Raw genomic sequence first — 57,671 nt, 5'->3', positions numbered from 1 at the left:
GGCTGTTACGCCAACAATGCCACGGTGGCGGTTTCCACCACCGGCACCGGCGAAACCTTTATGCGCGGCGTCACGGCCTATGATGTTTCCGCGCTGATTGAGTACGCCGGCCTCAGTCTGCAACAGGCGACCGACAAAGTGGTGATGGAGAAATTACTGCAGCTGGGCGGCAGCGGCGGGCTGATCGCCGTCGATCGCCACGGCAATATCGCGCTGCCGTTTAACAGCGAAGGCATGTACCGCGGCTTCGGCTATGTCGGCGATGCCCCTTCGGTGGGCATCTACCGTTAACCGGCCGGAGGCGGTATGAACGAAAACATTCTCGAACCGGCGTCGGCCGGCAGCCTGATATTGCCACCGCAGCGGGTGCTGTCGGTGCGTGACCTCCGCGTGCGCTTTCACAGTGAAGACGCGGTGGTGGAGGCGGTGCGCGGCGTCAGTTTTGACGTCGACCGGGGCGAAACGCTGGCGGTGGTCGGCGAGTCCGGCTCCGGCAAGTCCGTCACCTCGCTGGCGCTGATGCGGCTGGTGGAGCAGGGCGGCGGGCAAATCGTCGGCGGCAGTATGACGCTGCGGCGCCGCAACGGCGACATTCTGGATCTGGCGGCGGCGCGGCCGCGTACCCTGCGCACGCTGCGCGGCGCCGATATGGCGATGATCTTTCAGGAACCGATGACTTCGCTGAATCCGGTATTTCCGGTGGGTGAGCAGATCGCCGAATCCCTGCGTCTGCATCAGGGCATGGATCGCCGTAGCGCGCGTCAGGAGGCGTTGCGCATGCTGGATCTGGTGCGTATTCCCGAAGCGAGAAACGTGCTTGACCGCTATCCGCACCAGCTGTCCGGCGGCATGCGTCAGCGGGTGATGATCGCCATGGCGCTGTCGTGCAAGCCGGCGCTGCTGATCGCCGATGAGCCGACCACCGCGCTGGACGTCACCATTCAGGCGCAGATCCTGCAGCTGATCCGTCTGCTGCAGCAGGAAATGCAGATGGGCGTGATATTTATCACCCACGATATGGGCGTGGTGGCGGAAATGGCCGACCGCGTGCTGGTGATGCGGCAGGGCGAAAAGGTTGAAGAAAACGCGGTGCGCCCGCTGTTCAGCGCGCCGCAGCATCCCTATACCCAGGCGCTGCTGGCGGCGGTGCCGAAGCTCGGCGCGATGGCCGAGCGCGACCTGCCGGCCAAATTCCCCCTGCCGGGCGAGGCGGAGGAGGGAGCGGTGCAGGACAGCGTGCCGCCGGGCGCCGCGCCGATCCTGCAGGTAGAGAACCTGGTGACGCGCTTTGACCTGCGCAGCGGCATCTTCAACCGGGTGACGCGGCGGGTGCATGCGGTGGAGAACGTCAGTTTCGATCTCTATCCCGGCGAAACGCTGGGGCTGGTGGGGGAATCCGGCTGCGGTAAATCCACCACCGGGCGTTCGCTGCTGCGGCTGGTGGACAGCCAGCACGGCACCATTACCTTTGACGGACAAACCGTCAATCAGCTTAAAGGCTCTGCGTTGCAGCATCTGCGGCGCGATATTCAGTTTATTTTCCAGGATCCGTATGCCTCGCTGGACCCGCGCCTGACGGTGGGCTTTTCCATTATGGAGCCGCTGCTGGTGCATAACATCGCCCGCGGTGAGCAGGCGCAGCGGCGGGTGGCCTGGCTGCTGGAACGGGTGGGGCTGCGGCCGGAGCACGCGCAGCGCTATCCGCACGAGTTTTCAGGCGGCCAGCGCCAGCGTATCTGCATTGCGCGCGCGCTGGCGCTGAACCCGAAAGTGGTGATCGCCGACGAGGCGGTATCGGCGCTGGATGTCTCCATTCAGGCGCAGATTGTGAACCTGCTGCTCGATCTGCAGCGGGAGTTCGGCATCGCCTTCCTGTTTATTTCTCACGATATGGCGGTGGTGGAGCGCGTCAGTCACCGCGTGGCGGTGATGTACCTCGGCCAGATTGTCGAGATCGGCCCGCGGCGGGCGGTATTCGCCAACCCGCAGCATGCCTATACCCGTAAGTTGATGGCGGCGGTGCCGGTGGCCGATCCGCGTCATGTGCAACATCGCCAACCGCTGTTGGCAGATGATATTCCCAGCCCGATCCGCGCGCTGGGGGATGAACCCGTTACCGCACCGCTGGTGGAGGTTGGCCCGGGACATTTTGTCGCGCGCCACCCGATTGCCGGTGCCTATTAGCTCCCAGGAGAAAAGCAACATGACTCAGAAACGTAGTGTATTGGCCGTTGCCGTGCTGCTGGCCGCGGTCGGCAGCAGCCCGGCGTGGGCGGCGAAGGATGCGGTGATCGCCGTGGCGTCCAATTTCACCTCGCTCGACCCTTACGATGCTAACGACACGCTATCGCAGGCGGTGGCGAAGTCGTTCTATCAGGGGCTGTTTGGTTTTGATAAGGATATGAAGCTGGTCAACGTGTTGGCGGACGGCTATCAGGTCAGCGACGACGGCCTGAGCTATACCATCAAGCTGCATCCGGGGGTGAAGTTCCACGACGGCACTGACTTTAACGCTGAGGCGGTGAAGGCGAACCTGGACCGCGCCAGCAATCCGGACAGCCACCTCAAGCGCTATAACCTGTTTAAGATGATCGACAAGACCGAGGTGATCGATCCGCTGACGGTGAAAATCGTGCTGAAGACGCCGTTCTCGGCGTTTATCAACAACCTGGCGCACCCGGCGGCGGCGATGATCTCGCCGGCGGCGCTGAAGCAGTACGGCAAACAGATCGGTTTCCATCCGGTGGGCACCGGCCCTTACCAGTTTGAAACCTGGAACCAGACCGACTTCGTTAAAGTGAAGAAATTTGCCGGCTACTGGAAGGCGGGGCAGCCGAAGCTGGACAGCATCACCTGGCGTCCGGTGGTGGATAACAACACCCGCGCGGCGATGCTGCAAACCGGCGAGGCCGACTTTGCGTTCCCGATCCCGTACGAGCAGGCCAAGGTGCTGGAGAAAAACGCCAAGCTCAATCTGGTGGTCGCGCCGTCGATCCAGCAGCGTTACATCAGCATGAATGTGACGCAAAAGCCGTTCGATAACCCGAAGGTGCGCCAGGCGCTGAACTATGCCATCAACAAAGAGGCGCTGATCAAGGTGGCCTTTGCCGGCTATGCCGCGCCGGCGCAGGGGCCGCTGCCGCCGACCATCGACTTCGCCGCCCGCTATCAGCCGTGGCCGTATGACCCGGCTAAGGCGCGCGAACTGCTGAAAGAGGCCGGTTACCCGAACGGTTTCAGCACCACGCTGTGGTCATCCCATAACCACAGCACCGCGCAGAAGGTGCTGCAGTTTACCCAGCAGCAGCTGGCGCAGGTGGGCGTGAAGGTGAAGGTCACCGCGATGGACGCCGGCCAGCGTGCGGCGCAGGTGGAGAGCGTCGGGGTGAAGGACACCGGCGTGCGGATGTTCTATACCGGCTGGTCGGCTTCCACCGGCGAGGCGGACTGGGCGCTGTCGCCGCTGTTTGCCAGCCAGGCGGCGCCGCCGAAACAGTTCAACACCGCGTTTTATAGCAATCCGCAGGTGGATAAGGACTTGAGCGATGCGCTGGCGACCACCGACCGCAGCAAAAAGCAGCAACTGTATAAGGACGCGCAGGATCGCATCTGGGCCGACGCGCCGTGGATTTTCCTGGCGACCGAGCGTCTGCTGTCGGCGAACAGCAAGCAGCTGAGCGGGTTCTACGTGATGCCGGACACCTCGTTCAGCTTTGACGACGCCGATCTGAAATAACGTGCGGCGCAGGGGCGCGGTTTGCCCCTGCGCCCCGGCTGTTGCTGGAATCTGTGATGCTGAATTATTTTATTAAACGACTGTTGGGGCTGATTCCGACGCTGCTGATCGTCGCGGTGCTGGTCTTTCTGTTCGTGCATCTGCTGCCGGGCGATCCGGCGCGGCTGGCGGCCGGCCCGGACGCCGACGAGGCGGTGGTGCAGCTGGTGCGTCAGGATCTGGGGCTGGACAAGCCGTTGCCGCAGCAGTTCGCGCACTTTTTTATCAACGCGCTGCAGGGCGACTTCGGCCATTCGATGGTGTCGAAACGGCCGGTGAGCGAAGAGATCGCCACGCGCTTTATGCCGACCTTCTGGCTGACCGTCGCCAGTATGGCGTGGGCGGTGATCTTCGGCATGGCGATCGGCGTGGCGTCCGCCGTCTGGCGCAACCGCTGGCCGGATCGTCTGGGCATGACGCTGGCGGTGTCCGGCATCTCGTTTCCGGCGTTCGCGCTCGGCATGCTGCTGATGCAGATCTTTTCCGTCGATCTGGGCTGGCTGCCGACGGTGGGCGCCGACAGCTGGCGGCACTATATTCTGCCGTCGATCACGCTGGGGGCGGCGGTGGCCGCGGTGATGGCGCGCTTTACCCGCGCGTCGTTCGTTGAGGTGATGCAGGAAGATTATATGCGCACCGCGCGCGCCAAAGGGGTGCGCGAAAGCCGGGTGGTGATTAAACACGGGCTGCGCAACGCGATGATCCCGGTGGTGACCATGATGGGGCTGCAGTTTGGTTTTCTGCTGGGCGGTTCGATCGTGGTGGAAAAGGTCTTCAACTGGCCCGGTTTGGGGCGGTTGCTGGTGGATTCGGTGGAGATGCGCGACTACCCGGTGATTCAGGCCGAGGTGCTGCTGTTCTCGCTGGAGTTTATTTTGATTAACCTGTTGGTGGATATGCTGTATGCGGCAATTAACCCGGCGATACGTTACCAGTGAGGATGCGCATGATTAACTGGCGACGCAATGCCGCGCTCAAGGCGATGCCGCAGCTTGATCCGCACGCGGTGCGCACTCCCTGGCACGAGTTTTGGCGGCGTTTCCGCCGTCAGCGCGTGGCGCTGCTTGCCGGGCTGTTTGTGCTGCTGCTGGTGGCGGCGGCGCTGTTTGCGCCCTGGCTGGCGCCCTATGACGCCGAAAACTATTTCGATTACGACCGGCTGAACGAAGGGCCGTCGCTGGTGCACTGGCTGGGGGTGGATTCGCTGGGTCGCGATATCTTCAGCCGGGTGCTGATCGGCGCCCGCATTTCGCTGGCCGCCGGCGTGTTTTCCGTGCTGGCCGGCGGCGCGATCGGCACGCTGTTGGGGCTGCTGGCCGGCTATTACGAGGGCTGGTGGGACCGCATTGTGATGCGCATCAGCGACGTGCTGTTCGCCTTTCCGGGTATTTTGCTGGCGATCGGCGTGGTGGCGGTGATGGGCAGCGGTATGACCAACGTGATCGTGGCGGTGGCGATTTTCAGCATTCCGGCGTTTGCCCGGCTGGTGCGCGGCAATACGCTGGTGCTGAAGCGGCTGACCTATATCGAGTCGGCGCGCAGTATCGGCGCCTCTGACCGCACCATTTTGCTGCGGCATATTCTGCCCGGCACCCTCTCGTCGATCGTGGTCTATTTCACCATGCGCATCGGCACCTCGATCATTAGCGCCGCCAGCCTGTCGTTTCTCGGGCTGGGCGCGCAGCCGCCGACGCCGGAGTGGGGGGCAATGCTGAATGAGGCGCGCGCCGATATGGTGATCGCGCCGCACGTGGCGATCTTCCCCAGTCTGGCGATTTTTCTGACCGTGCTGGCGTTTAACCTGTTGGGTGACGGCCTGCGCGACGCGCTGGATCCGAAGCTGAAAGGGTAAAGCGGCAGGAATAACGCCGCCCCGGACGGGGCGGCGGCCGGCGCATCAGCGGAACAGGTGTTCGGCGTGAAAGCGCAGGTGGTCTTCGATAAAGGTGGCAATGGTGAAGTAGCTGTGATCGTAGCCCGGCTGGATGCGCAACGTCAGCGGCCAGTCGCGCTGGCGCGCCAGTTCGGCCAGCTTGGCCGGCTGCAGCTGATCCGCCAGAAACTGATCGTCGTCTCCCTGATCGACCAGCACCGGCAGTTTTTCCGCACCGCTTGCCAGCAGGTGGCAGCTGTCGTATTGCAGCCACTGGCTTTCGTCATCGCCCAGATAGGCGCGGAAGGCGCGACGCCCCCACGGCACCTGACAAGGGTTGACGATTGGCGCAAATGCTGAGGCGGAGCGATAACGCTGCGGGTTGCGCAGCGCCATAATCAGCGCGCCGTGGCCGCCCATCGAGTGGCCGAAGATCGACTGGCGATCGCTGATGCTGAAGTGCTGGCGGATCAGCGCCGGCAGCTCCTCGCTGATGTAGTCATACATGCGGAAGTGACGATCCCACGGCGCCTGGGTGGCGTTGAGATAGAACCCGGCGCCTTGGCCGAGGTCGTAGCCTTCGTCGTCCGGCACGTCGTCGCCGCGCGGGCTGGTATCGGCCATCACCAGCACCAGCCCCAGCTCGGCGGCGATGCGCTGCGCGCCGGCTTTCAGGGTGAAGTTCTCGTCGTTGCAGGTCAGCCCCGACAGCCAGTACAGCACCGGCGGCGGGTTGTCATCACGCGGCGGCGGCAGGTAGATGCTGAAGGTCATCGGGCAGTTCAGGGTCTGCGCCGTATGACGGTAGCGTTGCTGCCAGCCGCCGAACATTCGGTGTTCTTCAAGCAGTTCGAGTGATGTCGTCATAATCAATTCGCCTCCTTGCTCAGCGCTTAGCGAAATGCACCACGGAACGGATCGATTTGCCTTCGTGCATCAGATCGAAGGCGTCGTTAATCTGCTCCAGCGGCATGGTGTGGGTGATAAAGTCGTTCAGCGCGAATTCGCCGTCCAGGTAGCGCTGCACGATACCCGGCAGCTGTGAACGGCCTTTGACGCCGCCGAATGCAGAGCCGCGCCAGACGCGCCCGGTCACCAGTTGGAAGGGACGGGTGGCAATCTCTTCGCCGGCGCCGGCCACGCCGATAATCACCGATTCGCCCCAGCCTTTGTGGCAGCACTCCAGTGCGGAACGCATCACGTTAACGTTGCCGATGCACTCAAAGGAGAAGTCCACGCCGCCGTCGGTCAGCTCGACGATCACTTCTTGAATCGGCTTGTCATAATCCTGCGGGTTGATCAGATCGGTGGCGCCCAGCTTGCGCGCCAGATCGAATTTGCTGGTGTTGATGTCGATGCCGATAATGCGGCCGGCGCCGGCCATCTGCGCGCCGATAATCGCCGACAGGCCGATGCCGCCGAGGCCGAAAATGGCAACCGTATCGCCCGGCTGAACGTTAGCGGTGTTGATGACCGCGCCCATGCCGGTGGTGACGCCGCAGCCCAGCAGGCACACTTCTTCCAGCGGCGCTTCTTTGCTGATTTTCGCCAGCGAGATTTCCGGCACTACGGTGTACTCGGAGAAGGTGGAGGTGCCCATATAGTGGAAGATCGGCTGGCCGTCTTTAAAGAAGCGGGTGGTGCCGTCCGGCATCAGGCCCTTGCCCTGAGTGGTGCGGATCGCCTGGCACAGGTTGGTCTTGCCGGATTTACAGAACTTACACTCGCCGCATTCCGGCGTGTAGAGCGGAATAACGTGATCGCCGACGGCGACGCTGGTGACGCCTTCGCCGACCGCCTCCACCACGCCGCCGCCCTCATGGCCGAGGATCGCCGGGAAGACGCCTTCCGGATCTTTGCCGGACAGCGTATAGGCGTCGGTATGACAGACGCCGCTGGCGACGATCCGCACCAGCACCTCGCCTTTTTGCGGCGGCATCAGATCGACTTCTTCGATCTTCAGCGGTTGGTTGGGGCCCCAGGCTACGGCCGCGCGGGTTTTGATCATCTCCATCATCGTCTCCTCAGTGATCTTGGGTAAAGGGTTAGGCAGGTTCATGTTGTGTTTGCGGCATTTCAGCCAGTTCAATAATCAGTTGTTTCAGCGCACGCACGTTGGGGCTGAAGGCGTCGCGCCGCCACAGCAGCCAGGTGGCGGTCTCGGCGATATCGTCGGGCAGCGTGTGCACCTTTACCCGCTCATGGCCGGGCAGCAGGGTGAGCACCGAATGCGGGATCATCGCCAACCCGGCGCCGCTGGCCACGCAGGCCAGCATCGCGTGGTAGGACTGGATCTCCATCACCTGACCGGGCTGCGCGCCATCGCGTTTGTACCAGGCTTCCAGCCGCAGTCGGTAGGAGCAGCTGGGACGGAAGGCGAACAGCGTCTCTCCGCGCGCGTCCTGCGCGCTGTGGATATCGGCATGGTCAAGGCTGGAAATCACCACCATATGTTCGGCGAAGGCGATGCAGCCGTTGAGTTCGTCATGCTGGAGCGGGCCGTCCACCAGCGCCGCCGCCAGGGTGCCGGCGCGCACGCGCTCGGTAATCTCCCCGGAGGTGTCGGTGACCAGCGACAGGGAAACCTGAGGATAGCGTTGGTGGTAAGCGGCCAGCAGAGTGGGCAGACGGGTGGCGGCGGTGCTTTCCATTGAGCCGAGGGCAAAGGTGCCCGCCGGTTCGCCGGCGTGGGTGATGCTCAGCGCTTCTTCGCTCAGCGCCAGAATACGGTTGGCGTAACACAGAAAGTTGTGCCCCATCGGCGACAGCCGCAGGCGCTGTTTCTCACGGATAAACAGATCGGTGCCCAGCTCCTGTTCAAGCTGGCGCAGGCGGGTGGTCAGGTTCGACGGCACCCGGTGCAGCAGTTCGGCCGCGCGGGCGACAGAGCCGGTTTCGGCGACGCTGCAAAACATACGAAGCTGGGTCAGATCCATACCGTTCTCTTTTCGTAAGCAACTTTGTGATGATTATTCAGTTTTTGTGAGTGTAATGCGACGGCATGATAGTGGCAACTTTCTTTTCACTATCGGGATAATGTTATGGCGCTCAAAATAGCCTTAAGCGGCTTTATCGCTTTAATTGTAGCAATGGGCATCGGCCGCTTCGCGTTTACGCCGCAGGTGCCGCTGATGATTGCCGAGCATCAGTTCACGCTGACCAGCGCCGGGCTGGTGGCGGCGCTGAACTATCTGGGTTACCTGTGCGGCGCCTATGACGCGATGCGCGCCAGCCGCCACGTTGAACGCCGCCTGTGGCTGGGCGTGTGGGGCGCGGTGGCGCTGACGCTGCTGTCGGCATGGGCGGAAGGCGCAGTGTGGCACGGCGCGCTGCGTTTTGTTATCGGTTGGGCCAGCGGCTGGGCGATGGTGCTGGTGGCGGCCTGGACCAACGAGCGTCTGGCGCACTACGGCCGCCCGGCGCTGAGTGCGGCGGTCTTCGCCGGTCCCGGCGCTGGAATTTTTATCAGCGGCATGCTGGCGGTGGCCATCCACAGCCTGGCGCTGAGCGCGGCGCAGGCCTGGCTGCTGTACGGCGTGGCGGCCCTGGTGTTGGTAGCCACTATCAGCTTCAGCCTGCCGCGCGCGGGGGAGATGCAGCGCGCTGAAGCGGCGGCGGAGCCGCTGCGGCTGACGCCGGCGCTGAAACGGCTGGTGTGGAGCTACAGCCTGGCGGGCTTCGGCTATATTCTGCCAGCGACCTTTTTGTCGCAGATGGCCGCCGAGCGTTTTCCCGGCAGCCTGTTCGCCCAGTTCGTCTGGCCGATTTTCGGCGGTGCGGCGGTGCTGGGGATTATCATCGGCATCCTGACCCGCCATCGCCTGACCACCCAGAGCCGGCTGGCGCTGACGCTGTGGGTGCAGGCGCTGGGCGTACTGTGCGCCGAAGCGCTGCCGGGCGTCAGCGGGCTGCTGTTGGGGGCGTTGTTAACCGGCGGCGGTTTCCTCAGCGTGGTGCAGCTGTCGATTCAGCACGGCCGCGAGCTGGCGCCGAACCATGCCCGCTATATGGCCGGGCTACTGACCACCGGCTACGCCGTCGGCCAACTGGCGGGGCCGATGCTGTCCGCGCTTTCCACCGCGCTGACCCAGAGCCTGGAGCCGGCGCTGTATGTGGCGACGCTGGGGCTGGTGGTGGCCGGGCTGCTGGTGATCAAAATCCCCGCACGCGCCGCGCGACGCCAGCTGGCGGGGGAGTGAGGGAGCGGCGGCAGGTATTTCTGCCGGGCAGATGCGGATTTTTCATCGCTGGTTGAAACACAATCACTGGATAAACGTCTCACTCTCCTCTACAGTGGGGGCAAAATCTTGATCGGGTTCACGCTCTATTCTTCCTCCTTTCAAGTTGCCGGCGCGTTGGCTGCGCTTCTTATTCCCTGCTGTTTAGTGCGCTAAGCGGCTGAGGAAAGTTTGTTTGCCAGCCGCCAGCATCCGGAGTCTGGCGGACAGAAGCCATGCGGAACCCTTGCAGTTATAAAGAGAGTAGCCCCGAACGTTGGGTGGCCGGCCGGCCACCTGCGCAAGGGCCACCTGCTGGAGACACACAAATGACGACACTCAGTAAAGAAGCGGCTCTGGTACACGCAGCGCTGGAGGCTCGCGGCCTGGAAACCCCGCTGCGCGGTGAAATGTTGGATCGCGAAACGCGTAAGCGGCGTATTCAGGAGCACATGACGGAAATCATGCAGCTGCTGAACCTCGATCTGACCGATGACAGCCTGGCGGAAACCCCGCATCGCATCGCCAAGATGTATGTCGATGAGATCTTTTCCGGTCTGGATTACGCCAATTTCCCGAAGATCACCGTCATTGAAAACAAAATGAAGGTAGATGAAATGGTGACGGTGCGTGATATCACCCTGACCAGCACCTGCGAACACCATTTTGTCACCATCGACGGTAAGGCCACCGTGGCCTATATCCCGAAAGACGGGGTGATCGGCCTGTCCAAGATCAACCGTATCGTCCAGTTCTTCGCCCAGCGTCCGCAGGTGCAGGAGCGTCTGACCCAGCAGATCCTGATCGCGCTGCAAACGCTGCTTGGCACCAACAACGTGGCGGTGTCCATTGACGCGGTGCACTACTGCGTGAAGGCGCGCGGCATCCGTGACGCCACCAGCGCCACCACCACCACGTCACTGGGCGGGCTGTTCAAGTCCAGCCAGAACACGCGTCAGGAGTTCCTGCGCGCGGTGCGTCACCACCAGTAACGCACGATAAACCGGCGCGCTCGTTCTGAGGGCGCCGGCCGTTTTTCCCCGCTTTTTCCCGCATTTTCAATTCCGCTGCCGATCTTTTATCTGCGTCACATTCCTGTCGCCGCATCGCCCATTTTTTGCTCATCCCGATCACAAATCCGCCAATGGCGGTTAGCTAAACGAATTTGTCATGTTGTATACAAGTTTAGGTAAATGTTTTCTATTTGTTTCAAAACATCGGGTGAATTTAATGAAAAATAGAAAAATCAAACTGTTGCTGTTCGCCTCTGCGGCCGTTGCCGTGGCGGTACTGGCGGTCGTCGGCAAAATAGAGAATGAAAACAAGACATTCCTGTCCGTAGCGACCGCCTCAACCGGGGGAACGTATTACCCGATGGGGGTCGGCCTGGCTAATGTCTGGAGCACCCGGCTGAAGCCGGATGGTATTCAGGTGACCGGGCAGTCTTCCGCCGGCTCGATCGAGAATATCGATCTGCTGCAGAAGGATGAGGCCCAACTGGCCATTTTGCAGAGCCTGCTGGCGGTTGAGGCCTATCAGGGCGTGGGGAACTTTGCCGGGCGCGCCTACGGCGACCTGCGCTCTATCTCCATGCTGTGGCCCAACGTCGAGCATTTTGTGATGCTGGAAAGTAAGGTCAAGGACGGCACGCTGAACGACATTGCCGGCAGCCGTTTCTCGGTAGGGCCGCAGGCCAGCGGCACGGAGCAGTCGACGCTGGTTATCCTGCGCGGCGTCAACATGAGCAAGAAAAACATTTCGCCGGAATACCTAGGCTATGGCGACACCGTCTCGGCGATGCGCGACGGGCGGCTTGACGGCGGCGCGCTGCCTGCCGGCGTGCCTGCCGCCGCAGTGACCGATATGTACGCCAGCGGCGTGCCCTCGCGCATTCTGGAAGTGACCGATGAGCAGATGGCCAGCATTAACGCCGTCGCCAACGCCTGGTTCCGCTTCGTGATTGCGGCGGATACCTACCCGCGGCAAACCAAAGCGGTGGCGACCATCGCGCAGCCTAATATTCTGGTCACCACGCGCGGCATTGATGACAAGATTGTCTATGACCTGACCAAGGCGATGTTTGAGAACCTGCCGGAAGTGCATCAGGTGCACAGCGCGGCCAAAAACATCTCGCTGGAAAATGCCCTGAAAGGGGTGTCGGTGCCTCTGCATCTGGGGGCGTACACCTATTTCCGTGAAGCCGGGGTTAATATCCCCGCCGAGCTTATTCCACCAGAAGCGCGCGCCGATCGCGCTACGGAGGCGCTATGAACACCACGCCCTTGACGCCGCAGCCGGATACCTCGCTGGATAAAGAGGCGGGCGCCGGCAGCCGCCCGCTGGCCGGACGCTATGCGCTGTTCGCCACCGTGCTGGCGATCGCGATTTCGCTGTACGCCGTTTATTCCAACGCGTTGGCCAATACCCAGGAGTTTTATCGCAATACCACTTTCCTGACCGGGATTCTGGTGCTGGGCTTTATTTTGTTCCCGTTCTCCAAAAAGCACGCGACGGCCAAATTTAACGCCTGGGACTATCTGTTTATCGTGCTGACGCTGATCGGCTACGGCTATTTCTATTTTAACTATCTCGACCTGCACGTGGTGCGCAAGAGCCTGCCCAATACCACCGACTACCTGATGGCGGCGCTGGGCATCGGCGTACTGTTTGAGGCCGCGCGCCGCACCACCGGCCTGTTTATTCCCAGCCTGGCGACGTTCGCCATTATCTATGCGCTGTTTGGCCAGTATTTTATGGGCATCTTCGGCCACAGCGGTTTTTCGGTCGAGCGATTGCTGTACCGGCTGTTTATGACCAGCGAAGGGATTTTCGGCATTACCCTGTCGACCGCCGCCACTGCGATCGCGGTGTTTATTCTGTTCGGCGCGTTTCTCAGCGTCAGCGGCGCGACGCAGCTGTTTAACGATCTGGCGCTGGCGGTGGCCGGGCGTCGTCGCGGCGGCCCGGCGCAGGTGGCGGTGATCTCCTCGGCGCTGACCGGATCGCTGAGCGGCAGCGCGGTCGCCAACGTCGCCACCACCGGCACCTTTACCATTCCGCTGATGAAAAGCATCGGACTCACGCCAAAATTCGCCGGCGCGGTCGAGGCGACGGCGTCGACCGGCGGCATGATCATGCCGCCGATTATGGGCGCGGCGGCGTTTATCATGGCCGGCTTCCTCGGCATCTCTTACACCACCATCGTGATTGCCGCCATCGTGCCGGCGCTGCTGTACTACGCGGCGCTGATTATCGCCATCGATCTGGAGGCCAAAAAGCAGGGGCTGAAGGGCATCAGTAAGGAAAATATCCCGCAGGTGAAAGCGGTGCTGAAGGCGCGCGGGCTGCTGCTGTTGCCGCTGTTTATCGTGATTGGCGCCTTACTGCTGGGTAAAACGCCGATTTACGCCGGCTTTCTGGGGATCGTCGCCATTATCGCCGCCAGCTGGCTGACGCCGGACAGCGCGGTGCGTATGACGCCGAGAAAAATCGCCGAGGCGCTGAATGAAGCGGCCAGAGGATCGATTCAGGTGACCATCGCCTGTGCGGCGATCGGGGTGATCATCTGCGTGGTGACCATGACCGGCATCGGCTCGACCCTGGCGTTTAATATTGTGTCGATGACCAACAACACGCTGTGGATGATTTTGCTGGTGGTGATGCTGGTGTGCATCGTGCTGAGTATGGGGCTGCCCTCCACCGCGCTGTATATCGTGGTGGCGGTAACGGTGTCGCCGATTCTGATCAAGGCCGGCGTGATGCCGCTGGCGGCGCATTTCTTCGTGTTCTGGTTTGGCGCGCTGTCCAATATCACGCCGCCGGTGGCGCTGGCCAGCTATACCGCCGCCAGCATTGCCCGCGCCGATCCGATGCAAACCTCCTGGGAGGCGGTGCGGCTGGCGCTGCCCGGTTTTATCATCCCGTTTATTCTGGTGTATAACCCGATGCTGCTGATGCAGGGGGACGCGGTGAATGTGCTGTCGGTGATCCATATGGTGGCCACCGCGCTGGTGGGCATCTATGCGCTCTCCATTGCCAGCGCCAACTTCTGGCTGATGAAGGCCCACTGGCTGGAGCGCGTGCTGTTTACCTGCGCCGCCATTCTGCTGATTAAGCCGGGGCTGATGACCGACCTTGGCGGGCTGGCGCTGATTATCTCTGCCGGCACCCTGCACCTGCTGCGTTTCAGACGGCGTTCGGTCGCGCCGGAGGAGTCGGCATGATTTACGGGGAGGAGCATGATCAATAAAGTCACCAGACGAAAAGCGTCTCACCAGGTACTGGCGCAGCTCAAGGCGGGCATCCATGACGGTACCTATCCGGTGGGAAACAAGCTGCCGTCGGAAAATGAACTGGCCGACGCCTTCGGCGTCAGCCGTGCGCCGGTGCGCGAGGCGCTGGGTATTCTGGAAGTCAGCGGCATTATCTCTTCCCGCCAGGGCGGCGGCCACCGGGTTGAGCAGCATTCGCTGCTCAGCAAGTACGAACCGCTGGTGATGGAGGTCGCTGACCGCAGCGAGGTGGAGTCGCTGCTGGAGATGCGCGAGGTGATCGAACAGCAGGCGGCGGCCATGGCCGCGCAGCGACGCAATGCGCAGGACCTGCAGAATATCGAGCAGGCTTTCCTGGACTTCCGCCATACCACGCTGCACGAAGGGCAGATCGGCCATCAGCAGGATTATCTGTTTCACCGCGCCATTATGCAGGCTTCACACAATCCGTTTTTTGTCCAAATCCTCGACAACATGCATGAGCTGTATCTCGGTGTGCTGGTGTATTCGCTCAGTCACAACCTGGGACGGGCCGACGAGCGTCAGCGGGTGATCGATGAACATGAACGGGTGTGGCTGGCGATTGAGGCCGGCGATGCGGCGGCGGCGGCCGGCAATATGCAACATCACCTGAGTAACGTGCGCGGCAAGCTGCGCAGGCTGGAACAAGAGGGAAAGGCATAACCATGTATGACGTAATCATTATCGGCAGCGGGCTGGTGGGGCTGGGCGTCGCCCATGCGTTGCAGGAACACAATCCGCACCTGAAATTGCTGATTGTGGATAAAGAGTCCGGCCCGGCGGCCCACCAGAGCGGCCATAACAGCAATGTGGTGCACTCCGGCATCTACTATAAGCCCGGCAGCCTGAAGGCGCGCCTGGCCAGGCAGGGCAACCAGAGCATGTTTGCCTTCTGCCGTCAGCATGAGCTGTATCATGACCGCTGCGGCAAGGTGATTGTCGCTACACAGCTGAAGGAGCTGGAGTTGCTGGAGAATATCTACCGGCGTGGTCTGGAGAACGGCCTGGCGGTGCACCGCCTGTCGGCCGCCGAGCTGCGCGAGCGAGAACCTCATGTCAACGGGCTGGAGGCGCTGCTGGTGCCCGACGCCGGCATCGTCAACTACGCGCAGGTGGCCGCCAAACTGGCGGACATCATCCGGCAGCGCGGCGGTGAGATTCACTTTGACCGGCAGGTGGTGGGGATCGCAGAGCGCAGCGACGGCGTCGAGGTGCAGACGCCGGGGCAGAGCTATCAGGGAAAATGGCTGGTCAACTGCGCGGGGCTGTTCAGCGACCGCATTGCCAAACTGGCGGGCTATGACACCGGCATGAAAATTGTGCCGTTTCGCGGTGAATACTTTGTGCTGAACAGTGAAAAAAATTATCTGGTCAATCACTTGATTTATCCGGTGCCGAACCCGGACTTTCCCTTCCTCGGCGTACATTTCACCCGTATGCACAACGGCAAACGGGACGTGGGGCCGAACGCGGTGCTGGCATTCAAGCGCGAGGGTTACCGCAAATGTGACGTCAGCCTGCGCGATCTGGGCGAAGTGCTGAGCTATCGCGGCTTTTGGAAGATTGCCGGCCAGTATATGGGGGAAGGGCTGGCGGAGGTGCGGCGCTCGCTGTCGCGCCGCCGGTTTACGGAAAATGCCCGCCAGCTGATTCCGGCGCTGCAAGAGCAAGATATTCAACCCGGCCCCGCCGGCGTCCGGGCGCAGGCGCTGACCGCTGACGGCAAGCTGGTGGACGACTTCCACTTCGTGACCGGCCGCCGTTCGCTGCACGTGTGCAATGCGCCTTCCCCGGCGGCGACCGCTTCGCTGGAGATTGGCCGCGAAATCGTACGTCAGCATCTTGCTCACCTGTAATTGTCCGCCGCGCCAGCGAAAGGATGGCATATACGCTATTTTTAATGCTTAATATAACGCCCCCATCCCGCCGGGTGCGGGGCGAATTTGCCGGTATGGCCCTGCGCCTGCGGGCGTATTTTTATCGGATTGAATAACAGCGGTATCCCATGAACCCTCCTGCATCGGCGCCGCTGCCGCGTATTGCCACTCTGGACTGCGCGCGCGGCATCGCCATTCTCGGTATTTTGCTGATGAACATCAGCGCCTTTGGGCTGCCGAAAGCGGCGTATCTTAACCCGGCCTATCAGGGCCAGCCTGCACTGTCTGACGCCTGGGCCTGGGCGCTGCTGGATCTGTTTACCCAGGCCAAATTTTTGGCGATGTTTGCGCTGCTGTTCGGCGCCGGGCTGCAGCTGCTGTTGCACCGCGGCAAAGGCTGGATCCGCGCGCGGCTGACCTGGCTGGTGCTGTTCGGGCTGGGGCACGGCATCTTTTTATGGGACGGCGATATTCTGCTGGCGTACGGCCTGATCGGGCTGGTGTGCTGGCGGATGATCCGCGAAGCGAAAGACACCTTTACCCTGCTGAAAACCGGCGCGGTGCTGTATGGCATCGGCGTTACGCTGCTGCTGCTGTTAAGTTTTGCCACCGATGGTACGCCGGGTAGTTTCTGGCAGCCAAGCCCGGCCGAGCTGCAGTATGAACAGCTGTGGAAACTGCAGGGCGGGTTTGAGGCCTGGCGCAACCGGGTGGATCTGCTCTCATCCAGCCTGCTGGCGATCGGCGCGCAGTACGGCTGGGAACTGGCGGGGCTGATGCTGTTCGGCGCCGGTCTGATGCGCAGCGGCTGGCTGCGCGGCCACTTTGCGCCGGCGTACTATCGGCGGCAGGCGGCCTGGCTGATTCCGCTGTCGCTGCTGATCCAGCTGCCGGCGGTGGCGTTGCAGTGGCACCTGCAGTGGGATTACCGCTGGAGCGGTTTTCTGCTGCAGGTGCCGCGCGAGCTGGGCGCGCCGCTGCAGGCGATGGGCTATCTGGCGCTGTGCTACGGCTTCTGGGGACATCTGGCAAGATGGCCGGTCGGACGTTGGCTGACGCAGGTCGGCCGTATGGCGCTCAGCAATTATCTGCTGCAAACGCTGATTTGCACCACGCTGTTCTACCGTTTTGGCCTCTACCAGCAGCTTGACCGTTGGCAGCTGGTGGCGATTGTGCCGCTGGTGTGGCTGGCGAACCTGTGTTTTTCACAGCTGTGGCTGCGCTATTTTGAACAGGGGCCGGCAGAGTGGCTGTGGCGCCGGCTGACCGCGCTCGGCGCCGGCGAGGGAGAGCGCCATCTGCGGCGATAAGGAAGACAAAAACGGCCGGCATTATGCCGGCCGTTGGCTTATTTGGCCTGCGCTTTTTGCTTTTCCGCCGCCAGTTTCTGCTCCAGTTCCACCAGCTGTTCCGGCGATACCGCCGGATAACCCTGGGCGTCTTCCGGCACTTTATGCATGGCGGAGATCGGGATCAGCGGCCCGAGAAAGCGCGGCTCGCGCTTGAGGATATACAGGTCGTTCAGCGCACTGAGGCGGGCGAAGATTTCACGCACGCGCACCGTCAGCATATTCTTGGGCGAAGGAACGGCGAAGCACTGCGCCTGGATGCCCATATGCAGGGCGATAAACAGCGCCCGCTCGCAGTGGAAGCGCTGGGTGATAATGGTAAAGTCGTTGGCGTCGAACACTTTACGCGTCCGCACGATCGAATCCAGCGTACGGAAACCGGCGTAGTCGAGCACGATATCGCTGGGTGCTACGCCGGCGGCGATCAGATCGCGCCGCATGGTCATCGGCTCGTTATAGCTCTGCAGCGCATTGTCGCCGCTCAGCAGCAGATACTTCACCTTACCGCTGTTGTAGGCGTTGATTGCCCCCTGCATGCGGTAACGGTAATACTGATTAATCACCCCGGTGCGGTAATATTTGGCGGTGCCGAGCACCACGCCGACCTGGCGATCCGGCAGCTGTTGCACCTCTTCGTAGATATAGGGCGCGGTTTTCCAACTGATCCAGCGATCGAGCGCGATAGCCGCTAACATCAGCGCCACGGCGATGACGAACAGGCTAATTATCAGGCGTTTCCACATGTTTTGGCCTTACGCGCATAAATCTGAAAAAAAGGTGGATCAAGGCTACTTTACCTGACAATTTGACGCAAGCGCTCCACCTGCCGATGCGGGGAGTGCATGGCACTTTTTGTTGGCGGCGGACTCAGGGAGAGGAAAAACCGGCCAGACGAATGCTGGCCGGCGGGGTGTTGATTAGAACGAGGTACGCTTGTAGCTGCGGTACTGCGGACGCCAGAAGTTGTGCTCAATCGCTTTGGACAGCGCTTCTTCAGACGTTACCACCGCCACGCCCTGCAGCTGTGCGGCCTTGCCCACTTCCATGGCGATGCATTTCGATACGCCCTGAATATCGTCGATATCCGGCAGCAGTGCGCCGTAGCCGTCGGTCGCCAGCGGCGAACAGTCGGCCAGCGCGCGGCTGGCGGCCATCAGCATCGAGTCGGTGACGCGCGACGCGCCGGAAGCCAGCACGCCGAGACCGATCCCCGGGAAGATATAGGAGTTGTTGCACTGGGCGATCGGATATTGGCGATCGCGGTAGCTGACCGGCGCGAACGGGCTGCCGGTGGCTACCAGCGCGGCGCCGTCGGTCCAGTTGATGATATCTTCCGGGCGCGCCTCAACGCGGGAGGTCGGGTTGGACAGCGGCATGACGATTGGCCGCGGGCAGTGCTGATGCATTTCGCGGATCAGTTCTTCGGTGAACAGCCCCGGCTGGCCGGAAACGCCGATCAGAATGCTTGGTTTGGCGTTGCGCACCACGTCCATCAGTGAAATGGCATCGTTGCTGACGTTCCAGTGCGCCAGCGTTTCGCTCTTTTGCACCAGTTTGCTCTGGAAGTCGAGCAGGTTCGGCAGTTTGTCGGTCAGCAGGCCGAAACGGTCAACCATGAACACGCGCGCCCGCGCTTCGTCTTCACTCAGGCCTTCCGACTTCATCTGGGCGATAATCTGCTCGGCGATGCCGCAGCCGGCGGAACCCGCGCCGAGGAAGGTGACGGTCTGGTCGCGCAGCCGGCAGCCGGCGGCGCGGCTGGCGGCGATCAGGCTGCCGAGCGTGACCGCGGCGGTGCCCTGAATATCGTCGTTGAAGCAGCAGATTTCGTCGCGGTAGCGGTTCAGCAGCGGGGTGGCGTTATTCTGCGCGAAGTCCTCGAACTGCAGCAGTACGTTCGGCCAGCGGCGTTTGACCGCCTGAATAAATGCTTCGACGAACTCATGGTACTCCTCGCCGGAGATACGCGGGTGGCGCCAGCCCATATACAGCGGGTCGTTCAGGCGCTGCGGGTTGTTGGTGCCGACGTCCAGCACCACCGGCAGGGTATAGGCCGGGCTGATGCCGCCGCAGGCGGTGTACAGCGACAGTTTACCGATCGGAATGCCCATGCCGCCGATGCCCTGATCGCCGAGGCCGAGAATACGCTCGCCGTCGGTGACGACAATCACCTTCACGTTCTGCTTGGTGGCGTTTTGCAGCATGTCGTCGATGCGGTCGCGGTTCGGGTACGAGATAAACAGCCCGCGCGCGCGGCGATAGATATCGGAGAAGTGTTCGCAGGCCTCGCCGACCGTCGGTGTGTAGATGATTGGCATCATCTCGCTCAGGTGCGAGTCCAGCAGGCGATAGAACAGCGTTTCGTTGGTGTCCTGGATGTTGCGCAGGTAGATATGTTTGTCGTTGTCGTTTTTGAAATCTTGATACTGGCGGTAGGCGCGCTCGACCTGTTCTTCGATGGTTTCTACCGCTTCGGGCAGCAGGCCGTGCAGGTTGAAGTGGCTGCGTTCATCTTCGGTGAAGGCGCTGCCTTTGTTAAGTAACGGAAATTCCAACAGAATCGGGCCGGCATAGGGGATGTACAGCGGGCGTTTGCTTTCGTATTCAAGTTCCATCAGTTCACTCTTAGACGTATCAGATTGTTTTTATCACCGCAGATCCTAAAAGATACGGGAAATATGTACAGTAATTGTTACCGGATCATGAGGGAAGTTGTGCTAATTATCGACGATCAAAGACTTATTTAACTAAAAAAAGTGTTTTCAGACGTAAATGGCATTGTATTCAGCGGGAAGGACTGTTAATTGCGGGGCCGGACAGCCCCGCGATGACAGAATTAGAAGGTGAGATGTTGCAGCGTCTGGCAGCCGAGCGCGGCCAGCAGGGCGCGGGTGGCGTCTTGCTGACTGAAAACGGCGTTCTGCGCTTCCGCCAGCACCGCGCGGCGGATTTGCCGGCAGTCGCCGCCGGACATGTTCAGCAGAACCAGCGCGGCCTGCAGCGGTGGCAGGCTGGGGTTGAAGGCGGCGTTTTCCGCGTAGCGGCCGGCGTAAATGTTGCCGTCCGCCGTTTCCAGCGCTACGCCGCTGTGGGCCTGGCTATAGGGCGCGTGGCTGCGGTTGGCGGCGTCGAGCGCGGCGATCTCCAGCGCGTCGCTCAGTGCCAGCCGGTGACCGTGATCTTCCGGGTCCATCAGCAGGGTGTGAATATCCAGATCGCGCGGGCCGAATGAATCCGGCAGATAGTGGCTGAGCGTGGCGGCCGGACGGCCCGGCAGCTGGATGCGTAGATCGCCGCCGCTGTTCAGCTCATTCATAAACTGGCGGCAGTGGCCGCACGGGGTGTAGTTGACGGTGATGGCGGCCAGCGCCGTTTCGCCGCGCAGCCAGGCGTGGGTGACGACGCACTGCTCGGCATGCACCGTCTGCTGCATCGGCGCGCCGCCGAACTCCATATTGGCGCCGAAATAGAGGTTGCCGCTGACGCCGCGGGCGATGGCGCCGACGTTAAACTGAGAAATCGGGGTTAACGAGCAGGCCGCGGCCAGCGGCAGCAGGGCAAACGCCAGGGCATCATCGTCCAGCCCGCTGTGCTGCTTGATTGCTTCAACCTGATCGGCGCTGAACATGGCCGGAAAGTCAGGTGCGTCCAGATAAGGCTGCAGGGCGGATTGCAATGTGTCGGGCAGGGTGCTGAAAGCGGTGTGAAAACGTGGATGCATAGAACGTCTCTCCAGTGTTAACGGGAGGACATTCTAGGCAGCCTTTATCGAATAAAATGTGATTTACATCTACTTATTGATGAAATTGATGTAATGAGTGATGAATTTGCGCGATATATCGCAAGTTTTTGCCTCAGGCAAACAGGTGCAACAGCACCGGGAATAAAAACGGCGCCAGCAGTGAAGTGATGATGCCGCAGATCACCAGCGCCAGTGAGCCGAAAGCGCCTTCCTGATAATCCAGCTCCACGCAGCGGGCGGTGCCCAGCGCGTGCGAGGCGCTGCCCATTGCCAGACCGCGGGCGGATTTGGTGGTGATCTTCAGCACGTTGAACAGCGTATGGCCGAGCACGGCACCGAGGATACCGACAAAAATCACGCACACCGCGCTGATGGCCGGAATGCCGCCGAGCGACTCCGCTACCGCCATGGCGATTGGCGTAGTGACCGATTTAGGCAGAATCGACGCGGCGATTTCCGGTGTGGCGCCCATCCACAGGGCAATGGCGCCGCCGCTTATCATGGCGGTGATGCTGCCGATAAAGCACACGGCGATAATCGATTTCCAGCGGGCGCGGATTTGATGCAGCTGTTCATACAGCGGGAACGCCAGCGCGACCACCGCAGGCTGCAGCAAATCGTTGAGGATTTTGCTGCCCTGAAAATAATCTTTATAGGGGATGCCGGTTATCAGCAGCAGCGGAATGATCGCCGCCATCGAGACCAGCAGCGGATTGAGCAGCGGCATCTTCAGTTTCTGCGCCAGTTTACGCGCGGCGAAAAACACCACCAGGGTTAACGGCAACGACCACCAGAGGTTATGCAGCATTACTTATCCCCCTCGGCATTATCCTGTTTGCCGACCAGAGGCCGTTCACGATGGAAATAGTGGGAGGAGTAGCCCACTGTCACCAGTACGATCAGGGTACTGGCAGCGCAGGCAACCACCAGCGGCGCCAGATGGTCGAAGATCTCCCGGTAATATTGCATCACGCCGACGCCGATGGGCACAAACAGCAGCACCATATAGCGGATCAGCAGGTTGCAGCCGGGGCGCACCCAGGCGGCCGGCAGCAGCTGCGAGGCCAGCAGGGCGAACAGCAGCAGCATGCCGAGGATACTGCCGGGAATGGCGATCGGCAGCAGGGCGGAAACCGCATTGCCGACCAGCAGACACAGATAAATCAAAGCGAATGCTCTAAGGTATTGCCAACATGATGTGAGCATCTTGTTCATAAGCCTTCCTGTTTAACGGATGCATTCATCATACAATTAAACTGTGATCTACGCCACATAACCAACCATGAATAATCGTTATCTCAACCATGCCCATCCGGGCTATTGACGTTATGGGTTAATTGTAGATGACTCCTGTTCGACCAACGGCTGCGCCGACTGACGCTGCGCCAGCCGGTGGCCCAGGCAAAAGAACAACAGGCTGAACAGCGCTGCGGCGATCAGCATGGCAAACATCAGCGGCGGTGCGGCGTAGCTGAGCAGAAAACCGCACAGCACCGGGTTGATCGCGCCGCCGAGGTTACTGAGGTTCTGCATGCCGTAGTAGCTGCCTTTCAGGTGCGCCGGCGCAATAAAGTCGATAAACATGTATTCCACCGGGATGACGATAATTTCGCCCAGGGTGAAGACCGCCATCGCCAGCGCCCACAGCCACAACGAGTTCCCGGCCAGGGCGAAGCCCAGCAGGCCGATCGCGAAGAATAGCGTGCCGAATGCCAGCCAGCGCAGCATATTGTCCTGACGCATACCGCGGCTCATCAGATACTGCAGCGCGATCACCATGCAGGCGTTAACCAGCATCACCAGCCCGATAACCCGGTACGCGAACTCTGCACTGGTGGCGATAATCAGATACTGCGACAGATAGCCGGTAAACTGACCGAATACCACCGCGCCCAGCGTACTGCCGAGGGTAAAGTAGAGCAGCCGGTGGTCGCGGCGCAGGATGCCAAACGTCTGGCGAAAGTTGGCAGGCAGGGGCGCGGTGGTGCCTGCCGTTTTCGGTGGTTGTTGCGGCTGCCGCAGGCGGAAATGCAGCACGATAACCACCAGCAGCGTCAGGCCGCCGGACAGGTAAAACGGCAGCAGAACCCCGAAGCCGGCTACCCAGACGCCAAGCGAGGAGCCGACCGCCCAGCCGACGTTGATCAGGGTGTAGTTGATGGAGAAGACGCGCGTACGCTGCGCAACCGGCAGCCATTCGGCAAAACAGGCCTTGATGGTAATATTCAGCACCGAATAGGTGGTATGCAATACCGCCAGAATCGCCACCATGCCGCCGGGCCGTGCGATCGACGGCATCAGAAAGAAGCTCAGCCCGTACAGCAGGATGGCGGCGATCATCAGCGTATTTTTGCTAAACTTGTCCACCAGATAGCCGCCGTACAGGCTGGTGATGATGCCGATGCTCAGGCTGCAGCCGAGGATGATGCCAACGCCGGTGGGCAACAGACGGAAGTGTTCGCTCAGGTAAATGGCGATAAACGGCAGCGTGATGCCGCGGCCGATGGTCAGCACCAGCGAGGTGGCCAACAGCGTATTGATCAGCGGGGGGAATCCCTTCATAACAGCACCTGTGGATGCATACGGTCGTCAAATTGGAGTTGATAACATAGCCCATTGGCGGCGGCTGGCGGTACGGAAAGTGCGAAACGGTGGCAATCTCCGGCGTGGAGGGGAATGGCAGGATAAAACATCCCTTTCAGGGGGATTTTTTTGGTGAAAATATGGCTATTTATCGGCCATAAAAAAGGGCCGAGCTGGCTCGACCCTTGGTGTGTGATAACGGCGTTACTTCACCTGCATGCCCGGCTGCGCGCCGCTGTCCGGGCTCAGCAGGAAGATTTCCTTCCCGCCCGGGCCGGCGGCCATCACCATGCCTTCGGAAATACCAAAGCGCATTTTGCGCGGCGCCAGGTTGGCGACCATGATGGTCAGACGCCCTTCCAACTGCTTCGGATCCGGGTAAGCGGAGCGGATGCCGGAGAAGATCTGACGGTTTTCACCGCCCAGATCCAGCTGCAGCTTCAGCAGTTTGTCCGAGCCTTCAACGAAATCGGCGCTTTTGATCAGCGCGATGCGCATATCAACCTTGGCGAAGTCGTCAAAAGTGATGGTGTCCTGGATAGGATCGTCCGCCAGCGGACCGGTGACTGCCGGCGCCTGGCTGGCGGCCATATCTTCTTTGGAGGCGTTGACCATGTTGTTAACCTTGTCGAGCTCGATACGATTGAACAGCGCCTTAAAGGCGTTGACCTGATGATCCAGCAGCGGCTGCTGCACGCTGTCCCAGCTTAGTTCGCAGTTCAGGAATTCTTCGGCGCGCTGCGCCAGCGACGGCAGCACCGGCTTCAGGTAGGTCATCAACACGCGGAACAGGTTGATGCCCATCGAGCAGATGGCCTGCAGGTCGGCGTCGCGGCCTTCCTCCTTCGCCACTACCCAAGGCGCCTGCTCGTCGACGTAGCGGTTGGCCAGATCCGCCAGCGCCATGATTTCACGCACGGCACGGCTGAACTCGCGGCTGGCATAGGCGTCGGCGATGCTGGCTGCTGCGTCGGTAAAGGTCTGATACAGCGCCGGATCCGCCAGTTGGTCCGCCAGTCGGCCGTCGAAACGCTTCTTGATAAAGCCGGCGTTGCGTGACGCCAGGTTGACCACCTTGTTGACGATATCGGCGTTGACGCGCTGCACGAAATCTTCCAGGTTGAGGTCGATGTCGTCGATGCGTGAAGACAGCTTGGCGGCGTAGTAATAGCGTAGGCAGTCGGCGTCCAGATGCTTCAGGTAGGTGCCGGCCTTGATAAAGGTGCCGCGCGATTTGGACATCTTGGCGCCGTTAACCGTCACGTAGCCGTGAACGAACAGGTTGGTTGGCTTGCGGAAGTTGCTGCCTTCCAGCATCGCCGGCCAGAACAGGCTGTGGAAATAGACGATGTCTTTGCCGATAAAGTGATACAGCTCGGTGGTGGAATCCTTGCGCCAGAACTCGTCGAAGTCCAGATCGCCGCGCTTGTCGCACAGGTTCTTAAAGGAGCCCATATAGCCGATTGGCGCGTCCAGCCAGACGTAGAAGTATTTGCCCGGTGCGTCGGGAATTTCGAAGCCGAAATAGGGCGCGTCGCGGGAGATGTCCCACTGGTGCAGGCCGGATTCGAACCACTCCTGCATTTTGTTCGCCACCTGCTCTTGCAGCGCGCCGGAGCGCGTCCACGCCTGCAGCATTTCGCTGAAGGACGGCAGGTCGAAGAAGAAGTGTTCGGAGTCGCGCATCACCGGGGTGGCGCCGGAAACCGCAGACTTCGGCTCGATCAGCTCGGTCGGGCTGTAGGTGGCGCCGCACACTTCGCAGTTGTCGCCGTACTGATCCGGTGATTTACACTTCGGACAGGTGCCTTTGACAAAGCGGTCCGGCAGGAACATGCCTTTCTCCGGATCGTACAGCTGAGAAATCGTCCGGTTCTTGATAAAGCCGTTCTCTTTCAGGCGGCGGTAGATCAGGCTGGACAGCTCGCGGTTCTCATCGCTGTGCGTCGAGTGGTAGTTGTCGTAGCTGATGTTGAAGCCGGCGAAATCCTGCTGATGCTCCTGGCTCATTTCGGCAATCATATCTTCCGGCGAAACGCCCAGCTGCTGGGCTTTCAGCATGATTGGCGTGCCGTGCGCGTCGTCCGCACAGATGAAATGAACTTCGTTGCCGCGCATTCGTTGGTAACGAACCCAGATATCTGCCTGGATGTGCTCGAGCATGTGGCCGAGATGGATGGAACCATTTGCGTACGGTAGCGCGCACGTCACCAATAATTTTTTCGCGACTTGAGCCATAGTTAAGAACTTGCTTTCTGTAGTGAGTAAAAAGGGCCTTCGATGTTAACCGATCGCACGCCTCGCGGCTAGGGCTATACCACGATGGCGACGTTGCGGTGCGAGTCAGCGCGCCTGAGTTCTGGTATGCTTGAGATTGACGCTATTCACTTGCATTTATTTCAATCGAGGAGCCGGGATGAACGCAAAATCCCCTGAGCAGACCAACCCCGAAGTTCTGCGCGCCCTGGTGACCGGTGTACTGGCCGCCTTTGAACACCCGACATTAAAAAATAACCTGACGGCGCTGAAAGCGATTCACCACTGCGCGCTGCTGGACAACGTGCTGCATATCGAACTCGCCATGCCGTTTGCCTGGAACAGCGGCTTTGCGGCGCTGCAGGACAGCGTGAGCGCGGAATTGCTGCGCGTGACCGGCGCGCAGGCTATCGACTGGAAACTGAAACATGACATCGCCACGCTGAAACGCGCCAACGCGCAGGCCGGCGTCAACGGCGTGCGTAATATCATCGCCGTCAGCTCCGGCAAGGGCGGGGTAGGCAAATCCAGCACCGCGGTAAACCTGGCGCTGGCGCTGGCGGCGGAAGGCGCCAAGGTCGGCATCCTGGATGCGGATATCTATGGCCCGTCGATCCCCAACATGCTGGGTACGGAACATGAACGCCCGACCTCGCCGGACGGCCAGCATATGGCGCCGATTATGGCGCACGGCCTGGCGACCAACTCCATCGGCTATCTGGTGACCGATGACAACGCCATGGTCTGGCGCGGGCCGATGGCCAGCAAGGCGCTGATGCAGCTGTTGCAGGATACCCTGTGGCCGGATCTGGATTACCTGGTGCTGGATATGCCGCCGGGCACCGGCGACATTCAGCTGACGCTGTCGCAGAATATCCCGGTCACCGGCGCGCTGGTGGTCACCACCCCGCAGGATATCGCACTGCTGGATGCGGCGAAGGGCATCGTGATGTTTGAAAAAGTCCAGGTGCCGGTATTGGGCATTGTGGAAAACATGAGCGTGCATATCTGCAGCAACTGCGGACATCATGAGCCGATCTTCGGCACCGGCGGGGCGGAGAAGCTGGTGGAGAAATACCACAGCCGCCTGCTGGGACAGATGCCGCTGCATATTTCGCTGCGTGAAGATCTGGATCGCGGCCAGCCGACGGTGGTAAGCCGTCCGGACAGCGAGTTTGCCGAGATGTATCGCCAACTGGCGGGACGCGTGGCGGCGCAGATGTACTGGCAGGGAGAGGCGATCCCGACGGAGATTGCGTTCCGCGCGGTGTGAGCCGCCTGCAACAAAATAAAAAAACCGGCTGCGCGCCGGTTTTTTATGCTGAATTATTTCAGAAGGTTATGCAAATCTGCTCGGGTATAGGGGTGTTCCCGATCCGCCAGGGTGACCGCTATTTTTTCCAGCAGGCTTTGCGTTGGCGCCGGCTGGCGGTGACCCATCAAGAGCACCGGCAGCGCCAGCAGAATCAGGGTTTTGACCGCGCCAAGCCGCGGCGGGCTGCTGCGGCGCTGCAGCAGCAGGAACAGCGTGCTGGCGGAGAGCCCCAGTATCAGGCCGGTGACCACTTCAGAGGTGGAGTGGACGTGGATGACCAGCCGCGACCAGCCGATGGCGAGCGGCAGCAGATAGCCCAGCAGCACCGCGATGCGCCGCAGCAGCGGGCGGCTACCGGCGCTTATCAGCCACAGAAATGCCGGCCAGATGCTGGCGGAGAGCGCCGAATGGCCGCTGAAGCCGGTAAAGTCGTACTCGGCGCTGCCGATGCCCCAGCCGATAAAGGCCAGTTTGGAGGCGCAGACGATTGCGCCGACGCCGCCGAAGATAAAGCCCCACTGCCAGCCGGCGCGGCGGGTCGCGGCCGAAGAGAGCAAGACGAGGAACAAAATGAAAGCGGTGGGCAGCAGCAGCATGCTGTCGCCGAAAAAGGTCAGAAAATACCAATCCAACGGGAAATTCTCCATTTACTCACTTATCCCGCGAATCGGAATAATGCGTTTGGCCGTGAGTTTACCCTGTGTTGCAGCGTCGCCCAATCGACAAAGTTCCTAAATACGGCTGAAAAAACACGGCATTTCGTCGCCGCAAGGCGACAATAGAGTGGCGCGGCGGGCGCTTACTCCCTATAATTGTCGCGTTTTATGTCCCCCCCTAACACACTACGAATTCAGGTCTTTAATTTTATGACTGACAAGCCGCATCAGTGCGTCATTATTGGTATAGCTGGCGCATCTGCCTCCGGGAAAAGCCTTATCGCCAGTACGTTGTATCGTGAACTCCGCGAACAGGTCGGCGATGAACACATCGGCGTGATCCCTGAAGACAGTTACTACAAAGACCAAACCCACCTGACCATGGAAGAGCGGGTCAAAACCAACTACGACCACCCGAGCGCCATGGACCACAGCCTGCTGTTCCAGCATCTGCAGATGCTGAAGGCGGGCAAGCCGATCGAGCTGCCGCTGTATAGTTACACCGAACACACGCGTAAAACCGAAACGGTGCATCTGGAGCCGAAAAAGGTGATTATCCTGGAAGGGATCCTGCTGTTGACCGACCCGCGTCTGCGCCAGGAAATGAACTTCTCCATCTTCGTCGACACGCCGCTGGATATCTGCCTGATGCGTCGCATGAAGCGCGACGTCAATGAACGCGGTCGTTCGATGGATTCCGTGATGGCGCAGTATCAGAAAACCGTGCGCCCGATGTTCCTGCAGTTTATCGAACCTTCCAAACAGTATGCCGACATTATCGTGCCGCGCGGCGGTAAGAACCGCATTGCGATCGATATTCTGAAAGCCAAAATCAGTCAGTTCTTTGAATAATCCGTCGCCGGGCCGGAGCGTTGTTTTCTGGTCCGGCGTCAACTATTTACGTCCTGACGTAGACCTTTTGCCCTTTGTATGGCAATTTTTGTTGTTTACGCGCCTTCTTGATGGAGAGAATAGAGATGAGACTGTGCGACCGCGATATCGAAGCCTGGCTGGATAGCGGGAAACTGGCGATTACGCCGCGACCGCCGATTGAGCGCATTAGCGGGGCCACAGTGGATGTCCGTTTGGGCAACCAGTTCCGCGTATTCCGTGGCCATACCGCCGCTTTTATCGATCTGAGCGGGCCGAAGGATGAAGTCAGCGCGGCGCTGGATCGCGTGATGAGCGATGAAATCGTGTTGCCTGAAGGGGAAGCGTTCTTCCTGCACCCGGGCGAACTGGCGCTGGCGGTGACGCTGGAATCGGTCATGCTGCCGAATGATTTGGTCGGCTGGCTGGACGGCCGCTCTTCACTGGCGCGTCTGGGGCTGATGGTGCACGTCACCGCGCACCGTATCGATCCCGGCTGGCACGGGCGCATTGTCCTGGAGTTCTATAATTCAGGTAAGCTGCCGCTGGCGCTGCGTCCGGGCATGCTGATCGGCGCGCTGAGCTTTGAGCCGCTCTCCGGCCCTGCCGCCCGGCCTTACCACAGCCGCGAAGATGCAAAATATAAGGACCAGCAGGGTGCTGTAGCCAGCCGCATCGACAAGGACTAACGGCGTGCGGACGCCGTGCTGACAAGAGGAAGGCATGAGACGATTACTGACGACTTTGGTGATTTTACTGGTAGTGCTGGTGGCAGGGATGTCTGCGCTGGTGCTGCTGGTCAACCCGAATGAATTCCGCAGCTACATGATCAAAAAGGTCGAACAGCGCAGCGGGTATCACCTGACATTAGACGGTGATTTACGCTGGCACGTTTGGCCGCAGCTGAGCATTCTATCCGGCCGCATGACGCTGACCGCGCCGGGCGCCAAAGCACCGGTTGTCAGTGCGGACAATATGCGTCTGGATGTCAAACTGCTGCCGTTGATCTCTCACCAGCTGTTCGTAAAGCAGGTGATGCTGAAGAACGCGGTGATTCGTCTTACGCCGGACTCTGAAGAACAGAGCCTGCCGGATGCGCCGATTGCGCCGGGCGGCAACAATGCTGAAGAGTCACCCGCCGCGAGTTGGAAATTCGATATTGATAATCTGCAGGTGGTGGATAGCCTGCTGATTTGGCAGCGCGCCAATAATGAGCAGATTAACGTCCGCGATATCAACCTCTCGCTGCAGCGCAGCGGCGACCGCCAGGCAGAGCTGGAACTGAACAGCCGTATCAATCGCGATCAGCGCGATCTGAGCGTCAACCTGACGGCCGAGCTGGATCTGAGCCAGTATCCGCGTCAGGCCAGCGCCACGGTCAGCCAGTTCAACTATCAGCTTGAAGGCGCCGATATTCTGGTGGGCGGCATTAAAGGTCAGGGGACGCTACAGGCGCTGTATCAGCAGACGCCGCGCCGGGTGACGCTCAACCAGCTGCAGATTAGCGCCAACGACAGCCAGTTTGCAGGCAGCGCCAGCGTCGGTCTTGGCGATATTCCTGACTATGTCCTGAACCTGAGTTCGCCGAACCTGAATCTGGACGCGCTTTCCGGCTGGCATAACAGTAGCGGCGGCAGCGACGCGCAGCCGGTGCGGGCGATGACCGCCGGGCCGGTGATTGCCAGCGGCACGGAGCAGCAGCGGGATCTGCAGGCGCTGCGTGATTTTGATGCCAAGCTTGACTTGAGTGCCGAGCGGCTGACTTACCGCGGTATGGATATCGCGCATCTGAAACTGCAGGCCGATAATCAGCGCGGCAACGTGACGATGCCAACCCTGAAAGGGCAGGTTGCCGGCGGTGATTTCTCCTTACCTGGCTCGCTGGACGTGCGTGGCGATAAAACCGTCGCCCAGGTACAGCCGCGTTTGCAGCAGATTGACCTGGCGACAGTATTTAAAGCGTTTGATATTCCATCATTTATGACCGGAACCCTGACGATGAACGGCGCACTGAGCGGCGATCGTCTGGCCGTCGACGCCTTGCTGCATAGCTGGCAGGGCAGCGCGCAGCTGGCGGTGGCCAATGCCCAATTGCACGGGCTGAATATTCAGCAACTGATTCAGCAGGCGGTGGCGCGCAATGAGCGGGGCGTGCGTGGGCAGGATAAGTACCAGCGCTATACCGAGGTGCAACAGCTGGCGGCCAAGGCGAACCTGAACCACGGAGCGGTGACGCTGCGTGAACTGAATGCGCAGTCATCGCTATTGAACTTTAACGGCGGCGGCCAGCTGAACCTGCCGGAGAAGCAGTGCGACATTACGCTGAACGTACAGGTGACCGGCGGCTGGCAGGGAAGCAGCAAACTGATAGAACAGCTGCAGAAAACGCCGATCCCGTTGCGCGTGTACGGGCCGTGGCAGCAGTTGAACTATCAGCTGAAGGTCGATCAGGTTCTGCGTAACTCCTTGCAGGATCGCGCCAAGGATGCGCTGAACAAATGGGCCGAAAAGAATAAAGAGTCCCGCAGCGGGCAGGATCTGAAAAAACTGCTCGATAAGCTGTAAGACCTCTGTCGATGCGGGCTGAACTACGGCCCGCATCGGCGTACAGTTTTCCCGCCATCTATCGTTTTTCCCTGATAGTTTCTGATTGCAACTTTGATAAAAATCATATTCCCGTATAGTTAATTTGGGCACAGTGGAGCGTGGTTCTGCGGGCCGTCATGGGCAGCTAATAATTATACGTAGAGGGTTTATGATTGAGCTTCTGATTGGGGTTGGGGTAGCGGCAGGCGTCGTGCGCTATATCATCAAAGGGTATTCGGCCACCGGCGTGCTGCTGGTCGGCGGATTGATACTGTTGATCATCAGTGCGCTGATGGGTAAAAGCGTGCTGCCGGCCAGCGCAAGTTCAACCGGCTGGCGCGCCACGGATATTATTGAGTACGTCAAAATCCTGCTGATGAGCCGCGGTGGCGATCTCGGCATGATGATCATGATGCTGTGCGGTTTTGCCGCCTATATGACGCATATCGGCGCTAACGATATGGTGGTCAAGCTGGCCTCCCGCCCGCTGCAGATGATCAACTCCCCTTATGTACTGATGGTGGCCGCCTATATTGTTGCCTGTCTGATGTCGCTGGCCGTGTCGTCGGCGACCGGGCTGGGCGTGCTGCTGATGGCGACGCTGTTCCCGCTGATGGTCAATGTGGGCATCAGCCGCGGCGCGGCGGCGGCGATCTGCGCCTCGCCGGCGGCGATCATTCTGGCTCCGACCTCCGGCGATGTGGTGCTGGCGGCCAAAGCAGCGGAAATGCCGCTGGTGGACTTCGCTTTTAAAACCACGTTGCCGATCTCCGTGGCTGCCATTGCCTGTATGGCCATTGCACACTTCTTTTGGCAGCGTTATCTGGACAGGAAAAGCAACGAACAGCATCACGTGATGGACGTCAGCGAGATTGTGACGACGGCGCCCGGCTTTTACGCCATTTTGCCCTTTACGCCGATCCTCGGCGTGCTGGTTTTCGACGGCAAGTGGGGGCCGGAACTGCATATTATTACCGTGCTGGTGCTGTGCATGCTGCTGGCCGCGCTGATTGAGTTTATCCGCAGCTTTGACGCCAAAGCCGTGTTCAGCGGGCTGGAAGTGGCTTACCGCGGCATGGCGGATGCGTTCGCCGGCGTGGTGATGCTGTTGGTGGCGGCAGGCGTCTTTGCCCAAGGGCTGAGCACCGTCGGCTTTATCAGCGGTCTGATCGATACCGCGCAGTCCTTCGGTACCGGCGGCATTATCATGATGCTGGTGCTGGTGACGATTACCATGCTGGCGGCGATGGCCACCGGTTCCGGTAATGCGCCGTTTTACGCGTTTGTGGAGCTGATCCCCAAACTCGCCGCGCAAATGGGCGTCAATCCGGCTTACCTGGTAATCCCAATGCTGCAGGCTTCCAACCTTGGCCGCACGCTGTCGCCGGTTTCCGGCGTGGTGGTTGCGGTTGCGGGGATGGCGAAAATCTCGCCGATGGAAGTGGTCAAACGCACCTCGGTGCCGGTGATCGTCGGGCTTATTGTGGTGATTGTCGCCACTGAAATCCTGGTGCCGGTACGGCTGTAACGTTCTTGCGCCGGGCGTGCGGCGCCCGGCTATTTACACTTCGTAATCAGGGTCCGGCTGCTGAAGCGGGGTGATTTTCACCTTGATAATGCGGTGGCTGCTGATGTCCAGCGGCTCAAACAGATAGTCGCCGATGGTCAACTGCTCGCCTTCCTGTGGAATACGCTGACAGTGCTCCATCAGCAGCCCGGCCAGCGTATGGTACTCTCGTTTTTCCTCCAGCGGCAGCGGCAGATAAATTGTCAGATCTTCCAGTGGCATATAGCCGTTGGCTATCCAGCTGCCGTCTTCCAATTGCTCAATATCATGCCGTGGATCCAGCTCTTCGCCAGCCTCCGGCAAATTGCCGGCAATGGTCTCCATCACGTCGGTGAGGGTGACTACGCCTTCCACCGAACCGAACTCGTCGACGACAAAGGCAAAGTGGGTTTGCGCCTGGCGGAACTGTTCCAGTGCACCGAGCAGCGTCAGCTGTTCCGGGAAGATCAGCGGCTGATGGATCAGCGTGCGCAGATCAAGCTCCTGCTGAGCCAACTGCTGTTTCAATACGTCGATGGTGTGTATCACACCGAGCGGTTCGTCACTGGCGCTGTCTTCGGCCACCACGATGCGCGTGTGCTGGTTTCTTTCCAATAGCTGCCTGAGCTTTTCCTGCGGATCGTTGAGCTCCAGGTATTCAACATCATGACGCGAGGTCATGATGCTGCTGACGGTGCGCTGCGCCATGCCCAGCACCCGCTCAATCATATGACGTTCCTGCTGGTTGAAAATCTCTTTCCCTTCGTCGCTGTCAGGGATCAGCTGCGCGGCGTCGCGGTCGATTTCCGCATCTTCATGCCTGCCGCTTAACATGCGCAATACCGCTTCCGCTGTGCGTTCACGCAGCGGCCGCACCTGCGACAGGAAGCGGCGACGGTTAAACTGCGCCAGCTGGTTAAGCGCTTCAATCATCACCGAGAAGCCGATGGCGGCGTACAGGTAACCTTTCGGAATGTGGTAGCCGAAACCTTCAGCCACCAGGCTGAAGCCGATCATCAGCAGGAAGCTGAGGCACAAAATCACAATGGTGGGGTGTGCATTGACAAAGCGCGTCAGCGGCTTGCTGGCCAACAGCATCAGACCGATCGCGATACACACCGCCAGCATCATCACCGCTAGGTGATCGACCATGCCGACTGCGGTAATCACCGAATCCAGAGAGAAGACCGCATCCAATACTACGATTTGCGCCACCACCGGCCAGAAGCGGGCGCCTTTACGCCGGCCATGCTGTTCTTCGTCTTTTCCTTCCAGCCTTTCGTTCAGCTCCATGGTGGCTTTAAACAGCAGGAAGATACCGCCGACCAGCATGATCAGATCGCGGCCGCTGAACGGATGGCCGAGTACGGCAAACAGGGGTTTGGTCAGGGTAGCCAGCCAGGAAATGGAAGCGAGAAGCACCAGACGCATCAGCAACGCCAGCAACAGGCCGACCACCCGCGCCTTGTCGCGCTGCTCTTTGGGGAGCTTCTCCGCCAGAATGGCGATAAACACCAGATTGTCTATCCCCAGGACGATTTCCAACACCACCAGCGTGGCCAAACCTGCCCAGATTGTCGGATCGGCGATCCATTCCATAAGTCTGATTATACCTTTGAGTTTACGGGGCTATCCCCATAAAGAAGGATGCGTGTAGCGTCGGTAAAATTCAACTGTGAATCTGGTCTTGGGCTGGGGGAATACGGGGAGAGCTTACGCGGCATATACCGAAAACAATTGGCGCTTATCCGCACGATTAACGGTTAACCAATGACCTTTTTAAGGCTTTTATGGCAAAATAAAATTATATTTATCATCTGGTTACGGTTATATTGAGGGGGTGAAACCCTAGGTTTTTTAGCAATAAGTAGTCTTATTCTGAAAAGACTTGTCTGAGCCTATCTAAGGCTTGTTTCAGTTAGTCATTAGTATAAGAATCTTAGCCATATATAAAAGTGAACAAGTATCACCGTTTCGTTATAAAGGACGTAGAGCTTTTTTACTTTTTTGTGACATGCTCGGCATTAAATGCCCCAGAGCACATGAGTTGACTGACCAGGCGTGATGGGAACCATCCGTTTGCCACATGAACGTGTATACAGTGCATTGGTAGCTGAAAGCCAAGGGCGGTAGCGTGTCTGAAGACTTTCTCACCAGAGAATTTAACGGATTAGCGGGCATGACATGGACTTTTCCGATGTTGCCCACTGGAACGCTGATTTAGCCTGTATCCGTGACTCTTATTTTGTAATTTGTTGGTGGATTAAAGCATGCAAAAACGACTGAAAGCAGTGATTCCGGTAGCTGGATTGGGTACGCGAATGCTGCCTGCAACGAAAGCCATTCCTAAAGAAATGTTGCCGGTGGTCGATAAGCCACTTATCCAATATATCGTCAGTGAATGTGTGGCGGCTGGGATCAAAGACATTGTTTTAGTTACCCACTCTTCCAAAAATGCGATTGAAAACCACTTTGACACCTCTTTTGAGTTGGAAGCGGTATTGGAATCGCGGGTCAAGCGCCAGCTGTTGGCAGAAATTCAGGGTATTTGCCCGCCGGATGTGACGGTGATGCAGGTGCGTCAGGGGCAGGCTAAAGGCTTGGGCCATGCGGTATTGTGTGCTAAACCGATGGTAGGCGATGAGCCTTTCGTTGTCTTGCTGCCGGATGTTTTGTTGGATGATGCTACGGCTGATCTGCGTAAAGAGAACCTGGCTAAAATGCTGCAGCGTTTCGAGCAGACGGGCTATAGTCAGATTATGGTTGAGCCAGTGCCGGAGAAAGATGTATCCAAATACGGCGTGGTAGATTGCGGCGGCGCATCGCTGGCGGCTGGTGAAAGCGCGCCAATGACTGCGGTGGTGGAGAAGCCAGCTCGTGAAGAAGCACCGTCTAACCTGGCTGTTGTCGGGCGCTATGTGCTGTCGGCGGATATCTGGCCGCTGTTGGAGAAAACGCCTCCGGGCGCCGGTGACGAAATTCAGCTGACCGACGCGATTGCCATGCTGATGGGGCAGGAAACCGTGGAAGCCTTCCATATGAGTGGCAAGTCGCACGACTGCGGTGATAAATTGGGCTATATGAAGGCCTTCGTACAATACGGCCTACGCCATACTTCCGAAGGTGAAGGGTTCAGCCAGTGGCTGAAGCAGACTCTGGAAAGCAAATAGTTTCGCTGTTGGCTTAAAAACGATCACAAGATTGAAAGAGGATTACCATGACGAAGTTGAAAGCTGTCATTCCCGTTGCCGGCCTCGGTATGCGCATGCTGCCGGCAACCAAGGCTATTCCAAAAGAAATGTTGCCGATCGTCGATAAGCCGCTCATTCAGTATATCGTTAATGAATGCGTAGCCGCCGGGATCAAAGAGATCATTTTGGTTACGCACTCGTCAAAGAATGCCATTGAGAATCATTTCGATACCTCGTTTGAGCTGGAGGCGATGCTGGAAGCGCGCGTCAAACGCCAGTTGCTTGATGAAGTACAGTCAATCACTCCGAAAGGGGTAACGCTGATGCATATTCGCCAGGGACAGCCGAAAGGCTTGGGCCATGCAGTGCTGTGCGCCAAGCCATTGGTCGGGGATTCTCCTTTTGTCGTGTTGTTGCCGGATGTATTGCTTGATGATGCGCAAGCTGACTTGAGCAAGGATAATCTGCCGCATATGATCGCCCGTTTCGAACAGACAGGGCTGAGTCAGGTACTGGTGCAGACGGCAGACGAACATGTGCTGCATGATTATTCGGTTGTTGAATGTGAGACGGACACGCTGGAGCCGGGCGAGAGCTCCCGGATGACGTCCATTATTGAAAAACCGGGTCTTGATGTGCAGTTAAAGTCTAATTACTCTGCCGTGGGCCGTTATGTGCTTAACGCAGATATCTGGCCGATTCTTGAAAGAACCGAGCCGGGCGCCTGGGGACGCGTGCAACTGACGGACGCGATTGCCGAGCTGTTGAGACAGCAGCCGGTAGAAGCCACTGAACTGGTTGGGCAGTCATTTAACTGCGGTGAAAAAATGGGTTATTTACGTGCCTTTGTGACCTATGGCCTTCGTCATCCGACTCAGGGGCAAGCGTTTCGTGAATGGGCTGAGAAAATGGTTCGCTGAAAACTATACTTTACGTTTATACTAAGCCGTAAGTGTATCTCTGATGCGCCTGGGAATTGGGCTGACTTGACTGAATAATCGTCGGGATTGTCAATGCTGAAGCCTCCTGAGATCGGAGGCTTGTTGCATATTTTGTTCTCACAAAGCGCGAGTTTTGGGTAGCTGTTGATGGATAGGCTGATATTAGACTTGCGTACGTTCTCGTACATGATGATGATTGCTAGCGGGTATTATTCGGCGTGAAGGGATTGTTGGTTAGTCAGGGTAGATGAGATGACCATGTGAGTTTATTAAAGTGCAAATCAATATAGTTTAAATTATAATTCACTAGCTGCGAGTTTAGTATTATGTTACTTACAGAGAAAAGGTTACAGAAATTTGCACTTTGGTCGCTCTTTATCTTTACCTTTTCAGGTGTTGTTTCTTTAATTTCAGTTAAGCTTGATAACCCTGTATTAAGGATATGGAAAGAAGCTATTATTATCGGTATTCTTCTGTTATCTGTTTTTAGTGCCTTGTTAAGGAAGAATATAGCATTAACAAAATTAGCAAGTCTTTTCCTTCTGCTGGTTCCTGCTTTTTTATTGTATTTTTTATTCTCTATTAATACTAACACCCTGTTAGTTGCTTATCAGATAAAAAACGATGTCGTACCTCTGCTGTTCGCTTTTTCTCTTTATATAATATTAAGCGACCAGGAGGATACTGGTGAGTTTTATAAAAAAATGATCAAGTTGGTGGTTGTTACCGCCACGATTAACTCATTTTTTATTTATATTGAAAGTATGTTCCCATCGGCTTTTATGGCGACGCTGCAAATTGAGGAGTTTAATAACTCTGGTGGTAAGTCAGGGATCCGACTCGATAACGCGCTCGGAAGTTTACGCGCGATGGGAACAATGACAACGTTTATCAACGCAGGTACTTTAACTTTCTTTGGTATCGTCTGCGTTTTGGAAAGTGGATTTTATACGCGTTTAAAGAAATGGGTGTTGTTTGCCATTATGGTCAGCGCCTTGATCCTGACTACGTATAAAACCGCGATGATTGCTTTGGTTATCTATTTGGTAACTAAGGTGGTCTACACTTTCTTTAAAAGGTTGCGTGGATCAAAGATGATTTATCTTTTTTCTGCAGTAGTGACATTCTTATTTATGGGGTTCGTGTTTAATACCTTTACAGTATATGATGCTCTGGCAGGGACGAAATATAAACCTTTTGCCTATAATTCTATTTATTTACGCTCTCTGCAACATTCGGATGTTATTAAAGACATGGAGAATCGTGACAGTTTCTATACCGGATTAGGGGTAGGAACCAATGGTACCATGGGGCCGAATGAAAAACTGAAACTTAAAAGTAAAGCATTGGATAGCACCTATATCTATTTGATGAGTAATTATGGATTCCTTGGTGCGTTGCTGTACGTATCTGTTCTACTGATGTTGTTACTGTACTTCTGCTCGCAAAGCAGTAAGTTTGATAATATTGCTATTATTTTTCTTTTTTATACTTTGGGAGCGGATTTCTTTATTAACAACACTTTTTCCAATTTCCCATGTAATGTTATTCTTTATAGCTTCATTATTGTATCACTACTACACACTAGACGAGCAAAGCGGAGCGACAACCCAGTGAGAGATGACCCGATGAGAGTGTAAAATCATTATGTATCAAGGAGATATGATTGGCTTTATGCGGTGGTTGAATTATGAACTGAAGACGTGCTCCAATAACGTTTTATTCCATCAGATGATGGCGAGCATGAGTCAAGGAACACAATTTCTCAGGAATTGGCAATTATGAAATTTGAATCAATCCTGGTGGTGTGTGTGGGCAATATATGCCGCTCGCCTACTGGAGAAGCTTTACTGAGAGAGCGCCTTCCCTCAAAGGAAGTGGCGTCTGCAGGCTTACATGCATTGTCGGGACATGGCGCTGACTCACATGCCTGCTTGGCTGCAGAGAAAAATGGAGTGTCGCTATCGGGCCATGTGGCACGGCAGCTGACTTCCTCATTGTGTCATGAGTATGATTTGATTTTGGTCATGGAGAAAAAACACATTGATGCCGTTGGCAATTTAGCGCCGGAAGTTCGCGGTAAAACAATGCTGTTTGGTCATTGGCTAAATCAAATGGAAATAGATGATCCATATCGCAAAAGCCAAGAAGCGTTTGACAGAACTTTTCAACTTTTACTTCGCTCGGCCGATAAATGGGCAAAATTATTAACCTCTTAAAATGAGATGCTTATGTCAGAGAAAGTATTATCACAAGGCCGAAAAGAGCTATCTGAAGAAATAGACCTGCATAGATTATTTGGTGAGTTGCTGCATAACAAGTGGCTGATATGTGGAATTGTAGGTCTGTTCGCCGTGGCGGCACTGACCTATGTGAATTTTGCTACACCTATTTATGAAAGCACTGCATTGATTCAGGTTGAGAAAAATGCGGGTAATTCATTGCTCAACGACATCTCGTCGATGCTGCCGGATAGCCAGCCGCAAAGCGATGCAGAAATCGAATTGATTCAGTCCCGCCTCGTGATGGGTAAAACGGCTGATGAGCTTGATTTGTCGACCAACGTCGAACAAAAATATTTCCCGATCTTTGGCCGTGGTTGGGCGAGAATCAACGGGCATGAACCTGCAAAAATAGCCCTGACGCGTTTGAATGTTCCCGACAGTTTGCTGGGTGAAGAATTTACGCTGCGTATCTTGGACAAAGGACAGTATGAGTTATCGCTGGATGGTGATGCTGTTCTTAAGGGGCAGATAGGCAAATTGGCTTCTGGACATGGTGTTTCGCTGTTGGTGAGTGACACCGATGCACCGGAAGGTACTGAGTTTGCCGTGGTTAAACGCACCAAGCTTGCCGTTTTAGCCGATATGGCCAGCAATTTGTCCGTGGCGGATAAAGGAAAAGACACGGGTGTTCTTGGTCTGACATATAGCGGCGAAGACCCAGAGCTGATCAGCAAAATACTCAATAGCATCAGCCGTAACTACCTGCAGCAGAATGTCGAGCGTAAGTCGGAAGAAGCGGCGAAAAGCTTGCAGTTCCTTGAACTGCAACTGCCTAAGGTACGTTCGCAGCTGGATGATGCGGAGAATAAGCTGAACGCTTATCGTCAGCAGAAAGATTCAGTAGATATGTCTTTGGAAGCCAAGTCATTGCTTGATTCCGTTGTCGGTGTTGAAGCTCAACTGAATGAGCTGACGCTGAAAGAAGCTGAAATCTCTCAGTTGTATACCAAAGATCACCCAGCCTATCGCGCCTTGATGGATAAACGTCAAACGCTGGTAGCGGAAAGAGAGAAGTTTAATAAACGCATCAGCAAGATGCCTGCAACTCAGCAAGAGATTCTGCGTTTGACTCGTGATGTCCAGGCGAGCCAGGAAATTTACATGACCTTGCTGAATAAGCAGCAAGAATTAAGCATTAGCAAGGCAAGTACTATTGGTAATGTGCGTATTGTTGATGGCGCCGTCACCATGCCTAAGCCTATAGCTCCGAAGAAGACGCTGTTGGTGGCCTTAGTTGTACTCTTGGGGGGATTCTTCTCGGTTGGCCTGGTGTTCTTGAAGGTATTACTGCATAAAGCACTGCAGAGCCCGAGCCAAATTGAAGAGCTGGGGGTCAATGTGTATGCCAGTATTCCAATTTCGGAAGTGCAGCAGAAAAAAGACCTGTTACTGTATCGGGGTAAACATCGCCAGAAAGAGAACGGTTTGTTGCTGGCTGAGGCTAACCCGGCCGATCTGGCAATTGAAGCGATCCGTAGCTTACGTACCAGCTTACACTTCGCCATGATGGAGGCGAAAAACAAGGTGGTGATGGTTTCCGGCGCTTCCCCGGAGATTGGTAAGACCTTCGTCTGTGCCAACTTGGCTGTGGTGATTGCTCAATCGGGCGAAAAAGTCCTGTTGATCGATGGCGATATGCGTCGGGGCCGTTTGCATGAGGTGCTTAATAGCAATAATAAAAAAGGCCTGTCGGCGGTGTTGTCCGCCCAGACTAATATAGAAGACGCTGTCCGTTCGACCAGCGTTGCCGGCTTGGATTTTTTACCGCGTGGCCAGGTTCCACCTAATCCTTCAGAGTTGTTGATGGGCGAGTGGTTTACCAAATTAATCGCGTGGGCGACCGAGCGTTACGACATGATTCTGATCGACAGCCCGCCTATTCTGGCGGTAACTGATGCATCAATTATCGGTCGCATGGCTGGTACTAATATGCTGGTTGCCCGTTGTAATGTAACTACCTCGAAAGAACTTGAAGTGAGTATTCGTCGTTTCGAAAACAGCGGCGTAGATATTCGTGGCGTTATCTTCAACGCGCAGGAAAAACGTACTTCTGGCTACTATGGTTACGATTATTATACCTATGAAAGTAAGAAGGATTAATTGATGTTCCCGGGCCGGCGTATGGTTGCGTCGGCCTGACGTCATTGATCAATCCAGGTGTTAATTGAGGCGATTAAAATGCTATATGTAAATGCTCGTTTTCTTACTCAGGAAATGACCGGTGTACAACGATTTGCTGAGGAAATCAGCCTGGCGTTAAAGGATCAAATAAGTGACATAGTATTTATTTCACCTCCAGGGATATTGCGAGAAGAGGTGGCTAGAAAGCTAGACGTCAAGGTTATTGGAGAGAGAACTGGGCATCTTTGGGAACAAATAGACTTACCGCGTTATCTAAAGTCAAAAGGCTCACCATTATTACTTAATCTATGCAGTACCGCGCCTATCCTGTATAAAAATAAAATAGTTACTCATCACGATATAACTTACAAACGCTATCCACAAAGCTTCTCTAAAAAATTCCGCTTGTTTTATAATTTATTTACTCCGTTAATGTTAAAGGGAAGTCGACACCTTATTACCGTAAGTAACTTCTCTAAAGGAGAGGTTTGCCAGGCGTACAGGTTTCCTGAAGATAAAGTTTCCGTCGTTTATAATGCTGTGAGTAACTCATTCAAACCTGGTTCTCAGCGAGAGGACGGTGCCGAAAAATACCTTTTAGCAGTCTCTTCGCCTAATTATCATAAGAATTTCCACGGTATGATCGAGGCCTATGCCAAGTTGGCCTCCCCTGATGTGACACTGAAAATTATTGGTAAGGCATCTGGTGTGTTTTTACCGCAATCATTAGAGAGCCAGGCTACGAGCAACGATAAAGTTAAGTTTCTTGGTCGGGTGGATGATAGTGAGTTAGTCGACCTCTACAATAATGCCTTGGCTTTTGTCTTCCCCTCTTTTTATGAAGGTTTTGGCATACCGCCTTTGGAGGCTCAGGCTTGTGGTTGTCCGGTAATTTCGTCAAAAACGGCGTCGATGCCAGAAGTATTGGCTGATAGTGTTTTATATTTCGATCCGGAAAGCAGTATGGAAATTGCCGAGGCCATGAAGAAAGTTATTAATGATGCCGAGTTGAGAGATAATCTCACCCATAAAGGGTTTGAGAATGTTCGTCGTTTTTCTTGGCAAGCATCTGCAGAAGTGATATCAAAATTGGTTACTCAGCTAAAATAAAGGGGCAGTTTGTATTCCGATGAAAATTCTCCACGCGGCTGAAATAATAAAGGGTGGTGTTGCTACGGTTATGCGGCAACTTGCCATTCACCAGTCTGATAAATCTAATGTTGAAGAGTTAATCTGTTTAGTACCGGAAGAGCAGGCCAAGGAACTCTTGCCTTTAAACGCGCAATATATTAAAACATTCCAACGTAGCGGGCGTAACTTTGCTTCATTGATGAGCTTTCTACGCAGTTTTGTTGGCCATATTATGCGTCATAAACCGGATATTGTTCATGTCCACAGCTCTTTTGCTGGGGTACTTGCGCGTTCGGCCCTGATGGTAATGCGTCCATTTTATCGCCCGAAGGTGGTTTATTGTCCACACGCTTTCTCTTTTTTGATGCAGGGCACAGAAAAGAAGAAAAAAATTTATGCATTTATTGAACGATTCTTAGCTGTATTCACGGATGAAATTATTTGTGTCAGCCAATATGAAAAGGATGAGGCTGTCAAATACGGTTTGCCAAAGAACAAGCTGAAAGTTGTCTATAACGGTGTTCCGGTAATTGAACATGATAAATCGGCATATGCTTCGCCGTATCAAACGGATGTAACTAATCTTCTATTTGTTGGACGTTTTGATTATCAGAAAGGGTTCGATATCTTAGAAAGACTGGTGAAAAAGTTGGAGGGGAAGCCTTTCCACCTTACCGCCGTTGGTGGAGCGGTGCTGAATACTGACGTACAGCCATTACAGTCGCCGCAGATAACCTATACCGGCTGGTTGAGCAGTGCGGAGTTAGCTCCTTATCTGGCCCATGCCGATCTATTGATTATTCCCAGCCGCTGGGAAGGGTTCGCGATGGTGCCTTTGGAAGCGATGAGCTATGGTTTACCGATTGTGGCAAGCGACTCAACCTCATTGCCTGAGGTTGTGATCGAAGGGAAAACCGGCCGGCTCTTCCCATTGGATCATGAAGAGGTGCTGTTGGATATTATTACGTCAACGTCGAAATCAGCATGGCGTGCTATGGGGCAAGAGGCTCGGCAACTATTTCTGGCTAAATTTACGGCCAACAATATGACTAATACCACGGATAAAATTTATAGTGATATTATTAGTTAATTTCATCTATTACGTCTAATGGCTTATTTTCTAAGTAATACTCTGTAAAATTAATCTGCCTCATCCTCAAAATATTATATTTCTCATTAAAATAACAGGTAAGAGAATATGGGTGTTTATCAACGTGGCACAATTCAGGCTAATGCCTCTTTGACGTCGATGTTTCAGAGGTTTTCTGATATATTCATTATGTTTTTAGGATTGTACATAAGTTGTGTCATTTTTAATGTGAAATTTGATTTAACTCAGTTGCTCACATTTTTGACTGCTTTGGTTATTTTTCAAATGATAGGTGGGATGACTGATTTTTATCGTTCATGGCGTGGTGTGAGGGGCGTTTTAGAGACGAAAGCCATCTTCATTAACTGGACTATAAGCTTTATTCTATGCATATTTATACTTTCAACGTTTAATATCGTAGACAGCGAATACCTCTTCCGCTTTAGCTGGTATTGGATGGTGTTGATTGGATTAATTTTGGGACGTTTTTGCATCAGGTTAGCCTTGGGTTATTTGCGTAAGGTTGGATACAACACGCGGAATGTCGCGGTTATGGGCTCGCTGCCTATCGGTATTCACCTGGCTGAAACTTTACATGAGGCTCACTGGATGGGCTTTAACGTCCTGGGGATTTATAGTGATGAGCAAGTTTCCTCAACACAGATCCCCGTGTGCGGTGATTTGGCCCAGTTGGTGAATGATGCAGAACAGGGAAAAATCGATCGTATCTATATTGCAATGTCGATGTCGGAAGAAACAAAAATTCGCGAAACGGTAGCAAAACTGACAGACACTAAATGTTCTGTATTGTTGATTCCGGATATGTTCACTTCTAATATATTACAATCGCGGCATGAAGAAATTAATGGAGTGCCGGTGATTTCTCTCTTTGATACGCCAATGAGTGGCATCAATGCATTGATTAAACAGGTTGAGGACTTTATCCTTTCGCTATTGATTCTGATGTTTATTTCTCCTGTGCTGTTGATTATTGCTGCGTTGGTAAAATTAACGTCGGAAGGACCTATTATCTTCAAACAGCAGCGCTACGGTATTGATGGTAAAGCTATTGAAGTTTGGAAATTTCGCTCAATGAAAGTTATGGAGAATGGCAATACGGTGACACAGGCTAAAAAAGGTGATACCCGTGTGACCAAATTGGGCTCCTTTCTTCGCCGAACTTCGTTGGATGAACTGCCACAGTTTGTGAACGTTCTAAAAGGGGATATGTCGATAGTCGGGCCACGTCCACATGCGGTGGCACATAATGAACAATATCGCAAATTGATCAACGGTTATATGCTACGTCATAAAATGAAGCCTGGTATCACGGGATGGGCGCAGATAAATGGCTGGCGAGGGGAAACTGATACGCTGGACAAGATGGAGAAGCGTGTTGAGTACGATCTGGAGTACATTCGCAACTGGTCACTTTGGTTCGATATAAAGATTATTTTCTTAACGGTGTTCAAAGGGTTTATTAACAAGGCCGCCTACTAGGGGGGGACGGTCACGGAAGTATAACTAACGTTCACGCAAAGCCGCCTTAGGGCGGCTTTGTGCGTTTTAAGCCTGTATGTTGTCGACGGTTTTGACAATCCTGCCATCCTGCCTTGTGATGATAGATCATTCCATTTGTTCATTGCGGATGTGTAGATGCGTGTGGGGAAGAGGGGGATGGCTGTTAGAGCACCGCCAAGCTGGAAGATGAGACTCATGACCTATGAGTGATGCTGCGTTTGTGATTGTATCTATGGTGAATGCTTACGGCAGCGCTTGTGATTCCGCTAGAGAAAGCACAATAAAAAAGGGCCATGGCAATAAGTCATGGCCCTTTATTTTTCAGCGTTACGCGACGGCCAGATCCGTAACGGCGGTATCAGCAACGCCGTTAACGGAGACTTCTGGTGCGTAATGCAGGCTATCCAGCAGGCTCTGGTGGTTCTGGTCAGTCAGATAGATAACGGAGTCGTTTCTATCCAGCGTGCCGTTATTATTGTTATCAATAATAACGTATGAGTTGCTGTGAGTTCCATCAAAGGCCACGGAGGCGATGCCTACTTTTGAGGTCAGTGCATTGCTACTCCCGAGTCCCAAGATCCCACCGAGCAGGCCAGCTGCAGAGTTAACTACGCCGCCCAGAAGCGTCCCTAGAATGCCATCCAGAACATCGGCTGAACGCGTACCGTAGTCGGCAACAGCGCTGCCAGAGGCATCGTTGGAGATTTTCAGACCCGACAGTCCGTCAACAATGGTATCTTTTGCGCTGTCAAAGTCGTTGATAGTAACCCCGGCAGACGAAGTACTGGATTTCAACTCATAATTGTTTGCGCCAGCACCGCCGGTGACGCTGGTGTTAGCGGCGATATCGAAATTATCAGCTGCACCGGTACCGGTAATTTTCAATTGGTAACCGTTCAAACCCAGCGCGGTCAGAACCGGAGCCAACAGGCCGGTAGTCACTGCACCTAACGGCAGAGCGTTCAGCAGCTGTACGATCAGGCCGTCACCGGTACCACCATGGCTGGTATCCAGGTTCAAGCCGCCAGTATTGCTTGAGGCGTCAATGGTTCGTACGTTGCTAAAGCCGCTGCCCAGGTTTAAATCAAGTGCGTGATCGCCACTGATGTTGAGCGTTCTTACCTGAGAGTTGCTACCGGTCAGAGCCAGAATGTTATCAAAGTCGCCAGTACCGCCGGAGGCAATATTGACCGTAGCGAGCGCGGTACCCATCAGCGCGCTGCTGCTGCTGCTCAGGGCCAGGGAACCCGCATTGACGTCGCTGGTGCTTTCTGCGTTGAAGTTAATATTGAAGTGGTCGGTCGCATTCTGGCGGAAAGCAATCGACAGGTCGCTTGCTGCCGTGGCGTTACCCGTGATTTCCAACTGCGCGGCATTGCCGCCGGCTGCATTGATCACTTTGACCGCATCGGCTAATCCTGACAGCACGAAACCTTGCGAGCCGATATTAGAGGTTGCAGCCTGGTTAGTGGTAGTGACGGTAGTGCTGGATTCCGTCGACGCGTTACCGGTCAGTACGCCAAAGTCGAAAGTGTGGTTCGCTGCGGTTGAAGTGCCGCCGCTTACCGTGGCCTTGCCGATGTAACCCGCCAGGTCAATTTTTTCAAAATTGCTGAACTGAGAAGCATTCGAGGTGATTGTCGCAGTACGCAACAGTGAACCGGTAATGGCGACGTTTTTGGTAATAAAGTTAGCAGAGATGGTATCAACACCTTCACCGCCGTTGGCGCTGATGCCGCTGCCGACGCTGTTGGCCGCGCCGCTGGCGGCGTTACCGCTCCACAGCAGTGAGTCATTGCCCGCGCCCAGGTTAAATTTACCGGTGCCGCTGGCAATGTTTGCTGATGAGGTCACGTTGACAGTGTCACTACCAGAGCCGGCGTTCAGGATAACGTTGCCGTTGTTAACGGTGATATCGACACCTTGATTGACGCCATTATCCGACAGGCTGACGGTGGCTGCACTGGTACCGTTGATGGTCAAGTTTTGCAGATTATCGGCAAACTTCAGGTTGACCGCATTGGCTGAATTAGCATTTAGCACTGCTGACTGTAGTACTGCCGTTTCCGCATTGCTCAGCGTGTGGCTGGTGCCGGTATTTACGGTGCCGGTAGCGTTGCCTCCGCCGGCAGTAGCACTCAGCGTTGCAGAGGTGTTATACAGCAGGCTGGCACCAATGTCGGCTTCAAAGGCGTGCTGTTGTGAAACGGTGGCATTGTCAGTAGCGGTGGAGTTACGCAGATCTTGGATAATCGCACTGGTAATCGCCTCTTTGGAGCTTAATGAGGCATAGGTCGCCAGCTGTGCAGCAGTGGCTGCGACACCGTGTACCGCAGAGAAGACGTGTTGAATGAACTCATCGCCAGTGAGCTGCGCACCTTTTTTCTGGAATTCGCCGGATTTTAACAGCGAAGCATTCAAAGAAGAGAAACTTTTCCCTGCTGCCAGTTCTTTACTCCAGTGGTTCAGTGCTTCGGCGTCGATGCCGCGTCCAGGCACTGCCAGATAAACTGATGCAGCCTGCTCCTGGAAGTTCAGCGCTGGCAGGGTGCCCTGCTGGTAAACTTTGGTCGCTGCATTGAAGCTGGTTTGTGCTGAGGTATCGCCCGCTGCAACATTGCTGCGAATACTGGTGATGACATCAACCAGCACATCACCACGACTTGAAGCGTTGCTGAGCGAGTTGACATACTGATCCAACTCGCTGCTGGTTGCGGCTCTGTTGTAGGTATTTTGGAAAATAAAGTTCACAAAGTCGCTGTTGGAAAGACCTTTCAGTGCAGCCGTTGCGTTAACGAAGGCGTTTGCAACTTCATTGAAGCTTTTGCTGCCGTTCGCCAGTACCTCACCCCAGTAGTTAATCCCTTCTTGAACCTGTGTTCTACCTAATGAGTGATAGAGCGCCTGCACATCGGCAGAACCTTCGGTAGCTGCGCTTTTGGTCGCAGGGTACAGGCTGCCGTTAATGGTGGTTTCAAAAGCGCTTTGCTGGGCCAGGGTAGTAGCATCAGTTCCCGCGTAATGTAACAGACCGTCAACGATTTTAGCTATGACGGATGATGTTGTTGTGGTGCCCGTTATCAGTTCAGACAGTTGAGAGGCCGTCGGAGCTGCACCGTGTACGCTGGTATAAACCTGGGTAATGATTTGTTCGAGTGACTTACTGGCAAAACGAGCGCTTGCTTCTGGTGAGGCCAAAAGTGATTCAGTGAGTTCATCTAGGGTTTTGCTTCCACCTTCTAATTGTTGTCCAAAATAGTCATAAGCATCTGACGTTGCATCCTTACCCATAACGGAATAGTAGATTGCTGCTGCAGTTTGCTGTGCTGCTAAAGAAGCCATAATTTACCTCTTAGATATAACTGTTAAACGGTCCGCCGTGACAATACCCCTACTCGCAGAATTAAGATCCCTGCGGAGAAATTGGCATGTGATTGCGAACGGGCGCACGACAGCGGCGACACGGCACGTTGCCGGTCATCCACTACCGTTTAATAAATAAAGAAGTAGACCTGAGAAATGTCAAGAAAGGGCACTTTATAAAATTGGGTTATGTTTAATTCTTTGTATTCCAGAAAATATCAAGTTAATTTTTTACTTAATGAGTTGGTTTTCCCTGCCACTTCTTCGAACAGAAAGGGGGGCAGTGCGCCTGATTCAACGCATTGTTATGTAAGGTTATTTTTATTTTGTTTTTTTTGCCTCAAGCTCTTGATGAAAATCATGTAACTTGTCTATAGTTAAGGGAAATGGCTGCGCTCATTAAGGTGGTTCACATTGATCGTCATTTATTAGGATTATCCTTAGGTCTTGATTGGGATTATCCTCAGGTCATGATTAGGATTTTACTTAGGTTGGCGTGAATGGTTTTGGCTGACGGTGCAGATGAAGTTTAAGGAAAAAAAGTGAATCAGTTTATACCGCGCAACGAGATTGCGGATGTTATTCGAACGCGTAGTAAGATTTTCTGGACTGTTGGTATATTTACAGCATTTATTAATTTGCTAATGTTAGTTCCTTCCGTCTATATGTTGCAGGTCTACGATAGGGCACTGCCTTCCCGTAATGAAATTACGCTGTTGATGTTGACACTCATCATGCTGGCGATGTTTGGTGTGATGGCTCTGTTGGAATATGTCCGCAGCATGGTGGTGATTCGCATCGGCAGCCAGTTGGATATGCGTCTGAACACGCGTATCTATACTGCGGCATATGAGGCTAATTTGAAAAATGGTTCATCAGACGCCGGTCAAATGTTGGGCGATCTGACGACCGTACGTCAATTTTTGACGGGTAATGCGCTGTTTGCCTTCTTTGATGCTCCTTGGTTCCCCATCTATCTTTTGGTTATTTTCTTGTTTAACCCTTGGTTGGGGCTGTTTGCCCTGCTTGGATCGCTCTTGTTGGTCGCTTTGGCAATCATCAACGAAATAGCATCGAGAAAACCGTTGAGTGAGGCCAGTAAGCTTTCAATCATGTCTTCGAACTTGGCCAGCACCAATCTGCGCAATGCGGAAGTGATCGAAGCCTTGGGCATGCTGCCTAACTTAAAAAGCCGCTGGTTTGGCCTGCATCAGCGCTTTCTCAATTCTCAGCGCGTTGCCAGTGAGCGTGCAGCCACGGTGACGTCGATCACTAAATTTGTGCGTCTTTCCCTGCAGTCGCTGGTTCTGGGGCTTGGGGGATGGTTGGCGATCGACGGTCACATTACTCCGGGTATGATGATTGCCGGTTCAATTCTTATGGGGCGTACGCTGGCGCCGATTGAGCAGGTGATTAACGTTTGGAAAAGCTGGAGTGCAGCCAAACTCTCCTATGGGCGGCTGGTGAAACTCCTGGACCAGCATCCTCAGCGTGGTACTGGTATGTCGTTACCTCCGCCGGAGGGTATATTGGCGGTTGAGGGTATTAGTGCTGCGCCTCCGGGCTCGCAAGAAAAACAGGTATTGCACAACGTGAGTTTTGCACTGCTGCCGGGCGATGTCCTGGGAATCATTGGCCCCAGTGCGTCCGGTAAATCAACGTTGGCTCGTTTGTTGGTAGGCATATGGCCGGTCAGCGAAGGTATTGTGCGTTTAGACAACGCTGATATTTATCAATGGAACAAGGATGAACTTGGTCCTCATATCGGCTACTTACCGCAGGATATTGAGCTATTTGCCGGTACCATCGCTGAAAACATTGCTCGCTTCAACGAAGTGGATGCTGAAAAGGTGATTGAAGCAGCCAAGTTGGCCGGTGTGCATGAGTTAATTCTGCGCTTCCCTAAGGGTTATGACTCGGTGATCGGTAACGGTGGCGCCGGCTTGTCTGGAGGACAGAAGCAGCGTATTGGCTTGGCCAGAGCGCTGTATGGCGATCCGTCGCTGGTGGTGTTGGATGAGCCAAACTCTAACCTGGATGATGCCGGGGAAAAAGCGCTTAATCAGGCCATTCTTATTCTCAAACAGCGTAACAAAACCGTGATTTTGATTACCCACCGAACCAATTTGTTGTCAATGACCAGCAAGCTGTTGTTGTTGACTAACGGCGTGGTTAACGCATTTGGCCCAACTCAGCAGGTATTGCAGGCGTTGGCCAATGCACAAAAGAACCAGGCTGGCCAGCAGGTGAACCGTGCGGCAAATCCACCGACGGATGAAGGCAACTTCCCAAAAACACAAACAAATTAATCGTGAACTTGCCTGGCGGAGTAGGTAGCCGCCTGCATGGAAAGGAGTAGGTATGTCGACGCAGATTAGCGAGCCTAAAGACTCGTTTTCTCAACTGATTCCATTGGATGAACGTCGCTTTACGCGCATGGGTTGGTTGGTCATTGGTATCGGGCTGTTTGGTTTTTTCATCTGGGCTGCATTTGCGCCATTGGATAAAGGGGTTGCCTCGCCGGGATCGGTGATCGTGTCCGGCAACCGTAAAACGGTTCAGGCACCGGCCAGCGGTATCATCAAAAATATTATGGTTAAAGAGGGCGATAGAGTTAAAGCCGGTGAGGTCCTGGTGCAATTAAGTCAGGTACAGGCGCAGGCGCAGGTGGATTCCCTCCGCGATCAATACTATACCACGCTGGCAACCGAGGGGCGGTTATTGGCGGAGCGTGATGGACTGGATAAAATTACCTTTTCTCCGGTGCTGCTGCAGGTGCAGAGTCAGCCGCGGGTTGCAGAAATTATCGCTTTGCAAAATCAGCTGTTTACTTCTCGTCGCATGGGGCTTGGTAGTGAAATCGACGGATATAAGCAGTCGATGGAAGGCATGCGCTATCAGTTGAAGGGGTTGCAGGATTCTAACGCGAACCGAAACATTCAACGCGGTAGTTTGCGTGAACAAATGAATAGCATGAAACAGCTGGCTGCAGATGGTTACCTGCCACGTAACCGTTATCTGGAAGTGCAACGCCAATTTGCCGAGGTTAACGGCAATATTGATGAAACCGCCGGGCGGATTGGCCAACTGCAAAAGCAACTGCAGGAAGCGAAACAAAAGATTGAACAGCGTGTGGCTGATTATCAACGCGAAGTGCGCACTCAACTGGCGCAAACGCAAATGGATGCCAGCGACTTCCGTAATCGGCTGGAGATGGCTAACTTTGACCTCGGCAATACGGCGATCGTCTCACCGGTTGATGGTACGGTTGTCGGACTTAATATCTTTACCTTGGGCGGCGTAGTCGGAGCAGGCGATCACCTGATGGATGTGGTGCCTAGTCAGGCGACACTGGTGGTGGATGCCAATCTGAAGGTTGAGATGATCGATAAGGTTTATAAGGGATTGCCGGTTGATCTCATGTTTACCGCCTTTAATCAGAATAAAACGCCGAAAATACCGGGGACGGTAACCCTGGTTTCCGCTGACCGACTGGTGGATAAGGCCAATGGCGAACCTTATTACAAAATGCAGGTAACGGTTTCTCCTGAAGGTATGAAAATGCTGAATACGGAAGAAATAAAACCAGGCATGCCGGTTGAAGTTTTCGTCAAAACCGGGTCGCGTTCGCTGTTGAGCTACTTGTTTAAACCGATTCTGGACCGCGCTCATACTTCATTGACTGAGGAATAATTTTGATTCGATTTTCACGGAGGGTAACCGGTTTGGCGGCCGGTTCCCTGCTGCTGGCGTTCGCTACGCCAGCTTATTCACTGGGGGTTTGGGACGTTTATGCCTTGGCGCTGGAAAAGGACCCGACTTATCTGGCAGCGCTGAAAGAGAAGCAGGCGGGAGAGGAAAATGAAAATATCGGCCGGGCGGGACTGTTGCCGAAAGTTGCTCTGAATTATCAGAATTCACCGCGCAACTGGCAGACGCAAAAGTATCAGTCGCAGAACATTTTTGGGCAGGTCTCGGATGTGACGAAGCGTCAGCAGTATCGTAGTTATTCGGGCTCGGTAACGTTGACCCAACCGTTGTTCGATTATGAAGCCTACGCACGCTATAAATCCGGTATTGCCCAGACGTTAATGGCAGATGAACGCTACCGTAGCAAGCTGTTTGACCTGGCCGTCAGGGTGATAAGCGCCTATGTTGAAGTCGCCTACGCCAAGGATCAGATCGCGTTGGCCGTTGCCCAGAAGACTGCATATAAGGAGCAGTTGGCGCTCAACGATCGTTTGTTGACTGCGGGTGAGGGAACGGTAACCGATCTGTCCGAAACCCAGGCGCGTTATAGCCTGGCGGTGGCGCAGGAAATTGAAGCGCGGGATGCTCTGGACGCGGCGCAGCGACAGTTGGAAGTCATGATTGGCGTGCCGCTGGACCAGTTGGATGAACTGCAAAGTATTAAACCCGGACCGTTTAAGGTTGCACCGTTAATTCCGTCAAAATTTGAAGCGTGGAAGGCGCTGGCGATAAAGAATAATCCTGAGTTGGCAGCTTCACGTCACGGCGTGGACGCCGCCCGCTATGATGTGGAACGCAACCGGGCCGGCTTTATGCCGCAGGTTCAGCTGTATGCCTCACATTCGGAGAACGATTCCAGCAGCGATAACACCGTTAACCAGAAATACCGAACTGACAGTATCGGTATCCAGGTCAGCATGCCTATTTACTCCGGCGGTGGAGTGGCGGCGTCAACCCGTCAGGCGGCGGCGCGCTATGGACAGGCAATGTATGAGATGGATGCACAGGTTGGCTCTACGCTTATCGAGCTGCGCAAGCAGTTCAACTTGTGTGTCAGCAGCCGCGCCAAACTAGAAGCGTATGAACTGGCAGTGAAGTCAGCGACCACACAGGTAGAGGCTACACGGAAAAGTGTGTTGGCCGGGCAGCGTGTCAATGTTGACGTGTTGAATGCTGAACAGCAACTGTATTCGGCCCAACGCGATTTGGCTTCGGCCAAGTATACCTACCTCAAGGCCTGGGTCACGCTGCAGAGCGAGTCCGGGATGTTTGACGAACGTGATATTAAGCGTATAGCGCAGTATTTTTCTTCCGCTGGCCGTTGAATGTACTGCTGCGACGAGAAACCTCTGGTACCTTCCCTTGCATACTGAGTATTAATCCGAAAGAGCAGCCTAACGCTGCTCTTTTGAGGCTTAATACGTTATGTTAGAAAAACGGTAAAACGTATTGCTGAGCTCGAATTTTCGCCTGTTTCTGCTGCGTTTATCGAGACGAAGAGAGAATTGCCTGAGCCGAATAATCAGGTGACTTGCAGAATGCGCGTGGGTTGTTATAAGAGCTCATCGCAATTTGATTATACAAATGGATAATTCAGTAAGAAAGGTAACTTAATGCCTAAGCTAATTCCTGTGATTATGGCGGGTGGAACAGGTTCTCGCCTCTGGCCTATGTCACGCGAATCATTTCCCAAGCAGTTTTTGTCCTTGGATAACAGTGGGTTTAGCCTGTTACAGCAAACGTTGCAGCGTTTGTCTGGCTTGGATGGCGTAGATGTTGCCGCTCCTTTAGTGATTTGTAATGAAGAACATCGTTTTTTGGTTGCCGAACAGCTGCGTGAGTTGGACCTGCTGGCAACGAATATTATTCTTGAGCCGGTAGGCCGTAATACCGCTCCAGCGGTGGCGCTTGCTGCGCATTTGGCGGTCGAAGAGGATGCCGATAATATTTTATTGGTGTTGGCTGCCGATCATCTGATCAAAAAAGTAGATAATTTCCACCAGGCAATCAATGAAGCGCTGCAGTTTGCGGTGAATGAGCAACTGGTGACGTTCGGCATTATTCCTCAGCACCCTGAGACCGGCTATGGCTACATCAAGCGTGGTTCGGCGCTGTCTGATAGCTGCTTTAACGTCGAAAGTTTCGTAGAAAAACCTTGTCTGGAAAAGGCCGTTGAATACCTAGCGTCCGGTGATTATAGCTGGAATAGCGGTATGTTCATGTTTAAAGCCGGCACGTTTTTACAAGAGCTTGAGCGTCTGAGCGGGGATATTTTCACCGCCACACAGCAGTCGATGGTGGCGAGTCAGCGCGATATGAATTTTATACGCGTGGACCGAGAGAGCTTCGACAGATGCCCCAGTGATTCCATCGACTATGCCGTTATGGAAAAGACACAGGCTGCGGTGGTGATCCCGATTGATGCGGGTTGGAGCGACGTTGGCTCCTGGTCTTCACTGTGGGAAGTCTCTGAAAAAGACGGGCAGGGCAACGTGAACATGGGAGAGGTTATTGCGATAAACTCCAGCAATAACTATATCTCTTCCGAGGGGGCGTTGGTTGCGACCATTGGTCTGGACAATGTGGTGGTGATCAATACCAATGATGCTTTGCTGATTTCACACAAAGAACATGTGCAAGACGTCAAGAAAGTGGTTGATGAGCTGAAAAAACGCAATCTACACCACTATCGGCAACACTCTTCCTCCTATCGTCCGTGGGGGAGTATCTCCGATATTGACTGTGGTCCGCGCTATCAGGTGAAAAAACTCATCGTTCACCCCGGACACGGACTGTCGGTTCAAAGACACGTACATCGTGCCGAACACTGGGTCGTTGTTAGCGGTACGGCGAAGGTCGACGTTGATGATAGCACTTTCTACCTGTCGGAAAATCAGTCAACCTTTATCCCGGCTGGTAGTGTGCATACGCTGGAAAATACAGGAAAAATCGACCTGGAGATGATAGAGGTTCGTTCTGGCTCCTATCTTGAAGAGGATGATATTGAACGTTTACATGACAGGTATGGACGGGCTTGAGTAATGGGAAAACTGACGTGTTTTAAAGCGTATGACGTGCGCGGTAAACTGGGCGAAGAGCTGAATGAGGATATCGCTTACCGTATTGGCCGTGCTTTCGGTGAATATCTGAAGCCTAAGAATATCGTATTAGGTAGTGACGTACGGTTAACCAGTGAAAGCTTGAAACTGGCTTTGGCCAAAGGTTTGCAGGATGCGGGTACGGACGTTATCGATATTGGTTTGACCGGGACGGAAGAGGTTTACTTCGCTACGTCGTACCTTAAGAGCGATGGTGGTGTGGAAGTAACGGCTAGCCATAATCCTATCGACTATAACGGTATGAAGTTGGTTCGTGAAGGGTCGCGGCCGATTAGCGGCGACACCGGATTACGGGCTATTCAGGAACTGGCCGAGAACAATCAGTTTTCTGCCCCGGTAGCCAATCGTGGTGGCTACGTACGTGAAAATATTCTTGATGCTTATGTTCAGCACATTCTTTCCTACGTTAACCTGGATAACTTCAAACCGTTGAAGTTGGTGATTAACTCTGGCAATGGTGCTGCGGGGCATGTGATTGACGCGATTGAAGCTCGGTTGCAGGCGCAGGGCATCCCGCTGGAATTTATCAAGCTGCATCATCAACCTGATGGTACCTTCCCGCATGGGATCCCTAACCCTTTGTTACCGGAGTGTCGTGCCGACACCGCGAATGCGGTACGCCAACATCAGGCTGATATGGGGATTGCATTCGACGGTGACTTTGACCGTTGCTTCCTGTTTGATGAGAATGGCGATTTTATTGAAGGCTATTATATCGTTGGTTTGTTGGCGGAAGCCTTTCTGCAGAAACAGCCACAGGCAAAAATCATCCATGACCCACGTCTAAGCTGGAATACCGTCGATGTAGTAACCGCAGCCGGCGGCCAGCCGGTGATGTCCAAGACCGGGCATGCGTTTATTAAAGAGCGCATGCGTGCCGAAGATGCGATTTATGGTGGTGAAATGAGCGCTCACCATTACTTCCGTGATTTTGCCTACTGTGACAGCGGCATGATCCCTTGGTTGTTGGTAGCCGAACTGGTTAGCGTAAAAGATAAGACGCTCGGTGAACTCGTGCAAAGCCGTATCGCTGCATACCCATCATCCGGTGAGATCAACATCAAGTTGGCTCAGCCGGCCGAGTCGATCGAGAAGGTCAGGCAGCATTACCTGGCCCAGGGTGCAGAAGCGGATTATACCGATGGCATCAGTATGGCATTCCCCGAATGGCGCTTTAATTTACGCTCTTCCAATACGGAGCCGGTGGTTCGTCTCAATGTCGAGTCCCGAGGCATGCCGGCCTTGATGAAGGAAAAAACCAGCGAAATATTAAACCTGTTGCAGTGCTAATAAGCGTCACATGCAGTCAGCGGCGCGTTGTCGTCGCTGATTTTTTATATTACTCCTTGTTGAGCCGGTTTTTATTCGCTTTCTGCCCTGTTTAAAGCGGACGCAGGATGCGATGTTTTCTCTTCCTGCATCAAGTCGTTTTTGGCGTTAACGGCATAGTTCGTTGCGTTCTGAATGAGGGCGGTAGTCTTAATCTGAAAAGCCCGCAGCTATACCACATTTGGCTTGTATGACACCATCAATAGTATAAAAATCTGCGACAGATATCGTTAAAAACTTGCGTTGCTGGGTTCTCCACCGTGGTGGTGTCCCGGTTATAAGAGAGCAGATAAGTAGAGTCTGGTGCGTAAGCACTTTGTCATAGCTGTAGAGCAGTGCGCATTGGTAGCCGAAAAGCCAAGGGCGGTAGCGTGTGCGGACGCCTCTGAGGCTTGTATGACACGTTTTACCAATGATGGGGGTACTATTGCCCATTGCTTTACAAGTCAGTCACTATACCCGCGGAGAAGATTATGCCACTATCAGGCCATATGCCGGACGGAAACGGGAAACGTTTTTATCGCATAATATGCTGTTATATCGTTAGAATAGCCCGTGTTTAGGCTATGATAATGGCGGTAAACATGCAGGCCGCACACACAAGCATGCCTAATGGGGCGACTGTGAGCTCATATTACCCTCTCTGGGGCGAGCGATAGCAGAAAAGTAGGTGGACAAGTTACCGCACCCTGATCGGTATAGAAAGGTAACCTGCCACGTTGGATGACGATATGGCATAAGGGAATAGTGGCCAGTAACGTTGCCGCTTTGCAAATACATTGACTTTGAAAGTGATGATAACTTAATGAAAACAAAACAGTTGAAACTGGTATCTTTACTGATATCCCTCAGCATCCTCAGCGGTTGTACGGTGTTTCCAGGTACTCATCTTT

44 protein-coding genes (2 of these 44 running past the window's edge) are annotated in these 57,671 nt (G+C 55.2%); 31 read left to right on the top strand and 13 right to left on the bottom strand.

The window, feature by feature from the left end; translation table 11 throughout:
- The 5 genes in view from HF675_RS16205 to gsiD are tightly spaced (at most 56 nt apart) and all read left to right on the top strand, a layout consistent with a single transcriptional unit that may run on beyond the window.
- A protein-coding gene (locus tag HF675_RS16205) for an isoaspartyl peptidase/L-asparaginase family protein (protein WP_187043419.1) crosses the window boundary here: on the top strand, window positions 1–291 show its final stretch. Its footprint begins 669 nt before the window's first position; the window shows 291 of its 960 coding nt (coding positions 670–960); the start codon falls outside the window, past its left edge; the stop codon is at window positions 289–291.
- Window positions 292–306: 15 nt separating this feature from the next.
- Entirely contained in the window at window positions 307–2,184 is a 1,878-nt protein-coding gene (locus tag HF675_RS16200; RefSeq protein WP_187043418.1) for a dipeptide ABC transporter ATP-binding protein, read from the top strand.
- Between the two features lie 19 nt (window positions 2,185–2,203).
- Window positions 2,204–3,736, top strand: coding sequence for a glutathione ABC transporter substrate-binding protein GsiB (gene gsiB, locus HF675_RS16195; protein ID WP_105230390.1), 1,533 nt, complete (start codon window positions 2,204–2,206; stop codon window positions 3,734–3,736).
- Window positions 3,737–3,792: 56 nt separating this feature from the next.
- Window positions 3,793–4,713 (top strand): glutathione ABC transporter permease GsiC, encoded by a 921-nt coding sequence (gene gsiC / locus HF675_RS16190; RefSeq protein WP_105230391.1) that lies wholly within the window; start codon window positions 3,793–3,795, stop codon window positions 4,711–4,713.
- Window positions 4,714–4,715: 2 nt separating this feature from the next.
- Window positions 4,716–5,627 (top strand): glutathione ABC transporter permease GsiD, encoded by a 912-nt coding sequence (gene gsiD / locus HF675_RS16185; RefSeq protein WP_105230392.1) that lies wholly within the window; start codon window positions 4,716–4,718, stop codon window positions 5,625–5,627.
- A 45-nt stretch (window positions 5,628–5,672) separates the two neighbouring features.
- Here the strand turns inward: gsiD and fghA are convergent, their stop codons facing one another.
- From fghA to HF675_RS16170, 3 genes are read right to left on the bottom strand one after another with little or no spacing between them, the layout of a single operon-like run.
- Window positions 5,673–6,515, bottom strand: coding sequence for an S-formylglutathione hydrolase (fghA, locus tag HF675_RS16180; RefSeq protein WP_105233247.1), 843 nt, complete (start codon window positions 6,513–6,515; stop codon window positions 5,673–5,675).
- A 19-nt stretch (window positions 6,516–6,534) separates the two neighbouring features.
- On the bottom strand, window positions 6,535–7,662 hold the full coding sequence (locus HF675_RS16175) for an S-(hydroxymethyl)glutathione dehydrogenase/class III alcohol dehydrogenase (protein WP_105230393.1): 1,128 nt from the start codon (window positions 7,660–7,662) through the stop codon (window positions 6,535–6,537).
- A gap of 31 nt (window positions 7,663–7,693) precedes the next feature.
- On the bottom strand, window positions 7,694–8,584 hold the full coding sequence (locus HF675_RS16170; protein WP_105230394.1) for a LysR family transcriptional regulator: 891 nt from the start codon (window positions 8,582–8,584) through the stop codon (window positions 7,694–7,696).
- A gap of 105 nt (window positions 8,585–8,689) precedes the next feature.
- Here HF675_RS16170 and HF675_RS16165 point away from each other — a divergent pair, with 105 nt between their 5' ends.
- The 7 genes from HF675_RS16165 to yeiB all read left to right on the top strand — a co-directional run bounded on the left by HF675_RS16165 (window position 8,690) and on the right by yeiB (window position 17,344).
- Window positions 8,690–9,847 (top strand): YbfB/YjiJ family MFS transporter, encoded by a 1,158-nt coding sequence (locus HF675_RS16165; RefSeq protein WP_187043417.1) that lies wholly within the window; start codon window positions 8,690–8,692, stop codon window positions 9,845–9,847.
- 347 nt (window positions 9,848–10,194) lie between these two features.
- Window positions 10,195–10,857, top strand: coding sequence for a GTP cyclohydrolase I FolE (folE, locus tag HF675_RS16160; RefSeq protein WP_105230396.1), 663 nt, complete (start codon window positions 10,195–10,197; stop codon window positions 10,855–10,857).
- A gap of 238 nt (window positions 10,858–11,095) precedes the next feature.
- Window positions 11,096–12,136, top strand: a complete 1,041-nt coding sequence (locus HF675_RS16155; protein WP_105230397.1) for a TAXI family TRAP transporter solute-binding subunit — start codon at window positions 11,096–11,098, stop codon at window positions 12,134–12,136.
- The gene (locus HF675_RS16150; RefSeq protein WP_187043416.1) at window positions 12,133–14,088 is read left to right on the top strand and encodes a TRAP transporter permease; all 1,956 of its coding nucleotides are present in this window, start codon (window positions 12,133–12,135) and stop codon (window positions 14,086–14,088) included. The genes HF675_RS16155 and HF675_RS16150 overlap by 4 nt, the downstream gene beginning before the upstream one ends.
- 15 nt (window positions 14,089–14,103) lie before the next feature.
- Window positions 14,104–14,820 carry a FadR/GntR family transcriptional regulator gene (locus HF675_RS16145; RefSeq protein ID WP_187043415.1) on the top strand — a complete coding sequence of 239 codons (717 nt, stop codon included), beginning with the start codon at window positions 14,104–14,106 and terminating at the stop codon, window positions 14,818–14,820.
- Window positions 14,821–14,822: 2 nt separating this feature from the next.
- On the top strand, window positions 14,823–16,013 hold the full coding sequence (gene lhgO / locus HF675_RS16140) for an L-2-hydroxyglutarate oxidase (protein ID WP_105230400.1): 1,191 nt from the start codon (window positions 14,823–14,825) through the stop codon (window positions 16,011–16,013).
- A gap of 149 nt (window positions 16,014–16,162) precedes the next feature.
- The gene (gene yeiB / locus HF675_RS16135; protein WP_111737453.1) at window positions 16,163–17,344 is read left to right on the top strand and encodes a DUF418 domain-containing protein YeiB; all 1,182 of its coding nucleotides are present in this window, start codon (window positions 16,163–16,165) and stop codon (window positions 17,342–17,344) included.
- Window positions 17,345–17,382: 38 nt separating this feature from the next.
- Here the strand turns inward: yeiB and sanA are convergent, their stop codons facing one another.
- From sanA to metG, 7 genes are all read right to left on the bottom strand, one after another.
- The gene (gene sanA / locus HF675_RS16130) at window positions 17,383–18,126 is read right to left on the bottom strand and encodes an outer membrane permeability protein SanA (protein WP_105230402.1); all 744 of its coding nucleotides are present in this window, start codon (window positions 18,124–18,126) and stop codon (window positions 17,383–17,385) included.
- Window positions 18,127–18,300: 174 nt separating this feature from the next.
- Entirely contained in the window at window positions 18,301–19,998 is a 1,698-nt protein-coding gene (locus tag HF675_RS16125) for an NAD-dependent malic enzyme (protein WP_105230403.1), read from the bottom strand.
- A 221-nt stretch (window positions 19,999–20,219) separates the two neighbouring features.
- Window positions 20,220–21,104, bottom strand: a complete 885-nt coding sequence (gene cdd / locus HF675_RS16120) for a cytidine deaminase (RefSeq protein WP_105230404.1) — start codon at window positions 21,102–21,104, stop codon at window positions 20,220–20,222.
- 133 nt (window positions 21,105–21,237) lie between these two features.
- Entirely contained in the window at window positions 21,238–21,933 is a 696-nt protein-coding gene (locus HF675_RS16115) for a CidB/LrgB family autolysis modulator (RefSeq protein WP_105230405.1), read from the bottom strand.
- Window positions 21,933–22,340 carry a CidA/LrgA family protein gene (locus tag HF675_RS16110; protein WP_111737451.1) on the bottom strand — a complete coding sequence of 136 codons (408 nt, stop codon included), beginning with the start codon at window positions 22,338–22,340 and terminating at the stop codon, window positions 21,933–21,935. Before HF675_RS16110 ends, HF675_RS16115 begins: the two co-directional genes overlap by 1 nt.
- Window positions 22,341–22,451: 111 nt before the next feature.
- Window positions 22,452–23,687: an MFS transporter gene (locus tag HF675_RS16105; RefSeq protein ID WP_187043414.1), complete on the bottom strand. Its 1,236-nt coding sequence runs from the start codon at window positions 23,685–23,687 to the stop codon at window positions 22,452–22,454.
- Window positions 23,688–23,912: 225 nt separating this feature from the next.
- On the bottom strand, window positions 23,913–25,946 hold the full coding sequence (gene metG / locus HF675_RS16100; protein WP_111737449.1) for a methionine--tRNA ligase: 2,034 nt from the start codon (window positions 25,944–25,946) through the stop codon (window positions 23,913–23,915).
- A gap of 178 nt (window positions 25,947–26,124) precedes the next feature.
- On the opposite strand from metG, the gene apbC reads away from it, so the two are divergent.
- Entirely contained in the window at window positions 26,125–27,237 is a 1,113-nt protein-coding gene (gene apbC, locus HF675_RS16095) for an iron-sulfur cluster carrier protein ApbC (RefSeq protein ID WP_105230409.1), read from the top strand.
- 53 nt (window positions 27,238–27,290) lie between these two features.
- Here the strand turns inward: apbC and HF675_RS16090 are convergent, their stop codons facing one another.
- Window positions 27,291–27,926, bottom strand: a complete 636-nt coding sequence (locus HF675_RS16090; RefSeq protein WP_187043413.1) for a phosphatase PAP2 family protein — start codon at window positions 27,924–27,926, stop codon at window positions 27,291–27,293.
- Between the two features lie 219 nt (window positions 27,927–28,145).
- Between HF675_RS16090 and udk the strand changes: the two genes are divergently transcribed.
- The 4 genes from udk (at window position 28,146) to dcuC (ending at window position 32,919) form a co-directional block, all read left to right on the top strand.
- A complete protein-coding gene (gene udk / locus HF675_RS16085; RefSeq protein ID WP_015671637.1) occupies window positions 28,146–28,787 on the top strand; it encodes a uridine kinase in 642 nt (213 codons plus the stop codon).
- Window positions 28,788–28,912: 125 nt separating this feature from the next.
- Entirely contained in the window at window positions 28,913–29,494 is a 582-nt protein-coding gene (gene dcd, locus HF675_RS16080; protein ID WP_105230411.1) for a dCTP deaminase, read from the top strand.
- Window positions 29,495–29,528: 34 nt separating this feature from the next.
- Window positions 29,529–31,370, top strand: a complete 1,842-nt coding sequence (gene asmA / locus HF675_RS16075) for an outer membrane assembly protein AsmA (protein WP_187043412.1) — start codon at window positions 29,529–29,531, stop codon at window positions 31,368–31,370.
- A gap of 190 nt (window positions 31,371–31,560) precedes the next feature.
- Window positions 31,561–32,919 (top strand): anaerobic C4-dicarboxylate transporter DcuC, encoded by a 1,359-nt coding sequence (gene dcuC, locus HF675_RS16070; RefSeq protein ID WP_105230413.1) that lies wholly within the window; start codon window positions 31,561–31,563, stop codon window positions 32,917–32,919.
- Window positions 32,920–32,952: 33 nt separating this feature from the next.
- Here the strand turns inward: dcuC and HF675_RS16065 are convergent, their stop codons facing one another.
- The gene (locus tag HF675_RS16065) at window positions 32,953–34,536 is read right to left on the bottom strand and encodes a TerC family protein (protein ID WP_111737447.1); all 1,584 of its coding nucleotides are present in this window, start codon (window positions 34,534–34,536) and stop codon (window positions 32,953–32,955) included.
- A 671-nt stretch (window positions 34,537–35,207) separates the two neighbouring features.
- On the opposite strand from HF675_RS16065, the gene galU reads away from it, so the two are divergent.
- The 8 genes from galU (at window position 35,208) to wcaJ (ending at window position 45,196) form a co-directional block, all read left to right on the top strand.
- On the top strand, window positions 35,208–36,107 hold the full coding sequence (gene galU / locus HF675_RS16060) for a UTP--glucose-1-phosphate uridylyltransferase GalU (RefSeq protein ID WP_187043411.1): 900 nt from the start codon (window positions 35,208–35,210) through the stop codon (window positions 36,105–36,107).
- A 47-nt stretch (window positions 36,108–36,154) separates the two neighbouring features.
- A complete protein-coding gene (locus tag HF675_RS16055; RefSeq protein ID WP_187043410.1) occupies window positions 36,155–37,048 on the top strand; it encodes a UTP--glucose-1-phosphate uridylyltransferase in 894 nt (297 codons plus the stop codon).
- A gap of 347 nt (window positions 37,049–37,395) precedes the next feature.
- Window positions 37,396–38,709: a hypothetical protein gene (locus tag HF675_RS16050; protein WP_187043409.1), complete on the top strand. Its 1,314-nt coding sequence runs from the start codon at window positions 37,396–37,398 to the stop codon at window positions 38,707–38,709.
- 141 nt (window positions 38,710–38,850) lie between these two features.
- Complete coding sequence (locus tag HF675_RS16045; RefSeq protein ID WP_269656299.1) at window positions 38,851–39,288, top strand: protein tyrosine phosphatase; 438 nt, start codon at window positions 38,851–38,853, stop codon at window positions 39,286–39,288.
- A 12-nt stretch (window positions 39,289–39,300) separates the two neighbouring features.
- Window positions 39,301–41,454 (top strand): polysaccharide biosynthesis tyrosine autokinase, encoded by a 2,154-nt coding sequence (locus HF675_RS16040; protein ID WP_187043407.1) that lies wholly within the window; start codon window positions 39,301–39,303, stop codon window positions 41,452–41,454.
- Between the two features lie 57 nt (window positions 41,455–41,511).
- Window positions 41,512–42,585: a glycosyltransferase family 4 protein gene (locus HF675_RS16035; protein ID WP_370569819.1), complete on the top strand. Its 1,074-nt coding sequence runs from the start codon at window positions 41,512–41,514 to the stop codon at window positions 42,583–42,585.
- A 19-nt stretch (window positions 42,586–42,604) separates the two neighbouring features.
- On the top strand, window positions 42,605–43,696 hold the full coding sequence (locus HF675_RS16030; protein ID WP_187043406.1) for a glycosyltransferase: 1,092 nt from the start codon (window positions 42,605–42,607) through the stop codon (window positions 43,694–43,696).
- A gap of 108 nt (window positions 43,697–43,804) precedes the next feature.
- On the top strand, window positions 43,805–45,196 hold the full coding sequence (wcaJ, locus tag HF675_RS16025; RefSeq protein WP_187043405.1) for an undecaprenyl-phosphate glucose phosphotransferase: 1,392 nt from the start codon (window positions 43,805–43,807) through the stop codon (window positions 45,194–45,196).
- Between the two features lie 348 nt (window positions 45,197–45,544).
- Here the strand turns inward: wcaJ and HF675_RS16020 are convergent, their stop codons facing one another.
- The gene (locus tag HF675_RS16020; RefSeq protein WP_187043404.1) at window positions 45,545–48,559 is read right to left on the bottom strand and encodes a DUF4214 domain-containing protein; all 3,015 of its coding nucleotides are present in this window, start codon (window positions 48,557–48,559) and stop codon (window positions 45,545–45,547) included.
- Window positions 48,560–49,122: 563 nt separating this feature from the next.
- On the opposite strand from HF675_RS16020, the gene HF675_RS16015 reads away from it, so the two are divergent.
- The 6 genes from HF675_RS16015 to HF675_RS15990 form a co-directional block, all read left to right on the top strand.
- Window positions 49,123–50,889 (top strand): type I secretion system permease/ATPase, encoded by a 1,767-nt coding sequence (locus HF675_RS16015; protein WP_187043403.1) that lies wholly within the window; start codon window positions 49,123–49,125, stop codon window positions 50,887–50,889.
- Between the two features lie 52 nt (window positions 50,890–50,941).
- Complete coding sequence (locus HF675_RS16010; RefSeq protein WP_187043402.1) at window positions 50,942–52,273, top strand: HlyD family type I secretion periplasmic adaptor subunit; 1,332 nt, start codon at window positions 50,942–50,944, stop codon at window positions 52,271–52,273.
- A 2-nt stretch (window positions 52,274–52,275) separates the two neighbouring features.
- Window positions 52,276–53,655, top strand: coding sequence for a TolC family outer membrane protein (locus HF675_RS16005; protein WP_187043401.1), 1,380 nt, complete (start codon window positions 52,276–52,278; stop codon window positions 53,653–53,655).
- Between the two features lie 288 nt (window positions 53,656–53,943).
- Complete coding sequence (locus HF675_RS16000; RefSeq protein ID WP_187043400.1) at window positions 53,944–55,368, top strand: mannose-1-phosphate guanylyltransferase/mannose-6-phosphate isomerase; 1,425 nt, start codon at window positions 53,944–53,946, stop codon at window positions 55,366–55,368.
- 3 nt (window positions 55,369–55,371) lie between these two features.
- The gene (gene cpsG / locus HF675_RS15995; RefSeq protein ID WP_187043399.1) at window positions 55,372–56,739 is read left to right on the top strand and encodes a phosphomannomutase CpsG; all 1,368 of its coding nucleotides are present in this window, start codon (window positions 55,372–55,374) and stop codon (window positions 56,737–56,739) included.
- 844 nt (window positions 56,740–57,583) lie between these two features.
- Window positions 57,584–57,671: the beginning of a polysaccharide export protein gene (locus tag HF675_RS15990; RefSeq protein ID WP_187043398.1), read on the top strand. Its footprint extends 1,049 nt past the window's final position; only the first 88 of its 1,137 coding nucleotides appear in the window; its start codon is at window positions 57,584–57,586; its stop codon lies beyond the right edge, outside the window.

This window comes from Serratia sp. JUb9 (genome assembly GCF_014298095.1).
In the GTDB taxonomy this organism is placed as follows: domain Bacteria; phylum Pseudomonadota; class Gammaproteobacteria; order Enterobacterales; family Enterobacteriaceae; genus Serratia_B; species Serratia_B rhizosphaerae.
Note: the sequence above shows the minus strand (reverse complement) of the source record. Positions and strands in the feature narration are given on the sequence as shown.

What these genes read in the sequence shown, in the direction of transcription:
- HF675_RS16110 (WP_111737451.1), bottom strand. Translation starts at nt 22,340, where the DNA reads ATGAACAAGATGCTCACATCATGTTGGCAATACCTTAGAGCATTCGCT.
- HF675_RS16165 (WP_187043417.1), top strand. Translation starts at nt 8,690, where the DNA reads ATGGCGCTCAAAATAGCCTTAAGCGGCTTTATCGCTTTAATTGTAGCA.
- HF675_RS16045 (WP_269656299.1), top strand. Translation starts at nt 38,851, where the DNA reads ATGAAATTTGAATCAATCCTGGTGGTGTGTGTGGGCAATATATGCCGC.
- HF675_RS16150 (WP_187043416.1), top strand. Translation starts at nt 12,133, where the DNA reads ATGAACACCACGCCCTTGACGCCGCAGCCGGATACCTCGCTGGATAAA.
- HF675_RS16105 (WP_187043414.1), bottom strand. Translation starts at nt 23,687, where the DNA reads ATGAAGGGATTCCCCCCGCTGATCAATACGCTGTTGGCCACCTCGCTG.
- dcuC (WP_105230413.1), top strand. Translation starts at nt 31,561, where the DNA reads ATGATTGAGCTTCTGATTGGGGTTGGGGTAGCGGCAGGCGTCGTGCGC.
- sanA (WP_105230402.1), bottom strand. Translation starts at nt 18,126, where the DNA reads ATGTGGAAACGCCTGATAATTAGCCTGTTCGTCATCGCCGTGGCGCTG.
- lhgO (WP_105230400.1), top strand. Translation starts at nt 14,823, where the DNA reads ATGTATGACGTAATCATTATCGGCAGCGGGCTGGTGGGGCTGGGCGTC.
- HF675_RS16000 (WP_187043400.1), top strand. Translation starts at nt 53,944, where the DNA reads ATGCCTAAGCTAATTCCTGTGATTATGGCGGGTGGAACAGGTTCTCGC.
- dcd (WP_105230411.1), top strand. Translation starts at nt 28,913, where the DNA reads ATGAGACTGTGCGACCGCGATATCGAAGCCTGGCTGGATAGCGGGAAA.
- HF675_RS16040 (WP_187043407.1), top strand. Translation starts at nt 39,301, where the DNA reads ATGTCAGAGAAAGTATTATCACAAGGCCGAAAAGAGCTATCTGAAGAA.
- HF675_RS16065 (WP_111737447.1), bottom strand. Translation starts at nt 34,536, where the DNA reads ATGGAATGGATCGCCGATCCGACAATCTGGGCAGGTTTGGCCACGCTG.
- gsiD (WP_105230392.1), top strand. Translation starts at nt 4,716, where the DNA reads ATGCGCATGATTAACTGGCGACGCAATGCCGCGCTCAAGGCGATGCCG.
- HF675_RS16200 (WP_187043418.1), top strand. Translation starts at nt 307, where the DNA reads ATGAACGAAAACATTCTCGAACCGGCGTCGGCCGGCAGCCTGATATTG.
- yeiB (WP_111737453.1), top strand. Translation starts at nt 16,163, where the DNA reads ATGAACCCTCCTGCATCGGCGCCGCTGCCGCGTATTGCCACTCTGGAC.
- HF675_RS16055 (WP_187043410.1), top strand. Translation starts at nt 36,155, where the DNA reads ATGACGAAGTTGAAAGCTGTCATTCCCGTTGCCGGCCTCGGTATGCGC.
- HF675_RS16170 (WP_105230394.1), bottom strand. Translation starts at nt 8,584, where the DNA reads ATGGATCTGACCCAGCTTCGTATGTTTTGCAGCGTCGCCGAAACCGGC.
- HF675_RS16175 (WP_105230393.1), bottom strand. Translation starts at nt 7,662, where the DNA reads ATGGAGATGATCAAAACCCGCGCGGCCGTAGCCTGGGGCCCCAACCAA.
- HF675_RS16030 (WP_187043406.1), top strand. Translation starts at nt 42,605, where the DNA reads ATGAAAATTCTCCACGCGGCTGAAATAATAAAGGGTGGTGTTGCTACG.
- asmA (WP_187043412.1), top strand. Translation starts at nt 29,529, where the DNA reads ATGAGACGATTACTGACGACTTTGGTGATTTTACTGGTAGTGCTGGTG.
- folE (WP_105230396.1), top strand. Translation starts at nt 10,195, where the DNA reads ATGACGACACTCAGTAAAGAAGCGGCTCTGGTACACGCAGCGCTGGAG.
- wcaJ (WP_187043405.1), top strand. Translation starts at nt 43,805, where the DNA reads ATGGGTGTTTATCAACGTGGCACAATTCAGGCTAATGCCTCTTTGACG.
- galU (WP_187043411.1), top strand. Translation starts at nt 35,208, where the DNA reads ATGCAAAAACGACTGAAAGCAGTGATTCCGGTAGCTGGATTGGGTACG.
- HF675_RS16155 (WP_105230397.1), top strand. Translation starts at nt 11,096, where the DNA reads ATGAAAAATAGAAAAATCAAACTGTTGCTGTTCGCCTCTGCGGCCGTT.
- HF675_RS16020 (WP_187043404.1), bottom strand. Translation starts at nt 48,559, where the DNA reads ATGGCTTCTTTAGCAGCACAGCAAACTGCAGCAGCAATCTACTATTCC.
- HF675_RS16115 (WP_105230405.1), bottom strand. Translation starts at nt 21,933, where the DNA reads ATGCTGCATAACCTCTGGTGGTCGTTGCCGTTAACCCTGGTGGTGTTT.
- apbC (WP_105230409.1), top strand. Translation starts at nt 26,125, where the DNA reads ATGAACGCAAAATCCCCTGAGCAGACCAACCCCGAAGTTCTGCGCGCC.
- fghA (WP_105233247.1), bottom strand. Translation starts at nt 6,515, where the DNA reads ATGACGACATCACTCGAACTGCTTGAAGAACACCGAATGTTCGGCGGC.
- cpsG (WP_187043399.1), top strand. Translation starts at nt 55,372, where the DNA reads ATGGGAAAACTGACGTGTTTTAAAGCGTATGACGTGCGCGGTAAACTG.
- HF675_RS16125 (WP_105230403.1), bottom strand. Translation starts at nt 19,998, where the DNA reads ATGGAACTTGAATACGAAAGCAAACGCCCGCTGTACATCCCCTATGCC.
- gsiC (WP_105230391.1), top strand. Translation starts at nt 3,793, where the DNA reads ATGCTGAATTATTTTATTAAACGACTGTTGGGGCTGATTCCGACGCTG.
- cdd (WP_105230404.1), bottom strand. Translation starts at nt 21,104, where the DNA reads ATGCATCCACGTTTTCACACCGCTTTCAGCACCCTGCCCGACACATTG.
- HF675_RS16010 (WP_187043402.1), top strand. Translation starts at nt 50,942, where the DNA reads ATGTCGACGCAGATTAGCGAGCCTAAAGACTCGTTTTCTCAACTGATT.
- HF675_RS16050 (WP_187043409.1), top strand. Translation starts at nt 37,396, where the DNA reads ATGTTACTTACAGAGAAAAGGTTACAGAAATTTGCACTTTGGTCGCTC.
- gsiB (WP_105230390.1), top strand. Translation starts at nt 2,204, where the DNA reads ATGACTCAGAAACGTAGTGTATTGGCCGTTGCCGTGCTGCTGGCCGCG.
- udk (WP_015671637.1), top strand. Translation starts at nt 28,146, where the DNA reads ATGACTGACAAGCCGCATCAGTGCGTCATTATTGGTATAGCTGGCGCA.
- metG (WP_111737449.1), bottom strand. Translation starts at nt 25,946, where the DNA reads ATGGCTCAAGTCGCGAAAAAATTATTGGTGACGTGCGCGCTACCGTAC.
- HF675_RS16145 (WP_187043415.1), top strand. Translation starts at nt 14,104, where the DNA reads ATGATCAATAAAGTCACCAGACGAAAAGCGTCTCACCAGGTACTGGCG.
- HF675_RS16090 (WP_187043413.1), bottom strand. Translation starts at nt 27,926, where the DNA reads ATGGAGAATTTCCCGTTGGATTGGTATTTTCTGACCTTTTTCGGCGAC.